Consider the following 55,819-nt stretch of genomic DNA (forward strand, 5'->3'; position numbering starts at 1 on the left):
GATGAACGCGCTGGCGACGCTGTTCATCACGGCGGTGACGATCGGTGTGATCGTCGTGAACCGGATGATGATCGCGCGCGAGCGGCGCCGCATCGCCGACATGAAGGCGGCGTTCGCGGTGGCGTGAGGGCAGGCGTGGGGCACGGGCATGAACGCGGCCGGCCACGTGATGCGTCACGACGGGTGACGAAGGCGGCGGGTGAGCCGGCACGGCATGCCCGCCGCCGCGCTATAGTCGTACGATTCCCGCCCGGGATGTTGCATGCCCGGCGGACTCTCTCTTCGACCGAACCCGCCCCATGACAACGCAACCCGACGTTTCCATCCGGCTCACCGACACCGAACAGCCGGCCGCACACGACTTCATCAGCCGCAAGCTCGGCGAATTCAATCACGCGATGACGGGGCGCGCCGACGCGGCCACGCTCGACGTGTACGTCACCGATCCCGCGACCGGCGAGATCATCGGCGGCCTGACCGGGCGCACGTCGCTCGGCCTCTTCTTCATCGACCTGTTCTACCTGCCCGAATCGCTGCGCGGCGGCGGCTTCGGCGGCCGGCTGCTGCGCGAGGCCGAGGCGGAAGCGAAACGACGGGGATGCGCGCGTGCGGTGCTCTACACGATCTCGTTCCAGGCACCGGATTTCTACCGGAAGCAGGGCTACGAAGCGTTCGGCGAAGTGCCGTGCGAGCCGGAAGGCGCGTCGCGCGTGTTCATGGTGAAGGTGCTTTGAACCGGCTCGGCCGCCTCTCGTCGCGCGGTCGGATCTTCGTGGCGATCACCTTCGGCACGTAGCAGTGGTGAGCGACCGGATCGACGAACAGGCCTCTGAAGGACCCTTCGCCCTTCTCGTCGGATCTGAACGTCAGCATCCCTGCTCAGCAGGCGTTACCGATTGCCGGCCACGCGAGTCGGCGCCGCCCCGTGCAAACCGACACGGGGCGCATGCCACGCACTTCAGCAATGCTCCAGCGCGTACGACAGGTCGGCGATCAGGTCGTCCGGATGTTCGAGCCCGACCGACACGCGAATCAACCCTTCCGACACCCCCGCCGCCGCACGCGCGTCGGCCGGCACGCCCGAATGCGTGGTCGACGCCGGATGGCAGATCAGCGACTCCGTGCCGCCGAGACTGACCGCCGACTTGAAGAGCGTCAGGTGGTTGATGAACCGGAACGCCTGCTCGCGGCCGCCGTCGAGGATGAACGCGAACGTCGAGCCCGGCCCGCTGCACTGGCGTTGATAGACGGCCTGATAGGCCGGATCGTCGATGAGCTCGGGATGCAGCACGCGCACCGGCCGATGCGGATTGTCGGCGAGCCAGCGGGCGACGGCGCTGCCGCTGCGGGCCGCCTGCTGCATGCGCAGCACGAGCGTTTCCATCGAGCGCGTGATCATCCACGACGAATGCGGGTCGAGCTGCGAGCCGAGCGTGCTGCGGACCGAGCGGATCTTCGTGATCAGCGCGCGAGCGCCCGTGACGCCGCCGGCGACGAGGTCGCTATGCCCGCCGATGTATTTCGTCAGCGAGTACACGCTCAGGTCGATGCCCTGTCGCGACGGCTTCTGGTACAGCGGGCCGAGCAGCGTGTTGTCGCAGACCGACAGCGGGCGATAGCCGTGGCGTGCCTCGAACGCGTCGATCTCGCTGCGCAGCCCTTCGAGGTCGAACAGCGCGTTGGTCGGGTTCGCGGGCGTCTCGATGTAGCACATCCGCACGTGGCCCTTTTGCGCGGCCGCTTCGAGCGCGGCGCGAATCGCGTGGGTGGACAGCCCGTCGGCGATCACTTCGGAGCGGATGCCCCACTCGGGCAGGAACTTCGAGATCAGCGTTTCGGTGCCGCCGTACAGCGGCACGGACTGGACGACGCAGTCGCCCGGCCGCAGGAAGGTCAGCAGGATCGCGGCGATGGCCGACATGCCGCTCGACGTCACGACGGCGGCTTCGGAATCGTCGAGCAGGGCGAGGCGATCCTCGACGATCTCCAGGTTCGGGTGATTGAAACGGCTGTAGACGAGGCCCGCGCCTTCGCCTTCGGGTGAAGGCTTGCGCCCGGCCACGACGTCGAAGAATTCGGCGCCGTCCTCGGCCGTGCGGAACGCGAACGTGGACGTGAGGAACACGGGCGGCTTCACCGATCCTTCCGACAGGAACGGATCGTAGCCGTACGACATCATCTGGGTTTCGGGATGAAGTTCCCGGTCTGCAATCTTGCGCTTGTGATAATTGCGATAGGCCATGCAGTGCTCCTTGCAGGGGGGTGAGGAACGGCCGTTGCAGCGGTGGCATGACGCGCGCGGCGCCGGGTAGGCACCGGCCGTTGCGACCGCGTGTGGCGATACTACCCCGAAGGCGCTGCTTCGTGACGCACCCCTGACACAGTCGTCAGGGTGTCGCCTGTTCGACGATCATGTCGTACAGCGCACGGGCGGCCGGTGACAGTTGCGCGCGCTTGCGCGTGACGAGCACGAGCGTGCGCGACACCGCCGGCTCGACGAGCTCGATCGTGCGGATCATCGGATACGCGTTCTTCTGGATCGCGAGCTTCGGCACCACGGCCGCGCCGAGCCCTTCCGCGACGAGGCCGAGCGCCGTCGAGCTGCGCTGCACTTCGTAGAACGAATGCAGCGACACGCCGCTCGTCTTCAGCGCGCCGTCGAGCAGCCCGCGATTGCCGCTCACTTCACCGGCGAAGATCAGCGGATGCGGCTGCAATGCCGCCCAGCGAATGCGCCGCCGCTTCGCGAGCGGATGATCGTCGCGGCACACCAGCACATACGGATCGCTCGTCAGCGGCACGTTGACCAGTTCGGGATGCTGATCGCCCGCGATGCCGATGCCGAACTCGGCCTCGCGATGCAGCACGGCCTGCAGCACCGACGCCGACGCATGATCGAGGATCTTCACGCGATCGTGCGGCCGGTGCGCGGAGAACGCGCGCAGGATGCGTGGCAGGTATTGCACGCCGACCGTCGGCACGCACGCGATCGTGACGTCGCCGCGCTGGCTCAGGCCGGTTTCGCGAATTTCGGTGAGCGCATCGGACAGTTCGTTCAGCAGCCGGCGCGCTTGCGGCAGGAAGCGCCGGCCGATTTCGGTGAGCGTGGTGCGGCGCGTGGTGCGCTCGACGAGCGCGACGCCGAGGAATGTTTCGAGCTTGCGTAGCCGCTGCGTGATGGCCGTCTGCGTGACGTGCAGCGTATCGGCCGCCTGCCGGAAGCTGCCGCCGTCGGCGATGGCGACGAAGGCCTGGACACCGAGCGTATCGATTTTCATTAGAGATTTGAATCAATCACGATATTAAATTCATTTTACTGAACTCGGTGACGATCGCAGAATGCGGTGCATCGACGGCCACCGGCATCCCATCCGCATGGGAGGCAACGCCGTCCACGCCGACCAGGAGAAACGACATGACGACCCCACTCGATCGATACGCGGCCCAGTACGTGCAATTCGAGGACGAACGCACGCGGCCGATCCGCGACCTGCTGGCCGCCGTGCCGAACACGCCGATCCATACCGCGATCGACATCGGCTGCGGGCCCGGCAATTCGACCGAGGCGCTGATCGCCCGTGCGCCGGACGCAACGGTCCATGGGATCGATGCATCGGCGGACATGATCGACGCGGCGCGCACGCGCCTGCCGGGCCTGCGTTTCGATGTCGTGGATATCTCCACCTGGGACGATCCGGGCGGCTACGACCTGATTCTCGCGAATGCGGTGCTGCAATGGGTGCCCGCGCACGACACGCTGTTTCCGGCACTCGTCGGCCGGCTCGCATCGGGCGGCCATCTTGTGGTGCAGATGCCCGACAACCTCGACGAACCCGCGCACCGGCTGATGCGCGAGGTCGCCACGGCCGGGCCGTGGGCGGACAAGCTGAAGGGCGCGGCGCGCACCGAGCGGTTCGATGCGCGCCACTACCACGCGCTGCTGTCGCCGCTGTGCTCGCGGGTGGACGTGTGGCGCACGACTTACTGCCACCCGCTGCGCGGCGGTGCCGACGCGGTCGTGGAGTGGTTCAAGGGCAGCGCGCTGCGGCCGTTCCTCGCGGCGCTCGACGACGGCGAGCGCGCGGCGTTTCTCGCGCAGTATCGCGATGCGCTCGCCGGCCCGGGCGGCTATCCGGCGCTCGCCGACGGCACCGTGCTGCTGCCGTTCCCGCGCCTGTTCATCGTCGCGACGCGGAAGTAAGGCGGCAATGATTCGGCCATGACGCGCGGGCGGCCGTGCGTCAGCGCACCGGCCGCACCGATTCGGGGTCGACCGTGCGGATGCGTGCGGTCTGCCCGTCGCGCAGGTCCTTGTACCAGAACAGCGCCACTTCGCCGTCGTTCTCGTCGTCCGCGTACAGCAGACGATCGTGTCCGCCCAGCACGAAGCCTGAGCGAGCATACGTGCTGCACGCGGCGACGTTGTTCGACTGCGTTTCCAGCCGCATGAAGCCGAACCCGTGGCCGCGCGCCCACGACTCGGCGGTCGCCAGCAGCAACTGCCCGATGCCTTGCCGCCGGTACTGGCGGTCGACGGCCAGCTCCGCGATCTCCGCCATCCCGTTCCAGCTCTGGCCGATGGCCACGAACCCGGCGAGCCGGCCGCCGGCCGTCGCACGAAAGAGCGCCGTCTTGCCGGTCGCTTCGTCCGCCCAGCCGGCCGGATCGAACCCGTAGTTCTTGCGGCGTGCAGGCAGCGCGCGGAGATCGAGCAAATCCTGATACGGCGCGTTCAATTCCCAGGCGATGTCGAACGAGAAGTCGCATCGGTCCAGTTCGTCGGCGGGCAGCCCGGTCGTCTGTTCGATGCTGATGTGCTCGGCTCGGTCCATGTGTCGGTGTCCTGTCTTCTGCGGGATGCGTGGTGGTGTCCGTGATGCGATTGTCGGCGCCATGATATGCGCCGCATCGAGTGTGTTCCTGCTTCGATTTTTTGTGCCCGCACCATCTACCGCGCGTGAGACCGGCACAGACCGGCTGCGTCCGTGCCGGTGGAACGCGGTCAAGCGACGAACCGGACGGCCGCGCAAACGTGTGCGGGGTTCGCGCGCCGGCAGGGGCGCTCGTTCAATCGCCTGATTATGCTGGATTTCCGCGGTGGCCCCGTGCTCGCATCGGTGCGATGACGGCCGTCGCGTATCGGGTAATCGAACCGCGTGGCCGCCAGTCGCATCTGGATGAAAGACGACAGGACCCCAAACAATTGCTGAAGGCATTCTCGGCTATACGTTCTCGAAGCTCGACGGCCGCTTCGACGGTAGGTGGCACCAGGTCAATGCCGCGCTCGACTATGCGCTGTCGAAGCGCACGGACGTGTACATGAGCGCGGCCTACCAGAAGGCGTCGGGCAGCAACACGATCAATGGCCGCGTGGTGCCGGTGCAGGCCGAGATCGGCTCGTCGAGGTCGTTCATCGGCAACGCGGGCGCGAACACGCAGTTCGTCACGCGGATCGGCCTGCGTCACAAGTTTTGACATCCGACACGGCCGTTCGGCGCGTTCCACGAGGATCGGCTCGTCTAGCGCGTGCCGCGTGGCTGGAAAAGCATTCGGGCGCGACGGGGTACGTCGCGCCCGAATGCGTGTCGGTCCGACACCGGCTGGCCGTATCGTCAGATGTTGATCGTGATGGGGCCGGCGAGCGGCGTGTAGCCGTCGTCGAACAGGAACCACGCATCGTACTGCCCCGGCGCCAACGTGCTGTTCGCCGTGGACGAGAACAGCAGCGAGCCGCAGCTCTTCGGCAGGTACGCCCACGACTTGTAGCTGCCCTTGGTCGGCTGCGCGCCATGCGCGAAGATGCCCACCCAGTTCTTCGGGCTGTGGCTCCACGGCGGTGCAACGTAGTCGAACCGCAGCGTGCCGTACGTCGAGCCCTGTGACGCGAGCGCCGCGACGAACTTCTTGCTGGTATTGCCGATCGCCGAATCCGTGAGCAGCGTGCCGGATTGCGTCTGCACGCAGCCGGCCACCCGGCGCAGGAAGTTCGGATCGTTCGCGTCGCGGATGCTGGCGTCGTACCAGCCGCCGTCGCCGTACCACGTGACCACTTGCGTCGCGCCGGCGGCGACGGTGACCGACTGCCGCGTGTTCATCCCGTAGGCGTTGTCGGTGAGCTGGAACGTCGTCGCGCTGGAGCCTGCCGAATTGTCGAGCGTGATCTGCACGTTGCCGTTCGCCACGTCGTAGCACAGGCTGATTTCGGCAGTCGATCCTGTGTTGCCGGACGTACCGATGCTGCCGCGGAACGTCTGCAGGAAGCCGTTCGGGCCGTAGACCGAATAGTCGTAGCCGCCGCCGCTGTTCAGCGCGAGCGAATCCGACAGGTTCGTGCACTGGCTCGCGCCGGCCGCGATCGTGTAATGGCGGGGGATCGTGCTCGTGCCGTCGACCCACGCCTGCAGATGCACGCCCGCGGTGCCGGTGTTGGTCATCGTCAGCGCGAGCGCGCGGCCGGCGCGGTTGACCTTGCCTTGCACGAAGAACTCGTAGGGCAGGCGGCAGGCCGTGCTGCGACCGGCGGTCTGCGCCGGCACCGCGGTGGTGGTCGGGTACGGGATCGGAACGGCCGGGCCGTTCGGGTTCATGTTGCTCGCGGGCGGCTGGATCGCGGGCACCGCCTGGTCGGCGTTCGAGAAATAGAAGGCCGACGTCAGGTCGCCGCACACCGTGCGTCGCCACGGCGTGATGTTGGTTTCCTGCAGCCCGAAGCGCGCTTCCAGAAAGCGGATCACCGAGGTGTGATCGAACACCTGCGAGTTGACCTTGCCGCCCTTCGACCACGGCGAGATCACGAACATCGGCACGCGCGGGCCGAGCCCGATCGGCACGTCGCCGCTGGCCGAGCCGTCCGATGCGGCGCCGCTGCTCGCGACGAATTCGGCGGCCGTCGAGACCGTCGACTGCCCGGTGCCGGCAGCGGCGCTGGCCGGGACGGCCGGCGGCATGTGATCGAACAGGCCGTCGTTCTCGTCATACATGACGAGCAGCACCGTGCTGGCCCACACCGCCGGATTCGACGTCAGCGCATTGAGGACGTTGCTCACGTACCATTCGCCGCCGCTCGCGGCCCACGACGGATGTTCGCAGTACGCGTAGGGGGCGGCGATCCACGACACCTGCGGCAGCGTGCCGTTGGCGACGTCGGCCCGCAGCTGGCTGAAGAGGTTCGTGTCGTATTCCTTGCCGCCGCCTGACGGGTCGATCTGCGTGCCGTTGAGCGCCGGCGCGAGCGGATCGCTGGCGCCGAGGTTCTGGTACTGCTTGAAGTTCAGGATGACGTTGTCGCCGTAATTGCCGTTCCACCAGAGATCGCTTTTCGAGCCGTTGTATTCGCCGTAGCCATGGCCGGCATCCAGGCCGTTGCCCTTGTCCTGGTAGAACTTCCACGTCACGCCCGCCGTGTTCAGGCGCTCCGGCATCGTGGTCCAGCCGGTGCCCGTCATCGTGTTGGTCGTGTACGGCGAATAGCCGGGGACGTTGCCGCAGCACCCGGTCCACAGATACAGGCGGTTCGGGTCCGTCGGGCCGAGCATCGAGCAGTGGTACGCGTCGCACACCGTGAACGCGCTCGCCAGCGCGTAGTAGAACGGAATGTCGTTCTGCGTGAAGTAGTACATCGTGCCGCTGGTCTTCGCGGCGGTCCAGTTGTCGTAGCGGCCGTTGTTCCAGGCGCTGTGCGTGGTGCCCCAGTCGTGAGGGAGGTCGCCGTAATAGGTGTCGCCGTTCGCCGTGCCGGAGGGCGAGGACGGGTTGAACGGGAACACGTAGGACAGCATCCAGGGCTGCCGCCACACCGGATATCCGCTCGAAATCACGACCGGCCGCGGATCGCCGAAGCCTCGCGCACCGCCCAGCGTGCCGAGGTAATGGTCGAACGAGCGGTTTTCCTGCATCAGGATCACGACGTGCTTCACGTCCTGGATCGTGCCGGTCACGGTGGCAGCCGGAATGGCCTGCGCGCGGGCGATGCTTTCGGGCAGCATGCCCGTGATCGCGGTGGCGCCGGCGAGCTTCAGCGCATCGGCAATGAATTGACGTCGGGTTGTGGGTTTGTTTTGCATGATCGCTCTCTGTCTTGGATGACGGGCTTTGCGGCCGGCGTCGGTCAGTGGCACGCGCTCGCGCAGTGCAGGACGGGCGTGGACGCCGAGCCCGGTGCGGCCGCGCGCGCGGCCGCCATGCTGGCTGACGTACCCGAATCGCCGTCGCCGCAAGCGGCCAGCGTGCACAGGAGTGCGATCATGAAAACGCCGCGCCAGTGCGGAAAGCGGCTTTCCGGCTGGCGCGAATTGACGACAGGCTTTCGATCCGATTCGAGTCGGATTCCTGAATGATCGAGACTATTGCTGCGTGCTCCGTATTTCATTACCCCTCCAGACATGAAAAATGGACAGCAGAGGATATCGCCCGAATCAGAACAACTTCATGACAGGCCACCCGCGCGTGCCTGCCACTTGCAACAGTTTCGAGTCGGGATTGGTGGCGACCGGATGCGTGACGTAGTCCAGCAGCGGCACGTCGTTGATCGAATCGCTGTAGAAGTAGGTGCGTTCGAAATCGGATGGCGCGTAGCCAAGTGATGACAGCCACGCGGTGGTGCGCACGATCTTGCCTTCGCGGAAGCTCGGCACGCCCGTGCTGCGTCCGGTGAACGCGCCGTCCGGCGTGCCGTCGTCGGTATCGAGCTCGATGCCGAGCAGGTGCGCTATGCCGAATTCCGCCGCGATCGGCCGCGTGACGAACACGTTGGTCGCCGTCACGATGCAGCAGAGATCGCCGTTCTCGCGATGCCGGTCGACCAGCTCGCGCGCCTGCGGCGTGATCGCCGGACGGATCACTTCGTCCATGAACCGCGCATGCCAGCGCTCGAGCACCTTGCGCGGATAGCGGGTGAGCGGCGCGAGCGTCACGGCGAGATACGCGTCCATGTCGAGCGTGCCCGCCGCATAGTGACCGTAATGCTCGTCGATCAACGCCATGTGCGCGTCGTCTTCCCGCCAGCCGACCCGCGTGATGAAGCGGCTCCAGGCCTGATCGCTGTCGAGCGGCAGCAGCGTGTGGTCGAGGTCGAACAGCGCGAGATTTTTGTACATGGGTGATTCCTTGTGTGGCGTGGTCATGTGCCGATGCGCTTCTCGATCGCGTCTTTCGCGTTCCTGCCGTCGATGGTGGTGACGCCGTCGAGCCACTTCGACAGCACGCCGGGGTTCTTCTTCACCCATTCCTTCGCCACGGCGACCGGATCGGCGTGATTCATGATCGGCACCATCAGCTGGTTCTCTTCGTCGGTCGTGAACTTCAGGTTGGTCAGCAGCCGGCCGACGTTCGGGCAGCGTTCGAGATAGCCGGGCGTGACGAGCGTATAGACCTTCGCCGAGCCGTAGTTCGGGCCGAATACGCTGTCGCCGCCGTCGAGATAGGCGATCTTGAAGTTGATGTTCATCGGATGCGGCTCCCATGCGAGGAACACGATCATCCGGTGCTCCTGCACCGCGCGCGTGACCTGCACGAGCATCCCGGCCTCGCTCGATTCGATCAGCTTGAAGCCGCCGAGCCCGAACTCGTTCCTGTCGATCATCCGCTGCACCAGCGCGTTGCCATTGTTGCCGGCGCCGATCCCGTAGATCTTGCCGTCGAGCTGATCGCGGAATTTAGCAATGTCGGCAAAGCTCTTGAGGCCCTTGTCCGATGCGTATTGCGGCACCGCCAGCGTGTAGCGCGCGCCGATCAAGTTCGGCTGCGGCAACTGGTGGACGGCGCCGGCATCGACGAACGGCTTCACCGTCGGCGTCATGCTCGGATCCCAGTAGCCGAGGAACGCGTCGATCTGTGCCTTCTTCACGCCGGCCAGCACGATCGGCGGCGACGCGATCGTTTTAGTCGCCTCATAGCCGAGCCCGTCGAGCAGCATCATCGCGACTCCGGTGGTGGCCGCGATGTCGCTCCAGCCGACATCGCCGAGCGTCACCTTTTTGCAGACGTCGCCTTCCAACGCGTGAGCGGGGGCCGTCGCCAGCGCCGTCAGCAGTGTGGCGGCCAGCATCCATGCCTTCTTCATCATGTGGGTCTCCTAAGCAAGTGTTCCGGATCGTGTTGCCTGAATGGTCTGACGATTGATCGTGCTGATCGGATGAAACAAACGAACTTGGGTCTGGCTTTGTAGTTTTGCGTACCGTATATTAGAACGCACAAAATCGCAAGATCGCACAAAAATACAACTTGCCGGTTGCCGAGATGGGCCACGGGCGGGCGAGGGCAGGAAGCATCGGGCGGCGGCCCAGGCGGGCCGTGCTTCATCAGGTAGACCAGGCAAAGCAAGGAGACCTCGCATGATCAGTCAACTGGAAATCGTGTCCCGCCTGTTGCTGGCGGCATTGCTCGGCAGCATCGTCGGCATCGAGCGCGAGCGCCTGTCGTGGGCGGCCGGATTGCGCACGCACATGCTGGTCGCGGTGGGCGCCGCGCTCGTGATGGTCGTGTCGGCGTTCGGTTTCGCGGATATCCAGAACGCGAAGAACGTGTCGCTGGACCCGTCGCGCGTCGCCGCGCAGGTGGTGTCGGGCATCGGCTTCCTCGGCGCCGGGTCGATCATGCTGCGCGGCGAGATCATCCGCGGCCTGACGACCGCGGCGAGCCTGTGGGTCGTGGCGGCGGTCGGGCTCGCCGTGGGCGGCGGCATGTATGTCGCCGCGATCGCCGCGACGGCGATCGTGCTCGCGATCCTGGCCGGCCTGAAGCCGATCGAGAAGCGCTTCTTCGCCGCGCGGCAGCGCTGGGGCGTGCGCATCCTCGCGCGCCGCGGCACCGTGAAGCTGACATCGCTGCAGGCGATGCCGGGCATCGATCAGGCGCGCATCGTGCAGTTCATCATCGAGCAGGACGACGCCGCGCCGGACGACGACCGCATCCACGTGGTGTTTTCGAAGATGACGAGCCGCGAGTTCCAGGCGGTCCGTCAATCCCTGCAGACCCTCGTCGGCATCAAAAAGATGGAGGAGAGCGCAGCGTAGTCCGCCGTTCGAATAACATTGGCGTTCATTCCGAGGACATTCCATGTGGCAAGAAGAGCGATACCAGAGGATCCGGCTTCTGTTATCGAAGATGCAGCGCGTGTCGACCGACCGGATCATGGCCGACCTGAACGTGTCGCGGGAAACCGTGCGGCGCGATCTCGTCGATCTCGAGGCGCTCGGTGAACTGAAGCGCGTACACGGCGGCGCGGTGCAGGTGGGCGACGAAGCGCCGATCGCCGAGCGCGCGCAGACGCACGTGAAGGCGAAGCTGGCGATTGCCCGCGCGGCGGCCAGGCTGGTCGCGGGCTCGCAGACGCTGTTCATCGATGCGGGCACGACCACGACGCTGCTGGCCGAGGAACTGGCGAAGCTGTCGGGCCTCACGATCGTCACGAACTCGATCGACGTCGCGCTGAAGATGCGGTCGAGCGACCCGGGGCAGGCGAGGAACGAAACGATCCTGCTCGGCGGGATGATCGGCAGCCGCGCGGCCGCGACCGTCGGCGACGGCACGGTCGCCGAGATCTTCCGCTACCGCGCCGATCTCGCGCTGCTGTCGCCGGTGGGCGTCGATGCCGTGCGCGGTGCGACCAACTACGACCGGATGGAAACCGAAGTGGCGCGCGCGATGGTCAGCAACGCGGCGGACGTCGCGATCCTGGCCGATTTCAGCAAGCTCGGCACGAACAGCCGGATCAGCTTCTGCGAGCCGGCGCGGATCGGCACACTGGTGACGGATGCGAAGGCGGAATCGGTCGACAGCTACAAGGGCCTCAAGAAAGTCATCAAGCACGTCGTGCTGGCGTAGCGCCGGGCGACAGGGGGCGCGATTCCCCGCCGTTATGCCGCCCATGCGGCGCACCTTCTGTCGGCTGGCTTTTTTGGCGGCGTAATGTATCCGCCAATACAACGCAGGCCCGCCCAGCGGCGCACCGCTGCTGTACTCGGGCGCCGACCTCCTGCCCGCGCCGCGCCACGTGAAGTGGCTGGCCGACGCCGGCGCATGCCGCACCAGCCATCGTGTATGCTTGCCCGCATCGTTCAAAGGGCGGGACAACATGAAGACACCGGCACACCCCAAGCCTGAGGTGCGGTTCAGGATGCGTATCCAGCAAGCCGACACGATCGCGCTCGGGCCGGGCAAGGTCGCGCTGCTCGAAGCCGTGCGCGAGCATGGTTCGATTTCGGCGGCGGCGCGCAGCCTGAAGATGTCGTACCGGCGTGCGTGGTTGCTGATGGACGAGCTGAACCGCTCGCTGAAATCGCCGGCGACGGTGTCCGAACATGGCGGGCAGAGCGGCGGCGGCAGCGTGCTTACGCCGGTCGGCGAGGAGATCATCCGGCTCTATCGCGGGATCGAGGCGTGCGCTTACGCGGCCTGCGCCGACGACATCGCCGCGCTCACGAAAATGGTCCGGCGCTGAAGGGCGTGCTGAACGTGTGTGTTCCCGCAGAGCCTCTTCAGGCTGACGACGAGCTTTCACTGACGCCCTGAGGGGCAGCGCGCAACGCCTGCCGCGAAACGAACCTGACCTTAGCCGTGCCGCAGGCAAAAGCGCGACGCGTCGCCCGTGGCGGCATCCGGTGCCATCCCGTCGCGCGACTGCGCATCGAGCCGCCCGATCAGCTCGACGAAACTGGCGACGCTCGCCGTGCGCAGCGGGTAGTACGCGATGTGGTGGCGTTCGCAGATGCGCTTGAGCAGGTTCGTCGAATCGTGGTCGATACAGTCGACCGGGAACACCACCATCCGCGCGCCCGGGAGCGCCGCCGCCAGCAGGCCCTTGCGATCCTCGATGCCGCCGTCGTGCAGCGTCACTTCGCCGCCCGCCGTTTCGACGATCCGCTTGATCGCGCGATTCGAGCCGGGACGCCCGCCGACGTACACGAGACGCGTACCCTGAAGGATCGACAGCGGATCGGCCACGCGTTCGGCCGGATCGCCTGCTGACGCCTGCACCGCCTGTTCGATCGCGCTCGCTTCGGCGCGCAGCGTCTTCACCATCGCCATCAGCTCGTCGAGCCGCGCGCGCATCGCGCGGGCGCTCGCCTGTTCCGCGGCGATCCGCTGCTCGGCGGCCTCGCGGCGGCTCGTGTGCAGTGCGAGCCGTTCGTCGCGCGCGGCCAGCGCTTCGCGCAGTTCGTGCACTTCGTCGCGCAGGACGCTTTCCGCCGCCAGCGGCTGCGCGTTCTGGCGCGCGGCGAGGGCATCGCGTTCCTGCAGCGCCCCGTCGCGCTGCGCGCTCATTTCGTGCAGGCGCACCTGCTGCCGATCGATTTTCGCGTGCAGCGCCGCATTCTCTTCCTCCAGCGCGACCAGCCGCCGGATATCGGCGCGATTGGCCGCGCCGACCAGGTGCGACAGCATGTGCAGGTCGCCGAACGCGGCCTGGCGCACGCCCATCGTCGTGCGCGGATGCGTCATCAGCGCCCAGTACGCGGGCGGAATGTCGCCGCTCTTCAGCGCTTCCTTCCAGCGTGCGAGGAGTTCGTCCGCATCCTTCGCGCTGTCGAACGCGCGGATCGCGCCGGCGTAGCGCTCGTCGAGCGCCTTGTGCAACGCCTTCGCGCCGGCCGTGCCGTCGATGGCGAGTTCGACGGCCGCGTGATGGATTTCGAGGTCGGTCGCGCGCTGGCGATCGAGGTCGGTGAACTTCGGCACGAGCTTGCGCAGTTCGTGCGTGGTCAGGCAGGTGCCGATGATCGAGCAGTGCAGGTTCGCATCGAGCTCGGACAGGCGCGTGCGGCGCTTCAGCTCGGCCCGTTGCGCGCGCGACGGCGCGCAGCATGCGTCGATCCGCGTGCCGGGTGCCGCGGGCAGGGTACCGCCGGGCGTCGAAAGATCCGCCGTGCGGGCAAGGCGAAAAGGCGGAGCGTGCATGTTGACCTCTGTCCGGCCTGGTCGGGCCGGAGACGGATGCGCGAAAGATTCGCGAAATATACCACGGAATATAACGCTGGAAATTCCGGGGAAATCACGGAGCGAAGGCCGCGCGCCGCGGTCAGCAGAGCGCGGTTGAATGGTCGGTGAGTGGCAGTGCGGCGGGGGCCGGGGCCGGTGCCGGTGCCCGTGCCGGTGCTTCGGGCGAAACGGGGAGCGATGGCGGCGCGTGACGTGCCATCACGTCCTCGACGCACAGCCCGACGAACAGCACGTCGACACGCTCCAGCGCGGCGACCGCGTCGCGCAGCGCGGCCGGGGCGTTGCTGAGCGCGTCGGAAAACACGTCGTCGCGCGTGCGCCCGATGCCGCCGCGTGACCGCCGCCGGCAGCACGGTGGTCCGGGCGCCGGTCGTTTCGTCCATCGTCGGCCGACCGGTTGGATCCAAGTGCCGGCAGGGTTTTCATCAGGACATCCGGAGCGCCGCACGATCCATCATGGCGATAGCGCTATCGCAGCCAACCGCAGGAGGGCGCACCGTGACGTCCGCTTCCATTCCCACGACTGCCTTCGTGTTCGCCGGCGGCGGCAGCCTGGGTGCGATCGAGGTCGGCATGCTCCGCGAACTGGTCGCGAGCGGCGAACGGCCCGATTGCGTGATCGGCGCGTCGGCGGGCGCGATCAACGCCGCCTATTTCGCCGGCCGGCCGGATGCGGACGGCGTCGCGATGCTTGAAGCGCTGTGGTGCAGGATCCGCCGCCAGGATGTGATGCCGTTCTCGATGCGCAGCCTCATCGCGATGCTGCTGCGCAACCGGCCGCATCTGGTCGAGGCCGATGCGCTGCGCCTGCTGCTGGAAAGGAACCTGCCGTATCGCCGGATCGAGCAGGCCGCGTTGCCGCTCCATATCGTCGCGACCGACGTGCTGAGCGGCCGCGAAGTCGTGCTGTCGGCCGGCCCGGTCGTGGATGCGGTGCTGGCCAGCGCGGCGATTCCCGGCGTGTTTCCGTCGGTCAGCATCGACGGCATGGAACTCGTCGACGGCGGCGTCGCGAACAATACGCCGATCTCGGTCGCGATCGCGCTCGGCGCCAGGCGGATCGTCGTGCTGCCGGCCGGCTTCGCCTGCGCGTTGCGCGTCCCGCCGCGCAGCCCGATCGCGCATGCGACGCACGCGCTGACGCTCGTGATCGCGCGGCAGCTGGTGCGCGATCTGGAGCTATACGGGGCGCGCGCGCACATTCATGTCGTGCCGCCGCTCTGTCCGCTCGAGGTGTCGTCCTATGACTACTCGCAGTGCGCGCAACTGATCGACAAGGCCGCGGAACGCACACGCGCGTGGATCGAGGAGGGCGGGCTCGCGGTGTGTGCGATTCCGGGCCAGCTGCGCGAGCACGATCATGCTGCGGTGCATTCCCATTGATCGTTGCTCACGCACCGTCCAACCGCATGACCGACGAACGCCGGTTATCGTGCCGCCAGGGCCTCTTGTCGGAAATCGGTAAAAAAACGGCACCGTGCCGCGAGACACGGTGCCGCCAACGGCCTCGAAGGCCCCACTGGTCAGTCGATCGCGCGCATCGCGTGGCGCAGTTCCTGATAGCTGCGCAGCCCCGCCACGCCGAGTTCGCGCCCGATTCCGCTGAGGCCGAATCCGCCCCAGCACACGTGCGGGTAGATGAGCTGCGGCGCGTTGATCCACACGAGCCCCGCGCGCACGCGCTGCTGGAATTGCTTCGCGATAGCCGCATCGCGTGTCACGACGGTCGCGACGAGCCCGTAGCGCGTGTCGTTCGCGAGCGCGATCGCTTCGTCGTCGGTGCGGAACGATTTCACGCACGCGACGGGGCCGAACACTTCGTCGGTCCACAGCGGGTTGTCGGCGGCCGGCTCGGCGATCACGACGGGCGCCATGAAAAAGCCGTCGCCGCCGGCATCCGCCACGCGGCCGCTGAAGGCGACGCGTGCGCCCGCATCGATGCCTTGCTGGAGCATCGCTTCGACGCGCGTACGCTGCGCGGCCGAGATCAGCGGCCCCATCGCGACTTGCTCCGCGGCCGGCGGCGCGACGACGAGCGCGCGCACGGCCGTCTCGAACGCGGCCATGAAGCTGCGGTACACGCTGTCGTGCACGAGGATGCGTGCGGTGGCCGAGCACATCTGGCCCGCGTTCGTGAACGCGCCCGCGACCGCGAGCGACACGGCAACGTCGAGGTCGGCGTCGTCGCGCACGATCAGCGACGACTTGCCGCCGAGTTCGAGCGTCACGCGCTTCATGTCGACGGCGGCGGCCTGCATGACCTTGCGGCCGGCCGCGGTGCTGCCGGTAAACGAGATCTTGTCGATCAGCGGATGCGCGGTCAGCGCCGCGCCGACGTCGGCGCCGCCGTTCACGACGTTGACGACGCCGGCCGGCACGCCGGCTTCGGCGACGAGGTCGAGCAGCGCGTGCTCGGTGGGCGACGTGAGTTCGGACGGCTTCAGCACGACCGCGCAACCGGCCGCGAGCGCGGGCGCGAGCTTCCACGCGGTCGTGACCATCGGGAAGTTCCACGGCATGACGAGCGCCGCGACGCCGACGGAATCGTAAAAGCGCTCGGCCGTGACGGCATCGCTCGGCAGCGCGACCGGTTCGGCCGCGAACAGCGCCGGGTCCTCGCACAGCGTCGCGTAGTACGCGAACGTCGCGGCGACGTCGCCGACATCGGCCTCGGCCTCGAACGGTGGCTTGCCGCTCACCTGCATCTGCAGCGCCGCAAGACGATCGCGCGATGCTTCGACGCGCTCGGCGATCTTCGCGAGAATCTGGCCGCGCTCGGTGGGCGGCGTGTCCCGCCAGCCGGCGAACGCGTCGCGCGCGGCACGCACCGCGGCGTCGACGTGCGCGGCCGTCGCGAACTCCTGCCAGCCGATCGCGGCACCCGTCGATGCGTCGAAGATCGGCGCGCCGGGCGCGTCGGCAGGCGTGCGCACGGGCTGGCCGGCGATGTGCGCGGCGGGCAGCACGAACGTGGCGGGGGAACGGGAAAGCTCGGCGGTGGACATGAAGGTCATCCTGTCGGTCGGGTTAGCGGTAGGCGACGCCCGGCATCACGCAGAGCATCTCGAACGCGAGGTTCGCGCCGGTGAGCGCGGTGGTGCCGGTCGGATCGTACGGCGGCGCGACTTCGACGAGGTCCGCGCCGACGATGTTCAGGCCCTTCATCCCGCGCACGATCTCGAGACCCTGCTGCACGGTGAGGCCGCCGATTTCCGGCGTGCCGGTGCCGGGCGCGAACGACGGATCGAGGCCGTCGATGTCGAAGCTCAGGTAGACCGGCGTGTCGCCGACGCGTTCGCGCACCTGCGCCATCAGCGGCGCGAGCGACTGGTTCCAGCACGCTTCCGCCTGCACGACGGTGAAGCCCTGCTGGCGGCACCAGTCGAAATCGTCCGCGTGGTAGCCGGTGCCGCGCAGGCCGATCTGCGTGACCTTGTCGCATTGCAGCAGCCCGTCTTCCACCGCGCGGCGGAACGGCGTGCCGTGCGCGATCTTCTCGCCGAACATCGTGTCGTTCACGTCCGCGTGCGCGTCGACGTGCACGACGGCGACCTTGCCGTACTTTTTATGCAGCGCGCGCAGGATCGGCCACGCGATCGTGTGGTCGCCGCCGAGCGTGATCGGCCGGCAGCCGTTCGCGACGATCTCGTCGTACGCCTCCTCGATGCGGCGCACCGAGTCCTTCAGGTCGTACGGGTTGGTCGCGACGTCGCCGATGTCGGCCACCTGCAGCGAATCGAACGGCGCCGCGCGCGTGGCCATGTTGTACGGGCGCAGCAGCACGGATTCGGTGCGGATCTGGCGCGGGCCGAAGCGCGAGCCCGAGCGGTTCGACGTGCCGAGATCGAGCGGCACGCCGACGAAGCACACGTCGAGGCCGTCGGTCGTCGCGGCCTGCGGCAGCCGCATCATCGTGGCGATGCCGCCAAAGCGCGGCATCTCGTTGCCGCCCATCGGTTGATTCAGTTCGCGGGGCATGGGCCGTCTCCTTTATTTGAGGTCAAGCGATCGGCCGATGGTAGAGGAGAACACGCGCGCGAAGATTTTGAAGTCGCAACGTTTACATCGACGGGCTTCGATGCAAGTGGCGCCACCGTATCGACGCGGCGCAACCGAAAGCAGCCGCGCGGCGCGGCCGGGTGGGTCAGCGCGAGATGCCGGGCGACGCGGTGCCGTCGTGCGCGCCGGCGGAAGGGAACGCCGTGGAGGCCGAACCCCACGCGGCGAGTTCGCGCTTCGTGCGCACGCCCAGCTTCGCGAATGCGCGCTTCACGTACGACTCGGCCGACGCGACCCGCACGCCGAGGATCTCGGCCGTCTCCGGCACGGTCTTGCCGGAGAGCAGGTGCTTGCAGGTTTCGTATTCGCGCTTCGACAGCTTCACGCCGTCGGCCGCGATCCGCGCATCGAACTGCGCGAGCGGATGGACGTCGGGCGTCGGGTGCGCGACGCGCCGCACGGCCGTGGTCGACGCATGCAGTTCGAGCAGCGGGAACAGCACGTCGCTGATGCTGCGAAAGCGGTTCATCTCGGCGAGCGTGAACGGCGGGCGGTCGCGGCCGCGCTCCAGCGCGATCGAATGCTGCGAATAGCGCGTGCCGCGCGCGAGCACGCATTCGTGCCCGATACGCACGTCGTCGAACAGTCGCTGGCGGAACTCGCCGGGCGGGATCGCCGCGATGTCGCGCACCACCAGCATCGTGCCCGTCTTGCCGCGCAGCCCCGCGAACAGCGGGTCGCTGTCGAGAAAGCGCTCGTAGTAGAGCGTCATCACGTCGGAGATTTCAGTGGATTCGGTATCGATGCCGCTGCTGCCGATCCATTCGCATCGATAGCCGGTGGGCATCGAGCCGTCGACGCGAGAGCGCTCGACGTGCGCGACGTCGAGCGGCACGACTTCATTGAGCAGTTGCGTGAGGCGCGGCACGAAGTGCGGCGTGCCGACCGTCTCGATCAGTTCGCCCAGCGCCTTGAACGACACGTTGAAACGGTCGTTGTCGCGGTGGAAGGGGTTCACGTTGAGCAGCATGCGGTTCCCCGGGTGAAAAGCGGCGCGATTGTAGCGGTCACAACGAAAAACGTCAGTAAGGGGAAACACCGTCGGTTGTCCTGCCGACCCGTTTGCCCCGGAAAACACCGCTTGTCCCCCCCGGAGGGGGGCATACCGGGGCAGTGTAAATGAGTAACTTTGTCTCTGCTTTTTTCAATCAAGAGACGAAAGATTCACATGACCAAACTGATCAAGGACATCCTGCCGCTCGGCGCAGGCATCGGCGAATTCACGAAGCTCGACTTCGGGATGGATGAAAGCGACTGGCGCGCGGCGGAAGGCAAGAGCGGCAACTACATCATCGGCTGGTGGGAAGGCAAAGCCGGCTCGGTGGAGTTTCCGGAAACCGCGGCCGACGAAGCCGTGTGGCTCGTCGAGGGCCGGATCGCACTGACCGACGTCGAAGGCAACCGCAAGGAATTCGCGCCGGGCCAGGGCTACCTGCTGCCGGCCGGCTTCGCGGGCCGCTGGGAGACGATCGAGGACGCGAAGAAGTTCTACGTGCTGCTCGAGCAGTCGTGATGTCCGAAACCGCCGCCGCGGTGTCGTCGTCCGTGTGACGCGCGCCCGGCGGCGGTTTCGCTGTTCGCGTGTGATGGCTGGGATCATGGAAATGGAAGTCAAGACAAGAGAGACTGCACCGGAGCAGGCGTACGCAATGCGTGGCGCGCCGGTCGCACTGGGCGTCGAGGCGGCGCTCGCGAATACGAAGCTGTTCCCGTACTGGCTCGACAACCCGGCCGCGCCGGCCACCGAGCCGGAACTCGTCGGCGACGCGACGGCCGACCTGCTGATCGTCGGCGGCGGCTTCACGGGGCTGTGGGCGGCCGTGCAGGCGAAGGAACAGATGCCGCACCTGAACGTGGTGCTGATCGAGGCCGGCAAGGTCGCGCACGGCGCATCGGGCCGCGCGGGCGGGATTATTTCGACGTCGGTGATGCACGGGCTGCCGAATGCGGTGCGCGTGTTCCCGAACGACATCGCGCAGCTCGAGGCATTCGGCCATCACAACCTCGACGGTTTCGAGGACACGTTGAAGCGCTACGACATCGACGCCGATATCGAGTGGAACGGCGAGATGACGGTGGCGGTCGATCCCGAGCACCTCGCGCACCTGAAGGGCGACTACGACCTGCATCGCGAGTACGGCCACAACGTCGTGCTGCTGAACCGCGAGGAAACGCTCGAACAACTGAATTCGCCGCTGTTCGCGGGTGCGTTGTGGTCGCGCAATCGCAGCGGCATCGTGCACCCGGCGAAGCTCGCGTGGGGGCTGAAGCGCGCGGCGCTGACGCTCGGCGTGAAGCTCTACGAGCACACGCCGCTCGTGACCGTGAGCGACGAAGGCAGCACGGTGTTCGTGACGACGCCGAAGGGCAGCGTACGCGCACCGCGCGTGGTGTTCGGCAGCGGCACCGCGAAGGTCGGGATTCCCGACATCAACCGCCGCGTGATGCAGGTGCGCGACCATGTGCTCGCGACCGAACCGCTCACCGACGAGCAGCTCGCGCGAATCGGCTGGAAGAATCGCCAGGGCGTGTACGACACGCGCACGCAGCTCAACTATTTCCGGCTGACGAAGGACAACAACATCATCTTCGGCGGGCTGGTGAGCTATCACTTCGACGGCGACCCGGAACCGCATCAGGACGGCCAGCGCGAAACGTATTACCGGCTCGCGGAAGCGTTCTATCGCACGTTCCCGCAACTGTGCGACGTGCGTTTCTCGCACGCGTGGGGTGGCCCGATCGACTACTGCTCGCGCGGCTCGGTATTCGCGAAGCGCTACCTCGGCGACAAGGCCGTGTTCGTCGCCGGCTATACGGGCTTCGGCGTCGCGGCGAGCCGGTTCGGCGCGTTCATGGGGCTGAACATCCTGTTCGATCGCGACAGCCCCGAGCGCAAGCTCGACATCGCGAACCAGAGCCCGAGCTATATCCCGCCCGAGCCGGTGCGCTGGGTCGCCGCGAAGATCACGTTCCATGCGTTCGACGGCGCGGATGCGGAAGGCGGCTGGAAGCGCGCGTGGATCAGCGGCATCAAGGCGATGGGCTTCCCGATGTAAGCGACGACGGGGCGGCCCTACGGGGCGCCCCGTCATGGCGGCACAACAAAAACGATCCCCAGAGGACACGGTCCGCGCCGCGGACACGGAGAGAGACACCAGATGAATGTAGTCAACCTGCAGGATGAAGCGCGACAGGAAAGCGCGTTGTTCGTCGTCGTGATGCTGCTGCTCGGCATGCTCGGGCCGACGGTCTTCCTCGGCCTGCCCGCGATCGTCGGGCAGGTCGAGCGTCATTGGGGCTTCGGCGAAGCGGCGCTCGGGCTGTCGAGCTTCATCGAGGTGCTCGGCGAATCGACGGGCACGCTGCTCGTCGCATTCGTGCTCGGCCGCCAGCCGGTGCGGTGGGTGCTCGCGGGCGCGGTGACGCTCGCGGCCGGCGCGAACCTCGGCACGCTCGCGACGCACGGGCTGGTGGCGTATTCGGCGTTGCAGTTCATCGCGGGCGTCGGCTCGGGCGGGCTGAACGGCATCGCGCTGCGCTACCTGTCGTATTCGCGCGCGCCGGAACGCAATCTCGGGATCATGCTGATGGGGCAGGTGACGTGGAGCATGGTGCTGCTCGCGACCATCTTCCCGATGCTGAGCGACACCTGGGGCGCGCACGGCGTGTTCGGTTTCGTCGCGTGCGTGCTCGGCATGTTCGTGCTCGCGACGCCGCTGTTTCGCCGCGGCGAGACGCTGGCCGCACCGGCGCCGGAAGGCGTGGCCGGCCGCATCGACCGCAAGGGCGCGATGCTCGTGCTGTGCGCGCAGCTCGCGCTGTACGGCGGCGTCGGCGTCGTGTGGACCTTCCTCGAGAAGATCGGCACCGCGGCCGGCCTGAGCGGCCAGTCGGTGTCGCTCGTGCTCGGCGCCGCGAACGTCGCGAGCCTGGTGATCTGTGCGGCGATGCCGAAGCTCGGCGCGGGCGCGGGCCTGCGCCGCTGGGCGCTCGTGAACCTCGGCGGCTGCGCGGTCGCGGCCGTGCTGCTCGCGCTGCCGGCCTCGGCCGTGACGTTCACGCTCGGCGCGATCGTCTTCATCGGCTGCTGGACCGGCGGCGCGCTGCTGATCTACGCGACGATTCCGCAGTACGACCTGGTCGGCAAGTCGGCCGCGTTGTCGCCGGGTTGCGTCGCGCTCGGCTATGGCGTCGGCTCGGTCGCGGGCGGCTCGCTGATCGAGCGCGCGGGCACGCAGTCGGCGCTGATCGCGGCGATCGTGCTGTGCGCGGTGGCGTTCCTCTGCTACCGGCGGCTGCGGCCGGCCGTGTTCGGCATGGAACGCGCGCTCGCGGTGGCATCTGAATGACGGTGGCGACGCGCGCCGCTGCCGATGGCGGCGCGCGTCCGGTTCGGTTCATCGGCGCAGGCGGCGAGCGTGACGTGCGAGGCGCGTCGAGCCAGCCGGCCGGGTAACGCGCACACGCGCAGCGGCTTGAAGCATGTTCTCGAATACTTCCGATCTCGATCTCCGGCTCATCCGGGTCTTTCTGGCCGTCGTCGACGCACGCGGCATCACGGCCGCCGAGGCGTCGCTCGGCGTGCGGCAGTCGACCATCAGCACGCAGCTGTCGGCGCTCGAAGCGCGCGTCGGCTTCAAGCTGTGCGATCGCGGGCGCGGCGGCTTTCGCCTGACGTCGAAGGGCGAGCGCTTCGCGGCCACCGCGCGCACGCTCGTCGCGGCCACCTCCGAATTCGTCGCGCGGGTGCGCGACATCGACCGCAAGCTGGTCGGCACGCTGTCGATCGGCCTGATCGGCCAGGCGCCGCTCGTCGAGAACGCTCGCGTGGCCGACGCGATCGGCGCGTTCCGCAAGCGCGACCAGGCGGTCACGTTCGCGATGAAGGTCGCGTCGCCGCAGGAGCTCGAGGAAAGCCTCGTCAACAACCAGCTCGATCTCGCGATCGGCTATTTCTGGCATCGCGTGCCGGGGCTGCTCTACACGCCGCTGTTCACCGAGCAGCAGGTGATCTACTGCGGGCGCGGGCATCCGCTGTTCCATGCATCGCGGCCCGTGACCGCGGACGACCTGCAACTGCACGACTGGGTCTGGCGCACCTATCCGGTGCCGGAGGAGCAGTACCCGCTGCCCGAGCGGCGCGTGACCGCGAGCGCGGACAGCATCGAGGCCGCGACGATCCTGATCCTGTCGGGCGGCCATCTCGGCTACCTGCCCGCGCATTATGCGGAGCCGTTCGAGCAGCGCGGGCTCGTGAAGGCGGTGGGCCGCGCGACGTTCAGCTTCGACGTGCCGCTGCATCTCGCGATGAAGCGCAGCGCGAGCGACAAGCCGATCGTCGACGCGTTCTGCGAGGACCTGCTGCGCGCGTTCAACATCAAGGCGGCCGCGCTGGCCGCTTAGGGCCACGCACGCCGCGCGTTCAGCAGTCGACCAGCACCCAGTCGAACAGTTCGCGGCGCGTGCGCACGCCGAGCTTCGCGAACGCGCGTTTCACGTACGACTCGGCCGTCGACAGCTTCACGTCGAGCTGCTGCGCGGCCTCGGGCACCGAGCGCCCGCACAGCATCAGCCGGCAGATCTCGTGCTCGCGGCGCGACAACTGCACGTCCTGCCGTTCCAGGCGCGCGTCGAAGCTCGCCTGCGATGCGGTATTCACCGTCCCCGACGCCACGCGCCGCGCCGCGCAGCTACGCGCATGCAGTTCGAACATCGGGAACAGCAGGTCGACCATCTGCCGGAAGTGGAACAGCTCGTCCATCGTGAACGCGGGCCGGCCGACGGTGCGCGCCAGCCCGAGTGCGTATTGCAGATGCGCGTTGCCGTGCACGAGCATGCATTCCTGCTCGATGCCGGGTTCGTCGAAGATCCGGCGGCGGAACTCGCCGTGCGCGATCCCTTCCACGTGGCGCTGCACCAGCAGCGTGCCGGCCTTGCCGCGCAGCGGCGCGACCAGCGGATCGATCTGGCAGTAGTCCTGGTAATAGACATCCATCACGCGCAGCGTGTCGGCCGCGAAGCGCAGGCTGCCGCTGCCGATCCATTCGACGACGAAACCCGACGTGCTGCCCGTATCCGCGCGCCAGCGTTCGAGGTGCACGGCGTCGGCGTCGATGCTGTCGTTGACGAACTCCGTCACCGCACCGACGAAATCCGGCGTGCCGACCGCGCGCAACGTCGCGCCGAGCGTATCGGGGCGCACACCGATCAGGTAGTGGCCGCGGGCGGACGGGTCGGGCTGGAGAAGTCGCATGGTCGGGCGTGGGCGGTCAGGGGACAGTGCGACGTTACGCGAACGATATACGCGCGTCAGCCGGGAATTCACCGAATCAACCCGACCAATTTCGTGCGTTGTCCCCAAAACGATGACAAGACCGTGCCCGCGACGGCCGGAATTCGTCCAAGCCCCGGCGGCGGGGGGGCATACCGCCGTGAATCGTCTGCCTATAGTGAAAGCACTTCGAAAACCTGATCAACAGAAAGGACAGGCCATGCAGATGCAACCGACGCCCGCCGCCGTCAAGGATTCGGCACCGGCGGATTTCGTTCTTACCAACGCGAAGGTCTACACCGTCGATCCGCACAAACCTTGGGCACAGGCGGTTGCCGTGCGTGACGGCCGAATCGTCCATGTCGGCGACACGGCGGCCGTGCAGGCGTACGTCGGCGCGGAGACGAAGGTCGTCGACGCGGCCGGCCGGCTCGTGCTGCCGGGCTTCGTCGAATCGCACTGGCACTTCGAGACGACCGCGTTCGCATTCCAGGCGTTCGTGAACGACGAGGATCCGCAGAAGGTGCTTGCCGCGCTGCGCGCGTACGTCGAATCGCATCCGCACGAGCCGGCGATCACCGGGATGGGCTGGGTGCAGGCGACGATTCCGCCGGCGCTGCTGCGCAAGGAGACGCTCGACGCGATCTGCGCGGATCGCCCCGTGTGCCTGTTATCGACCGATTTCCATTCGATGTGGGTGAACTCGAAGGCGCTGGAGATCGCCGGGATCGATGCGTCGACGCCGCCGGTGCAGGAAGGCGCGAGCTGGTTCGAGAAGGATGCGGTGACCGGTGAGCCGACCGGCCTGATCGTCGACGGCGCCGCGTATTCGTTGCTGATGCAACGGATCAGCGCGGCCGGCCTGCTGCCGACCGGCATCGACCTGTACCTGAAGTCGATCCCGCCGTGGCAGAAGAAGCTGTGCGCGGCCGGCGTGACGACCGTGTTCGACGCGGGCTTCTTCGACGCGAGCGGCGACCAGTCGCTGCTGTACGAGACGCTGCAGACGATGGAGCGCGCGGGCGACCTGAAGCTGCGCGTGGTGGGCAGCGTCGCGGTGATCGGCGAGATCGACGATCCGGTCGGCACGCTCGTCAAATATCGCGAGCAGTACGATTCGCCGCTCGTGAAGGCGCGCGCATTGAAGCTGTTCCTCGACGGCACGGAAGCGAACCACACCGCGTACCTGCTCGAGCCGTACGCGGACCGCCCCGACACCTGCGGCGCGCCGACGATGCCGGCCGACACGTTCAACCGCTACCTGGTCGAAGCCGATCGCGTGAACGCGAACGTGATGGTCCACTGCGTCGGCGATGCGGCGGTGCGGATGGCCCTCGACGGCTTCGACGCGGTCAACCGTACGAACCCGCCGCGCGACCGCCGCCACGTGATCACGCATGCATTCCTCACGCATCCGGACGACATCCCGCGCTTCCGCCGCGCGGGCGTGATGGCGAACACGCAGCTGCAGTGGGGCGTGGTCGACGCGTACACCGAGCAACTGCGCGACCACTACGGCCATGAGCGCTGGAGCAACATGTACAAGTTCCGCACGTTCCTCGACGAGGGCGTGACGGTGTCGATCGGCATGGACGGCCTCGCGTGCCAGTGCCGCTGCCAGCACAAGCCGCTCGAGCACATCGAGTCGGGCCATACGCGTCAGCTTGCGGGCGAGCCCGATGCGCCGGTGTTCCCGGACATCGCCGAGCGCCTGAGCATTCCGCAACTGATCGCCGCGCACACGATCCACGGTGCGTACCAGCTCGGGATGGAGCACGAGGTCGGCTCGCTCACGCCCGGCAAGCGCGCGGATCTCGTCGTGCTGGAACACGACCTGTTCGAGGTCGGCCAGTACGACATCGGGCGCATCGACGTCGCGCTGACGATGATGGACGGCCGCGTCACGCACGTGGGCGAGGACTTCGGCGTGCGCACGGGCGTGCAGGCATCCTGAGCGGTTTTCGGTTTTTGATTGGCGTGACGAAGCGGCGAAGGAAGCTTTCAATTCGCTTCCTGGTCGGGGCGCTCGGGGCCTCCGCCCGGAACCGGGTGCCCCGATTGTGCGGCGTGTCCCCCTAACGGCAGGGCAGACCGGCCAATTTCCTCTGGCTACATTTTTCCGGACCGAGGCACACACCGTTCATCGCGAGCGGATCATGATATCGACGGAGGAAACCATGGCAGGGGATTGGAGCAAGCATCTGAAAGCGGCATGCGCGGCGCTCGCGCTGGGCGGCGCGCTGTGGGCCGGCGCGCCGGTGGCGCACGCGGCGGACGTCGTCAACGTGTACAACTGGGGCAACTCGATCGGCAAGGCGACGATCGCGAACTTCGAGAAGGCGACCGGCATCAAGGTCGTCTACCAGGAGTTCGATTCGAACGAGACGCTGCAGGCGAAGCTGCTGTCGGGCACGTCGGGGTATGACGTCGTCGTGCCGTCCGACATCTTCTGGGCGCGGCAGCTGCAGGCCGGCATCTACCGCAAGATCGACAAGAGCCAGGTGCCGAACTACGGGCTGCTCGATCCGGACATCATGAAGGTGCTCGCGAAGGACGATCCGGGCAACCAGTTCGGCATTCCGTGGACGTGGGGCACCGACGGGCTCGGGATGAACGTCGAGAAGGTGAAGGCCGCGCTCGGCAACGACGCGCCGCTCGACAGCTGGGCGCTGCTGTTCGACCCGAAGTACGCGCAGAAGCTGAAGCACTGCGGCATCTCGGTGCTCGATTCGCCGGTCGATGCGTTCGGGATGGCGTTCGTGTACCTGAAGAAGGATCCGAACACGACTAACCCGGCCGACTACCAGGCCGCATACGAGCTGCTGAAGACGGTGCGGCCGTACATCACGCAGTTCAATTCGAGCAGCTACATCAACGACCTCGCGGGCGGCGACATCTGCCTCGCGCTCGGCTGGTCGGGCGACGTGAACTCCGCGCGGATCGCGGCCGCTTCCGCGAAGAAGCCGTATCACATCAAGTACGTGATCCCGACCGAGGGCAGCGCGATGTGGTTCGACATGATGGCGGTGCCGAAGGATGCGCCGCATCCGGACGCCGCGCTGAAGTTCGTCAACTTCGTGCTGTCGGAGAAGGAGAGCGCGAACCTGACCAACGACACGTCGTACCCGTCGGCCGTGTCGTCGTCGAAGCACCTGGTGCGCGCCGACGTGACGAGCGATCCGGCCGTGTTCCCGCCCGCCGACGTGATCCGCAAGCTGAGCCTCAGCAAGCCGGTGCCGCCTGAGCTGATGCGTCTGCAGAACCGTCTCTGGACGAAGCTGAAGACCGAGTAAGCCGGCCGCCGCTTCTCCCCACTCCCGACTACCTTTCGCGCGCCCCGCCGCTCATCGCGGCGGGCGGGGGCGCGCGCGTCCCGACGACCACCCACACCATGAAAATCACACACATGACGGCGCTGTGCCTGCTGGCGTTCGAAGCCGCCGCGGCATTCGCGCACACGCCGCAGGCGACCGACGCGAGCCGGATGAAGGCGCTGCAGGCGCAGGTCACCGCGCTGCAGCAGCAGGTGAACGAGCTGCGCGCGAGCATGCTGGCCGCGAAGCCGGCCGGCGCGGCAACGACCGCTAATGCCGCCTCGGGCGGCGCGACGATCGGCTCGATCAACACGGCGGCCGCCGCTGCACCGGCCGCCGATGCGGCGCCGGCGTTCACGAACGACGACCTGCAGCAGATGCGCGAGCAGATCGCGAACGCGTCGCTGAAGGTCGACTCGCTGCAGGAAGCGGCGACCACCGGCCCGCTTGCGGGCCTGAGCATCACCGGCTACGTCGATCCCGTGTACCTGTTCAACCGCGCGCAGCGCACGTCCGGCTTCCAGTTCCTGAACCACGACCCGGGCGCGTACGACTACTTCAACAGCACGATCGGCGACGTCTACCTCGACATCAAGAAGACCTTCGGCGTCGGCCCGATGGCGCCGGCGGCGGAGGTCGTCATCCAGCCGAACCGCGGCTTCGGCAACGTGTTCAGCAACGCGCACGGCGGTGTCGGCAACAACATCATCACGCAGGCGGTGGTCACCGTGCCGCTCAGCACGACGCGTACCTTCGAGATCGGGATGATGCCGAGCCTCGCCGGCTACGAGGTGCAGCCGTCGACGCAGATGCTCACGCTCACGCACGGGCTGCTGTACGACTTCAGCGAGCCGGGCAACCTGATCGGCATCGGGTTGAAGGGCTCCAACGCGGCGATGACGCGCTTCTGGCAGGTCGTGATCGGCAACGAGGTGCTGCGCACCGCCGGCGCGATCGCGAATGCGGCGAACAACACGACGAAGACCAACTGGACGCCGACGATCACCGCGCGCTTCGACAACGCGACGTCGACCGCCTTCGACTTCGGCATTTCCGGGATGCTCGGCCGGCAGTCGCTGTTCTCGCCGTGCGCGCAGGCGGGCGGCTACGGCTACCAGTGCAACGGTTCGTCGCCGACCGGCCTCTACAAATACGTGGAAGCCGACGTGACCTATACGCACGACAAGACGCAGGTCAACGCACAGGTGGACTACGGCGAACTGCAGAAGGGCGCATGGAACGGCGGCACCGCGCGCTGGTATGGGATGTCGCTGCTCGGCCACACGAAGTGGACGACGTCGTGGGTCGGCCGCATGGGCGCGACGCTGCGCTTCGACTACCTGAACAACACGTCGAACGGTGGCGGCGGTACGAACATCCAGTACGGGCTCGCGGGCGGCAATCCGTCGGTGAACGGATCGAGCGGCTTCGGCATCGATCCGGCGTGCTTCCAGGGTTCGTCGACGAACGGCACCGAGTGCAAGGGCGCGCAGCGTTATGCGATCACGGCCGACCTGCTGTTCTATCCGACGCAGCAGATCACCGTGAAGCTCGAATACCGCCACGACGCGGCGAACCATCCGGTGTTCCTGAAGAGCAACGGCACGTACGCGCGCAGCAACGACCTGGCCGGGATGCAATTCATCTATTCGTTCTGACCCGCTGCACGATGTATCACGCTCTCCGGGCCTTACAGGCCCGGAACGCATTCAACCGAGGAGATTTGATCTTGAAGCTGCACACCTTCGTGACCGACATCACCGATCCGCGCGAGCGCGGCCGCCTGATCGGCGAGCGCTTCGCACCGGCGATCCGCGAGACGGTCGCGCTGTATCTCGCGTTTTTCCCGAAGCTCGGCATCGCGCCGCAGCGCGCGCGGGAGATCGGCGAAGCGAGTCTCGCCACGCTCGGCGCGTGGTGCCCGCGCCTCGCCGCCGAAGTCGAGGCGATCGCCGACGGCGTCGACCTGCCGCGCTGGCAGCTCGCATGCCTGAACGCACGCACCGAGATTCTCGCCACCGCACCCGCATCGGCCGAAGGCGAGTGCTCGACGACCGTTTACGCACCGGCCGGCCCGCACGCACCGCGCACACTGCAGACGTGGGACTGGCACGACAGCCTCGCGCCGCAGGGCTTGCTGATGCAGATCGCGACGCCCTACGGCCGTACCGTCAAGCTGTTCTCCGAATTCGGGATGCTGGCGAAGCTCGGCGTGAACAGCGCGGGGCTCGGGCTGCACTTCAACATCCTGCATCACGCGAGCGACAACGACAGCGCCGGCGTGCCCGTGCATGCGATCGCGCGGCGCATGCTCGAAGACGCGACGACGGTGCAGGAGGCGATCGACATCGCGCGCACCGCACGCGTGAGCGCGTCGACGGTGCTGACCGTGTTCACGCGGCACGACGCGAACCCGCGGGCGGCGAGCATCGAGCTGAGCCCGTCGGGTGTGGGCGTGGTGGTCCCGCGTCCGGACGGCTGGCTGCTGCATACGAACCACTTCCTCGATTGCGCGTTGAGCGGTGGCGAGTGCATGCCCGACAGCTCGACCACGCGCGAGCGTTTTGCGCACCTGAATGACGTCGTGAACGGGATGACGAGCGCCGATGTGCGCGAGCGCGCGGCGGCGATGTGCGGGGCGGCCGGCGATCAGGCCGTCGTGTGCTTCCATCCGGACCTGTCGATGCCCGACACCGAGCGCTGGGAAACGCTGCTGACCGTCGGCATCGATACCGATGCATGCGCGCTCGACTACGTGGCGGGCAATCCGAACGACCTCGCGCGGGATGGGGCTCTGCGGTTCTGACGTGATGCACGACGCACGACGCACGACGCGCGGCTAATGGTAGCGGTAGCGGTAAGGCCGGGCGGCACGCGCGTGCCGCCCTCGTGACGCTCATGCGTCGATGCGCTCGACCTTGCCGACGAGCAGCGCGTAAGACAGGCTTCCGGCTAGCGCCATCGCGGCGATGTAGGTGATCGCGCGCGAGAAGTCGGCCCCGTCGACCAGCAGCCCGATCACGATCGGCGTCGCGATCGCGGACAGGTTGCCGATCAGGTTGAACACGCCGCCCGTGAGGCCGATCAGCCGCGCGGGCGCGAGCCCCGACACGAGCGACCACGTGATCGACGCGAAGCCGTTGCCGAAGAACGCGATCGTCATGAACGCGATCACCCAGCCGGTCGACGTGACGTAGTTCGCGCCGATGATGCAGGTCGAGATCAGCAGCCCCGAGATGATCGGCAGCTTGCGCGCGAAGCCCTGCGATGCGCCGCGACGCATCAGCCAGTCCGACAGCACGCCCGAGCACAGCACGCCGACGAACGCGGCGAGGAACGGCAGCGACGCGAGGAAGCCCGATTTAATGAAGTCCATTCCGCGGTACTTGACGAGGTAGGTCGGGAACCACGTGAGGAAGAACCACAGCGTCGAGTTCAGCGCGAACTGGCCGAGATAGATGCCCCACAGCTTGCGCCGGCCGAGCACGACGCCGAGGTCGCGCCACGTCGACGGCGCGCGTTCGGTGCGTGCCGCGACGCGGTCCTCGAGATCGACGAGCCCGCCGCCGTCGCGGATCAGCGCGATCTCGGCCGCGTTGACGCCACGAAACGCGCGCGGCTCGCGATACACCGCATACCAGATCGCGGCCCACACGATGCCCGCGAGGCCGGTTGCGACGAACACCATGTGCCAGCCGAGATGCACCTGCAGCCACGCGAGCACCGGCGTGAGGAACGCGAGGCCGACGAACTGGCCTGACGTGTAGCTGCCGATCGCGCTTGCGCGTTCGCGGGTCGGGAACCAGGTCGTCACGACGCGATTGTTGATCGGATAGGCCGGCGCCTCGAGCGCGCCGACCGCGAGGCGCAGCACGATCAGCCCGACGAACGAGCCCGAGAAGCCGAGCAGCAGCGTCGCGGCCGACCACAGCGCGAGCGCACCCGCATACAGCACGCGCGGCGACACCTTGTCGACGAGCCAGCCGCCCGGGACCTGCATCAGCGCGTAGGTCCAGCCGAACGCGGAGAACACGAGGCCCGCGCGCACCGGATCGATGTTCAGTTCCTTGAACAGCGCGGGCGCGGCGATCGACAGGTTGCTGCGGTCGAGATAGTTGATCACGACGGTGACGAACAGCAACGCGAGGATCAGCAGCCGCTTGCGGCTCGGCGGTGTGGCTTGCGCCGCGGCTGTGCGGATGGCGGAATCGGATGCGATGTCGGCGCGCGCGGGCGGTTGTTCCGGTGGGTGGGCGTGGGTGCGCGACGCGGATTGGGCCACGGTTGTCTCCTGTGTTCTGTGCCCGGCCGTCGCCCGCGAGCGGGGCGGCCGAATCGAATGGCATTGGGGCGAACGTTAGAGCCGTGGAACGACGTGCGTCAACATCTGGGCAGGCATCCCTAATAATGGGACGTGGTGCGCTCAATATGTGGGAATGATGGTGTGAATACGGTGCCCTAGTCGTGCTTGCTGCATTGGCGTTCATCCAGGTATTCACACACATCGTTTCGTATGGATGCGTCCATGCATAGCTGATTGGCCCGCCACGTATAAATGACCACGCCGTGGTCCAGGCTCTGCGATTTCGTTTCGCCCAGCGTGTCGATCAGGCGCTGCACGGGCTTGTCGATGTAATCGGCGCGGTCGAGCAAAACCTGGCGCATCAGGGCTTCTTTCGCGTCCCTGTCCCTGCGCACGCGCGCCGTCAATCGTAAGTAGCGCGAACGAAACCAAAGCACGATCGCAACCGTCAACGCCAGGATGAGCAGCATCTTCATGTCAGTGGACCTCGAGCCGGGCTGTCGTCGTGGCCCTTCGATTGGCGTGACGACACGTCAGCCGCGCGTGCTGTCGTCCTGAAAGCCGTTCTTGCCGACGAAGATCTCCTTCAGCGCGGCGCGCAGCGTGACCGGATCGTATTGGCCGGGCGCGAGATGGATCACGTAGCGCGTCTGGCCGTCGAGCCGCGCGGCGAGCGCGGGTTCGATCTCGACGTCGATCGTGTCGTCCGTCAGGCGCACCGACAGATCCTTGACGCGCGCGGTGACCTGGTCGCGCACCATCACTTCGATCAGCGCGTCGTCCGGAAAACGCGACAGCGCGAAGCAATAGTCCTGCTCGGCGTCGTGACAGTAGATATTGGCGAAGCTTTCGTCGTCGTCGAGATCGGACGTCGCCGCGCCGATGGTGGCGTGAAGTTCCATGAGTGTGGGTTCCTGCGTATGGGAGTAGGGGTTATCGGGTGGAATGGTGTGCTGTTTCGATGGCGGCTGCCGCATCGGGCGCGACACCGATATCGCACGACGCATCGGCATCGCGCGCCTTCAGCCACAACCCGAATTCGCGCATGACTTCGACGACGGGCCGCAGCCGGTCGCCGTCGGCGGTCAGATCGTACTCGACCCGCACCGGCACTTCCGGATAGACGGTGCGCCGCACGAGCCCGGCGTCTTCGAGCGCGCGCAGGTCGAGCGTCAGCATCCGCTGCGAGATGCCGGGCATGTCGCGCCGCAGGTCGCTGAAGCGCCGCGGCCCGTCGAGCAGATACGACACCAGCAGCAGCCGCCAGCGGCCGCCGAGCAGGCGCATCGCTTCTTCAACGGAACATCCTGTCGCACTCGTTTTCATCGTGCCGAATCCTGGTCGGTAAATTTTTTGTGACAACGGCACAAACGACTGCCGTCTTCTCAGCGCTGCGCCGATGCGAGATATTAGCGCCCGCGTCGCGGCGAATCGATACATGGACAACCCACGAAGGACACGCATGAAGCTCTATCACGCTCCCGGAAGCTGTTCGCAGGCCATTTGCATCGTGCTGCGCGAAGGCGGCATCGACGCGGAAGTCATCCAGGTCGACGCGCGCAAGCATGTCATTGAAGACGGGCGCAATTACTACGATGTGACCGAACTCGGCTACGTGCCGCTGCTCGAACTCGACGACGGCACGCGGCTGCGCGAAGGGCCGGTGATCGCGCAGTATCTTGCGGATCTGTGTCCGCAGGCGGGGCTCGCGCCGGCGTACGGCACGCTCGCGCGCTATCGGCTGATGGAGTGGCTGAATTTTCTCACGGCGGAAATCCACAAGGGCTTCATTCCGCTGCTGTACGCGGTGCAGGCGGGCAAATACGTCGACCCGGCGAGAACGAAGCTCGACAGCCGCTTTGCGTGGATCGATCATCAGCTCGACGGCAATACGTTCTTGATGGGCGACTCGTTCACGCTCGCCGATGCCTACCTGTTCGCGCTGACCGGCTGGGGCAAGGCGGAATGGCTGCGGTCGGTGTACCACGCGGATATCGACCTGACCCGCTATGCGCATCTGCGTGCGTGGTACGAGCGGGTGCGGGCGCGGCCGGCGGTGCGGGCGGTGCTGGAGGCCGACGGGCTCGCGCGGTAGCAGGCGACGGCGGTCGCGGAGTCGGCACGTCGTTACGCTTCATCGACGCGCCGCCGCACAGCAAAACCCCGCGCTATAATCCCCGCCATGAAATTCCTCCGGACGCTCATCCTGCTGCTGCTCTGCGCGGTGCTGCCCATCAGCGGGCTGGCAGCCAGCGGCCTGGCCGGGGAATGTCCGATGATGCAGCAGGGCATGTCGATGTCGATGTCGATGGACACGGACGCCGGCATGTCCGCCGACATGCCGGGCTGCGATTCGATGCAGTCGTCGTCCGCCGGCAAGCCCCACGCGAAAGCGAAGGGCACGGCCTGCAAGCTGACGGCGCAATGCCAGTTCGGCAGTCTCTATCATCCTGCCGCTCGCGCCGAAGTCAGTCGCCCCGCGGCATTCGCCAGCACCGTCGCGTTCCACTACGCGCAAATCCTCCCGGTCCGCGATCCGAACGGATTGTGGCGCCCTCCACGCCTCAGCTGATCCCGATCCGATAGGTTCGCCGCATTCGCGGTGAGGTTCGTCCTGTATCAGGACGTGGAATCCCTATGGGGTTCCGCCGTTGGGGTTCAACCATGTCATTCCATTTCGGCACGCCGCTTGCGCGGCGTGCACGTCGGCGCGCGCCCATGCTTTGGGCGGCGCTGCTGGTGGCGGGCGCCGTTCACGCGCAGCCATCGCCTGTCACGCTGGACGCCGCGCTGCAGTCCGCCACCGATCATTCCGCTTCGATGCAGGGCGCGCAGGCGTCGGTGCGCGCGAGCGCGGAGGCGGCCGTGAAGGCCGGCCAGCTGCCCGACCCGATGCTCAAGGCCGGCATCGACAACCTGCCGGTCAACGGCGGCCAGCGCTTCACCGTCGGCCAGGACTTCATGACGATGCGCCGCATCGGCATCGAGCAGGAGTGGGTGTCCGGCGACAAGCGGCGCCTGCGCTCGGCGCTCGCCAACGAGCAGGTCGGGCGCGAGCGCGCCGGCTATCTCGCGCAGCTCGCGAGCGTGCGCCAGCAAACCGCGACGGCCTGGCTGAACGCCGTCTACGCGAAGCAGGCGCTCGCGCTGCAGCAGGCGCTGCTCGATCACATGAACCATGAGCTTGAAGCGACGAAGGCGTCGTATCGCGGCGCGAAGGCAAGTGCGGCCGATGTCGTCCAGGCGCGGGCCATGCTCGCGCAGACGCAGGATCAATTGCTGAAAGCGCGGCAGGTCTACCAGACCGCGCTCATCGCGCTGTCGCGCTGGACCGCCGTGCCGGTCGACGACGTTGCGGGCGCGCCGCCCGCGCCGGAATCGTTCGTGTCATCGCTGCCGCCGGACGAGTTGCGGCTGTCGCAGCCGGCGCTGATCACCGCCGCCGACGATATCGCGGTTGCCGAGGCCGATACGGCCGTCGCGGACAGCGAACGCAGCCCGAACTGGACGTGGGAAGTCGCGTACCAGCAGCGTGGCGGCGCGTATTCGAACATGGTGTCCGTCGGCGTGACGATCCCGCTGCCGCTCAATCGCAAGAACCGCCAGAACCGCGACGTCGCCGAAAAAGCCGCGCTCGCGACGAAGGCGCGCCTGATGTACGAGGACACGCTGCGCCAGGTGCAGGCCGATATCCGCACGCAGTCCGCGACGCTCGCGAGCGGTCGTGCGCGCATCGCGAATCTCGGCGACGCATTGCTGCCCGCCGCCGACCAGCGCGTGCAACTGGCGAACGCGGCCTACCGTGCCGGCACAGGCTCGCTCGCCGATACGTTCGCCGCGCGCCGCGCGCAACTGGATGCGCAATTGCAGGTGCTCGATCTCCGGCGCGAGGTGTCGCAGACCTGGGCGCAGCTCGAATACCAGGTCGTGCCGTCGACGCTGGCCGCCGCGCAATAAAGGAGAACGACATGACGAAGCAAACATGGGCCCGCGCGGCCGTGCTGGCGTTCGCCGGTGCCGCGCTGCTCGGCACGGGTTATTTCGTGGGCGCACGCCATGCGGCAAGCGCCGCGACTGACGCCGCCGCCTCGGCCTCGACCGGCCAGCCCGGTTCGACGAGCGGCCGAAAGGTGCTCTACTGGCACGACCCGATGGTGCCGAACCAGCATTTCGACAAACCGGGCAAGTCGCCCTTCATGGACATGCAACTGCAACCCGTCTACGCGGACGAAGGCGGCGGCGCGTCCGGCATCCGGATCGACCCGGGCCTGCAGCAGAACCTCGGCATCCGCTATGCGACCGTGCGCAGGCAGCAGGCAGCGGCCGGATTCGATGCGGTGGGCACCACGCAGTTCGACGAATCGCGCGCGGATGTCGTCCAGTCGCGCGTCACCGGCTACATCGACCGTCTCTATGCGCGCGCACCGATGCAGCGCATCGCGAAGGGCGCGCCGATCGCATCGCTGTTCGTGCCCGACTGGCTCGCGCCGCAGGAGGAATACCTCGCGCTCAAGCGCGGCGGGATGGACGCCAGCCTGCTCGATGCATCGCGTGCACGGATGCGGGCGCTGTCGATTCCCGACGGCATGATCGCGAGCCTCGATCGCACCGGCCGCGCGCAGACGCATGTCGTGCTGACCGCACCGGAAACCGGCGTCGTCAGCGAGCTGAACGTGCGGGGCGGCGCGATGGTCGCGCCCGGCCAGACGCTCGCGAAGATCGCCGGGCTGTCGACGCTGTGGCTCATCGTCGAGGTGCCGGAAGCGCTTGCGCTGAACGTGCAGCCGGGGATGGCGGTCGATGCGACGTTCGCGGGCGACCCAACGCAGCATTTCACCGGACGCATCCGCGAAGTGCTGCCCGGCATCAGCACGAGCAGCCGCACGCTGCAGGCGCGCGTGGAGATCGACAACGCGGCGCTGAGGCTCACACCCGGCATGCTGATGCGCGTGCGGGTCGCCGCGCGGCAGACGGTATCGCGCCTGCTCGTGCCGTCCGAGGCGGTGATCGCGACCGGCAAGCGCTCGATCGTCATCGTGAAGAATCGCGACGGCCGGCTCCAGCCCGTGACGGTGACGGTGGGCAACGACGTCGGCAGCGACACCGAAGTGCTCGGCGGGCTGAACGAAGGCGACACGGTCGTTGCATCGGGGCAGTTCCTGATCGATTCCGAGGCGAGCCTGAAAAGCGTGTTGCCGCGGCTGGAAAGCGGCACCGGCGCGAGCGGGGCAGGCGCGATGCCCGCGTCGGTGCCGATAGCGACGGCACCGGTCTACGAAACCACCGGCAAGGTCGAACAGGTCACGGCCGACGACATCACGTTCTCGCATCAGCCCGTTCCGGCGCTCGGCTGGGGCGCGATGACGATGGCGTTCGGCAAGCCGTCGGCCACCGCGTTCCCGGACGTGAAGCCGGGCCAGACGGTGCGCTTCGCGTTCACGCAGGGCGACGACGGTTACCGGCTGACGAAGGTCGAACCGCAGGGAGGCGAACGATGATCGCGCACGTCATTCGCTGGTCCGTCCACAACCGCTTCCTCGTGCTGCTCGCCACCGTGCTGATTGCCGCATGGGGTGTTCATTCGCTGCGGCAGACGCCGCTCGATGCATTGCCCGATCTGTCGGACACGCAGGTGATCGTGAAGGCGTCGTATCCGGGCAAGGCGCCGCAGATCGTCGAGGATCAGGTGACCTATCCGTTGACGACCACGCTGCTCGGCGTGCCCGGCGCGAAAACCGTCCGCGCGTATTCGTCGTTCGGCGACGCGTTCGTCTACGTGCTGTTCGACGACCGCACCGATCCGTACTGGGCGCGTTCGCGTGTGCTCGAATACCTGAGCCAGGTGCAGAGCCGTCTGCCTGCCGGCGCGACGGTGTCGCTCGGGCCGGATGCGACCGGCGTCGGCTGGGTATACGAGTACGCGCTCGTCGATCGCACCGGCCGTCACGATCTCGGGCAACTGCGTGCGCTCAACGACTGGTTCCTGAAGTTCGAGCTGAAGGCGGTGCCGGACGTGTCGGAAGTCGCGAGCATTGGCGGCATGGTTCAGCAGTACCAGGTCGTGCTCGATCCCGACAAGCTGCGCGCATACGGCATCACGCAGGCGGAAGTCGCGAGCGCGCTCGGCAACGCGAACCAGGCGTCCGGCGGTTCGGTCGTCGAGCTGGCCGAGTCGGAGTACATGGTGCGCTCGACCGGGTACCTGCGCACGCTCGATGATTTCCGGCACGTGGTGCTGCGCACGAACGACGCCGGCACGCCGGTGCTGCTCGGCGACGTCGCGCGCATCCAGGTCGGCCCGGCGATGCGGCGCGGGATCGCGGAGCTGAACGGGCAGGGCGAGGTGACGGGCGGCGTCGTCGTGATGCGCTCGGGCAAGAACGCGCTGACCACGATCGATGCGGTGAAGGCGAAGCTCGCCGACCTGAAGCGTTCGCTGCCGCCCGGCGTCGAGATCGTCACGACCTACGATCGCTCGCAGCTGATCGCGCGCGCGGTGGGCAACCTGAAGGACAAGCTGATCGAGGAGTTCGTGATCGTCGGGCTCGTCTGCGCGATGTTCCTGTTCCACCTGCGCAGCGCGTTCGTCGCGATCCTGTCGCTTCCGCTCGGCGTGCTGGCCGCGTTCATCGTGATGCGCTACCAGGGCGTGAACGCGAACCTGATGTCGCTCGGCGGGATCGCGATCGCGATCGGCGCGATGATCGACGCGGCGATCGTGATGATCGAGAACGCTCACAAACATCTCGAAGCGTACGACCACGCGCATCCCGGCGAGCCGATCACGGCCGCGCGACGCTGGGAACTCGTCACGACGTCGGCCGCGGAAGTCGGGCCCGCGCTGTTCTTCTCGCTGCTGATCATCACGCTGTCGTTCATCCCGGTGTTTTCGCTGGAAGGGCAGGAAGGCAAGCTGTTCGCGCCGCTGGCGTTCACGAAGACCTACACGATCGCCGCGGCCGCCGGCCTGTCGGTGACGCTGGTGCCGGTGCTGATGGGCTATCTCGTGCGCGGCCGCATTCCGCACGAGCACGCGAACCCGCTCAACCGCGTGCTGATTCGCGCGTACCGTCCGCTGCTCGAAGCGACGCTCCGGCGCCCGTGGATCGCGATCGGCATCGCGGTCGTCGCGCTCGTGCTGACGGCCGTGCCGCTGTCGCGGCTCGGCGGCGAATTCATGCCGCCGCTCGATGAAGGCGACCTGCTGTACATGCCGACCGCGCTGCCCGGCATCTCGGCCGACAAGACGAGCGAGCTGCTGCAGCAGACCGACCGGCTGATCAAGAGCGTGCCCGAGGTCGACACGGTGTTCGGCAAATCGGGCCGCGCCGATACCGCGACCGATCCCGCGCCGCTCGAGATGTTCGAGACGACGATCCGCTTCAAGCCGCGCAGCGCCTGGCGGCCCGGCATGACGCCGGAGAAGCTCGTCGACGAACTCGATCGCACGGTGAAGGTGCCGGGGCTGTCGAACGTGTGGGTGCCGCCGATCCGCAACCGGCTCGACATGCTGTCCACCGGCATCAAGACGCCGGTCGGCGTGAAGATTTCCGGGCCGGACCTGGCCGGCATCGACGCGATCGCGAAGCAGGTCGAGGCCGCCGTGAAGCCCGTGCCGGGCGTGACGTCCGCGCTCGCGGAACGGCTGAACGGCGGCCGCTATATCGACGTCGACATCGACCGGCTCGCGGCCGCGCGCTACGGGCTGTCGGTGGCCGACATCCAGTCGGTCGTGTCGACGGCGGTCGGCGGCGACGACGTCGGCGAAGTGATCGCGGGGCGCGAGCGCTTTCCGATCAACCTCCGCTACCCGCGCGAGGTGCGCGATTCGGTCGAGAACCTGCGGCAGCTTCCGGTCGTCACCGCGCGCGGCGCGCAGATCCGCCTGGGCGACGTCGCACGCATCGCGATCGCCGATGGCCCGCCGATGATCCGCAGCGAGAACGCGCGACTGTCCGGCTACGTGTACGTCGATCTCCGCGGCGTCGACCTGAGCACCGCCGTCCGCACGATGCAGCAGGCCGTCGCACAGCAGGTCGCGTTGCCGCCCGGCTATTCGATCGCGTGGTCGGGGCAGTTCGAGTATCTCGAACGCGCGGCGGCCAGGCTGCGCACCGTCGTGCCGGTGACGCTCGTGGTGATCTTCGTGCTGCTGTTCCTCACGTTCGGCTCGGCGACCGATGCGCTGCTGCTGATGTCGACGGTGCCGTTCGCGCTGGTCGGCGGCTTCTGGCTCGTGTGGGCGCTCGGCCACGCGGTGTCGGTCGCGACGTCGGTGGGCTTCATCGCGCTCGCGGGCGTGGCCGCCGAATTCGGCGTCGTGATGCTGCTGTACCTGAAGGGCGCACTGCAGCGCCGGCTCGACGCCGGCGAACCGCTGACCGATGCGCTGCTGCTCGACGCGATCCGCGAGGGCGCGGTGCTGCGCGTGCGGCCCAAGGCGATGACGGTGGCCGTCGTGCTCGCCGGCCTCGTGCCGATCATGGTCGGGCGCGGCGCCGGTTCCGAAGTCATGCAGCGCATCGCCGCGCCGATGGTCGGCGGCATGGTCACCGCGCCGCTGCTGTCGATGTTCGTCATTCCCGCCGCCTGGCTCCTGCTGCAGCGCCGTCGTGCGCGAAGCGCGGGCCATGCGTGGCATTCCGAAGCAGTTCCTCACGGCACGAACGTGCCATCCATCCCAACCGGAGAATCCCGATGAAGAAGTTGATCACTGTTACCGTTGCTGCCGCCGCTGTGCTCGCTGTCGGCACGTTCGTCACCCCCGCCTTTGCAGCCGGCGACATGGCCGGCATGGACATGTCCGGCATGAAGATGTCGTCGGGCGGCATGGCCGAGTCGAATGCCGCGCTGACCGACGCCGAAGTGAAGAAGGTCGATGCCGCGACCGGCAAGATCACGCTGAAGCACGGCGCGCTCGAGAACGTCGGGATGCCGCCGATGACGATGGCGTTCAAGGCGAAGGACGCGGCGATGCTCGAGCACGCCCATGCGGGCGACAAGGTCAAGGTGCGGATCGAGAAGGTCGACGGCACGCTGACGATCGTCAAGCTGGTGAAGGCGTCCTGACCTGAGCGCATGCCGGTGCGTCGTCCGTCCGCGAGGCGGGCGGCTGCACCGGGGCCGTGCGCGTCGGGCCGGAAGTCGCGCGTGCGGCCGGGTTTGACGGTGCGCGAAGGGCTGGGGAGCGGCCACGCACGAGATCCGCACCTTCATTTCAACAATGCTTGAAATGTTGAAATGAAGCCGCTATCCTTCGCGCCATGGACTCCAATCTCGTCGTGCGCGCCTTGGGCGCGCTTGCTCATGAAGCGCGCCTGGCCATCTTTCGCGCGCTGGTCGTGGCCGGGCCCGAAGGGCTGCCGGCTGGCGCGATCGCCCAGCAGATCGGGCTGTCGCCATCGAGCCTGTCGTTTCATCTGAAGGATCTGTCGCACGCCGACCTGGTCACCGCGCGCCAGGACGGCCGGTTCATCTATTACGCGGCGAATTTCGAATCGATGAGCGGGCTCATCGGGTTCCTGACCGAGAACTGCTGCGCCGGCGCGGCCTGCGGTGTGCCGACGGTGCCCGATTGCTGCGGAGGCGATGCATGACCGGCTCGGACGTTGCACAACCGCCAGCCGTGGCGGCGCAGCCCGTCATCGGCTTCTTCGAGCGCTACCTGAGCGTGTGGGTGGCGCTGTGCATCGTGCTCGGCATCGCGCTGGGCCAGGCGTTGCCCGGGCTCTTTCAGCACATCGGCCGCATGGAATACGCGCAGGTCAACCTGCCCGTCGGGCTGTTGATCTGGGTGATGATCGTGCCGATGCTGGTCAAGGTCGATTTCGGCGCATTGCATGAGGTTCGGCAGCATGTGCGGGGGATCGGCGTGACGCTCGTCGTGAACTGGCTCGTCAAGCCGTTTTCGATGGCATTGCTCGGCTGGCTGTTCGTCCGGCAGCTATTCGCGCCGATGCTGCCCGCCGACCAGATCGACAGCTATATCGCCGGCCTGATCCTGCTGGCCGCCGCGCCGTGCACGGCGATGGTGTTCGTGTGGAGCCGGCTGACGGGCGGCGATCCGCTGTTCACGCTGTCGCAGGTCGCGCTGAACGACAGCATCATGGTGATCGCGTTCGCGCCGCTGGTGGGCCTGTTGCTGGGGATGTCCGCGATCACGGTGCCTTGGGCGACGCTGCTCACGTCGGTCGTGCTCTACATCGTCATCCCGGTGATCCTCGCGCAAGTATGGCGCAGGCTATTGCTCGCGAAGGGGCCGGCGGCGTTCGACCGCGCGATGGCGAAGATCGGCCCGTGGGCCATCGCCGCGCTGCTGGCCACGCTGGTGCTGCTGTTCGCGTTCCAGGGCGAGGCGATCCTGAAGCAGCCGCTGGTGATCGCGCTGCTCGCGGTGCCGATCCTGATCCAGGTGTTCTTCAACGCAGCGCTCGCCTATGGGCTCAATCGTCTCGTCGGCGAGAAACACAGCATCGCGTGTCCGTCGGCGTTGATCGGTGCGTCCAATTTCTTCGAGCTGGCCGTGGCCGCCGCGATCAGCCTGTTCGGCTTCCACTCGGGCGCCGCGCTCGCGACCGTCGTCGGCGTGCTCATCGAAGTGCCGGTGATGCTGCTCGTCGTGCGCGTCGTCAATCGTTCGAAGCGCTGGTACGAGTGCGCGTGAAACCATTCAGGAATCCGGAAATGACCGACATCACGATCTATCACAACCCCGATTGCGGCACGTCGCGCAACACGCTGGCGATGATTCGCAACGCCGGCGTCGAGCCGCGTGTCGTGCTTTACCTCGAAGCGCCGCCGAGCCAGGCAGCGCTGCGCGCGCTGATCGCGGCGATGGGCGTGCCCGTGCGCGACGTGCTGCGGCGCAAGGGGACACCGTATGAAGCGCTCGATCTCGACAATCCGAAGTGGAGCGACGACGACCTGATCGGCTTCATGGCCGCTCACCCGATCCTGATCAATCGCCCGATCGTCGTCACCCCGCTCGGCACGCGGCTGTGCCGTCCGTCCGAGCAGGTGCTCGACATCCTGCCCGATCCGCAGAAGGGGCCGTTTGCGAAGGAAGACGGCGAAATCGTGATCGATGCGGAGGGCAAGCGTGTCTGAGCGACTGAACGATCTGCCGCAACTCGACGCCACGCTGTTTCGCGTGCCGGACGCGAGCCGGCTGCAACCCGCGCGGCCGTCGACGCATCCGCCTCGAATCGTGTTGCTCTACGGGTCGTTGCGCACGCGCTCGTTCAGCCGGTTGCTGGTCGAGGAGGCGGCGCGGTTGCTGGCGGCGATGGGCGCCGAAGCCAGGATCTTCAATCCGGCCGGCTTGCCGCTGCCTGACGATGCGCCCGACGACCACCCGAAGGTGGCCGAGTTGCGCGAGCTCGTGCAATGGTCGGAGGGCATGGTGTGGTGCTCCCCCGAGCGGCACGGCGCGATGACCGGCGTGATGAAAGCGCAGATCGACTGGATTCCGTTGTCGGTCGGCGCGGTGCGGCCGACGCAAGGCAAGACGCTGGCGGTCATGCAGGTCAGCGGCGGATCGCAGTCGTTCAATGCGGTCAACCAGATGCGCGTGCTCGGCCGCTGGATGCGCATGCTGACCATCCCGAACCAGTCGTCCGTCGCGAAGGCGTTCATGGAATTCGGCGACGACGACCGGATGAAGCCGTCCGCGTATTTCGACCGGGTCGTCGACGTCATGGAGGAGCTGGTCAAATTCACGCTGCTGACGCGCGACGTCGGCGCGTATCTGACTGACCGGTACAGCGAGCGCAAGGAAAGCGCCGAGCAACTGTCGCAGCGTGTGAACCAGACGCGCATCTGAATCGCTTGCGGGCCGGCGGCGCGACGATGCGTCGTTCGCGCCGGGCAGCGGGATCGTGCCCGGCGCGTCCGTTGAGTCCGTCGAGCAAGTTCAGCGCGCCAGCGTCAGGAACAGATACCCCGCATACCCCGCGCCGTTCGCGAGCAACGCCCAGATCGCCAGCCCGCGCGTGCGCGCATTGACGCGCAGCCACGCCGCCGCCGCGAGCGTGATGATCACGCCGGTCAGCACTTCGGGACGCGGCTCCCACGGCGTCAGCATGATGCCGATCGCCGGCAGCAACGTGCCCTGGAACACCATCGCGCCGGTGATGTTGCCGAACGCGAGCGTGTCCTTCCCGCGGCGGATCCACAGTACGCTGTTGACCTTCTCCGGCAGTTCCGTCGCGATCGGCACGATGATCAGCGACAGCAGCAGCGCCGATACGCCCAGCGCGTGCGACACGCCTTCCACGCCGTGAATGAAACCCTTCGCCCCGCCGACCAGCAGCGCGACGCCGAGGAGCAGTTGCAGCGCGATCGTCGCGAGGTTGGTCGGCACACCCAGGCGCGACAGGAACATCGTGTGCGGCGCCTCGGTGCCGTGCCCGGCATCGACGAGCTGGCTTGACGCCCGGAACGTCATCACGACATACATCACGTAGATGCCCACCAGCATCGCCGCGAGCAACGCACGCACGGCCCCGTTGTGATGCGGGACGAACATCGCGGCGGTGGCCAGCGAGAACGCGGCGAGGAAGTAGTTCATGTCGCGCACGAAGCCCGTGCGTTCGGGCGCGATCGTGCCGCGCAGCCCGCGCGAGCGGATCACGGCGAGCGTCATCAGGAAGGTGGTGAGCGTCGCGAGCATCAGCGGCGCGCCGAGAATCGCGCCGACGCCGATCTCCTCGTTCACGGCCTGGTTCGCGGTGCCGCCGGCGAGCGCGAGCAGCGGCACCATCGTTTCGGGCAGCGCGGTGCCGACGGCCGCGAACAGCGAACCGGTGACGCCTTCGGAAATCTTCAGGCGCTCGCCGAGATGTTCGAGCGCGTTGGTGAAGACCTCGGCGGCGATGAGGATGACGACCAGCATGAACGCCAGTTCGACAAACATGAGAGTCATGCGGCACCTCCGCAGGCATGCGCGCGGACGGCGGCGAAACGCGGGGACAGGGCGGTGTGGGACATGGGGACTCCGTGGTCGGACGCTGACGAACCATGGCGCATCCGCCGACGTCCGACCAGGAACGACGCGATGCGCCCATGGTCTCGCCAAGCCAATCAGGCTGATCGTGCCACGGCCGCAGGCCGAGTGTGTTGACACGATCGCTTTCCGGGGACGGAAAGCAGGCTACTCCCCAAAGACGAAGGGCAGTCTAGCCGGGCGAATTGCTTTCGGCAAGCCTTCATCTCAAAAAAATATACCCCTCTCCCCTATAGGGGCAGCCTTCCGGAGCTATACTCCCCCTCCCTATGCAGGAGTCCGTCATCGATGAGTCATACCGTTCGTGAAAAACAGAAGCTGCTGAACCGCGTGCGCCGTATCAAGGGCCAGGTCGAGGCGATCGAGCGCGCGCTCGGGGACGAGCGCGGCTGCAACGAGGTGCTGCAATTGATCACGAGCTGTCGCGGCGCGATGAACGGGCTGCTGGCCGTCGTGCTGGAAGACCACATTCGCGAGCACATGGTCGATGCACATGGACCGGACGAGCACGAAGGCAGCGCGACCGAGCAGCTGATCGACGTGGTGCACAGCTATTTCAAGTGATCGGGGTGGAGCATGAGCAATTTCACGAATGATGCGTTCGGCGCGGGGCACGACCATATCTTCCTTGGCGCCGCGCACGAGCAGAACGAGCGGCGGACGTGGATGGTGATCGGCCTGTGCGCGGCGATGATGATGGTCGAGATCGTCGGCGGCACGCTGTTCGGGTCGCTGGCGCTCGTCGCCGACGGGCTGCACATGTCGACGCACGCAGGCGCGATGCTGATCGCCGCGCTGGCCTATACCTATGCGCGCAGGCATGCCAACGATCCGCGCTTCGTGTTCGGCACCGGCAAGCTGGGCGACCTGGCCGGGTTCACGAGCGCGATCGTGCTCGCGATGATCGCGATCCTGATCGGCTACGAGGCGGTTGCGCGGTTGCTGGCGCCGGTACCGATCCATTTTGGCGAGGCGATTCCGATCGCTGTGCTGGGTCTCGCGGTCAACCTCGCGAGCGTGTGGCTGCTGAGCGGCGGGCATCACGGGCACGATCACGGCCACCATCATGGGCACGGCCACGGCCATGGGCACGCGCACGACGATCACGCGGATGAGGCCATGCGGGTGTTCTCGACAGCCGGCGTGTTCGACGTATCGGTGTTCGAGGACGGTGTGCCGCCGGTGTTCCGGATCGCGCCTGCCACAGGCGAGTCGAGCGTCGACGGGGTGCTTGCATCGATCACGACTGTCCGTCCCGACCAGTCGCGACAGCATTTCACGATGGTGGCGCGCAACGGCTTCCTGGAATCGCGGGAGACCATTCCCGAGCCCCATGCGTTCGAGGCGATCGTGACGCTCAACGGCAACGAGCACGCGCTGACGTTCGTCGAACACGATCATCATGAAGGCGCGCACGCTGCGGCGGCCCGCGATCACAACATCCGGTCGGCCTACGTTCACGTGATCGCCGATGCCGCGGTGTCGGTGCTGGCCATTATCGGGTTGCTGCTCGCGCGGGCTTTCGGCTGGGTCTGGATGGACCCCGTCGCGGGCATCGTCGGCGCGCTCGTCATCGCGAACTGGTCGTACGGGCTGATGCGCGATACGGGCGGCATCCTGCTCGACGTCAATGTCGACCGCAAGCTGGCGGAGCGCGTACGTCACGCGATCGAGGCGTTTGGCGACAAGGTCAACGATCTTCACGTGTGGCGGGTCGGCCCCGGCCACATGAGCGCGATCGTGTCGGTCGAGACCGTCGATGCGGCGCGCGACGCGCGCTTCTACCATGCACTGGTCGAAGGCTTCGGCGGCGTGTCGCACGTAACCGTCGAAGTGATGACGCCGGCAAAGGCTGCCTGACCGTGGCCGTGAAATCGCCGTGTATCGAGCTGTGCGCGTTCGATGGCCGCACCGGATTCTGCACGGGCTGCTTGAGGACGCGCGACGAGGCACGCGACTGGAAGAAACTGACCGATCATCGCCGGCACCAGATACTGAACGACCGCCATCGCCGCCAGGCGAAGATCCGGCGCGAGACGGGGGAATAGCGCGGGCCGGCATGCGCGGTCGTGCCACCGGACTGCAGTAGTATCACCGGCATCCCGTGTCGGGATTCCTGAACCGGGAGCGACCCATGCAGACCGAACCGTCGACCGGCGTTCTTCGCCAGATTCCGCGCAGTGTCTGGGTGCTGGGCTGCGTCAGCCTGCTGATGGACGTGTCGTCGGAAATCATCCACAGCCTGTTGCCGATGTTCCTGATGGCGGGGCTCGGCGCGAGCGCGACCGCGATCGGCGTCATCGAGGGGATCGCCGAGGCGACGTCGCCGGTCGTCAAGGTGTTCTCCGGCACGCTGAGCGACTACCTGCGCAATCGCAAATGGCTGGCGGTCGCCGGATACGGGCTCGGCGCGCTCAGCAAGCCGCTGTTCGCGATCGCGCCGACGCTCGGCGTCGTCGTGACGGCACGGATCGTCGACCGGATCGGCAAGGGGATTCGTGGGGCGCCGCGCGATGCGCTGGTGGCCGATGTCACCCCCGTCCACCTGCGCGGCGCCGCCTACGGGCTGCGACAGTCGCTCGATACGGTGGGCGCGTTCCTCGGGCCGCTTCTGGCCGTCATCATCATGCTGGTGTGGCACGACGATTTCCGCCTCGCATTCTGGCTGGCCGTGATTCCCGGCGTGCTGGCCGTGGCGTTGCTCGCGTTCGGTATCGACGAGCCGGCGCGTGCGCCGGGCGAGCCGCGCGTCAACCCGATCCGCCGCGATGTCGTCGCGCAGCTCGGTGCGCGCTACTGGTGGGTCGTCGCCGTCGGCGCCGTGTTCGCGCTGGCCCGCTTCAGCGAGGCGTTCCTGGTGCTGCGCGCGATGGGTAGCGGCGTGCCCGTCGCGCTCGTGCCGCTCGTGATGGTGGCGATGAACGTCGTGTACGCATTGTCGGCCTACCCGTTCGGCAAGCTCGCCGACACGACGAGCCACAAGACGCTGATGGTGGCCGGGCTCGTCCTGCTGATCGCTGCCGATATCGTGCTTGCGCTTGGCGCGCATTGGGCAACCGTCCTGGTCGGTGTCGCGTTGTGGGGGCTCCATATGGGGATGACGCAGGGGTTGCTCGCGACGATGGTCGCGCATGCCGCGCCGTCCGCATTGAGAGGCACGGCGTTCGGTGTGTTCAACCTGCTCAGCGGCGTGGTGACGCTCGTGTCGAGTGTCGTCGCGGGCATCCTGTGGGACCGGGTGGGGGCGGCGGCGACGTTCTACGCAGGGGCCGTGTTCAGCGCGGTGACCATCGCGTTGCTCGTGTGCATTCGCGCGTCATTTGCCGCGGTTCAGGATCGCTAGCCGGAAGGCGGCGAACGGTCTAGCTATCCGTGCCCCGCGGAAAATGAAGCGCGAACGTCGTGCGCCCGTCGCGGCTCGCGACCTCGACCTTGCCGCGATGCAGCTCCATGATCGACTTCACGATCGCGAGCCCGAGCCCCGCGTTGCGCGCCGCGCCGTGCCGCGACGAATCGATCCGGTAGAAGCGTTCGAAGATCTTGTCGACCTGTTCGGGCGGAATCGCAGTGCCGCGATTCGTGACTTCGACGACCGCGTAGCGGCCTTGCGCCGACACCGCGAGCTCGATCGTCGACGCGGCTTCCGCATGTTCGAGCGCGTTTGACGTAAGGTTGCTGACGGCACGCCGGAACAGCGTCGCATCGGCGACGACCGGCGCTTCGCCGTGCACGTCGATCCGCACGCCGGCTTCGTCGGCCAGCGCCTGGAAATACGACGCGAGCCGGCGCAGCTCGCTGCCCGCATCGAGCTCGGCGGTCTTCAGGTGCTGCCGGGCGTTATCGGTGCGCGCGAGAAACAGCATGTTCTCGATCATCCGCTGCAACCGTTCGCATTCCTCGATATTCGAATCGATCAGCGCTTCGTATTCCTCGGTCGTGCGCGCGCGCGACAGCGTGACCTGCGACGCGCTGATCACGTTGGCGAGCGGCGTGCGCATGTCGTGCGCGAGATCGGACGAGAACTGCGACAGCCGCACGAACGCGCGTTCGAGGCGGTCGAGCATCCGGTTGACCGACGTCGCGAGTTCACGCAGCTCGACCGGGCCGCCGCGCGCGTCGAGCCGTGCGTTCAGGTTGTGGGCCTCGATGCGCGACGTCTGCCGGCCGAGGCTCTCGACCGGGCGCAGGCCGCGCGACGCAACCGCATAGCCGAGCGCGCCGACCAGCAGAGCGCCCACGGCCGCCGCGAGCCAGATGTCGACGCGATAGCTTTCGAGCAGCGACTGGCGATCGGTCGCCGTGCGCGCGAGCGCGACCTGGATCGCGTCGCCGGACGGCAGCGTTTCGCGTGCATAGACGCAACGCGACGTGCCGATGCCGGGCGGCGAACAGGTGAACGGCTCGCGGGCTCGGCTGGCCGGATGCGGTGCCGCGATCACCGACGCGAGCGTATTGCCGGCCTCGTCGGAATGCTCGACGAGCGCGCGGTTCTGCGCATCGTAGATGCCGAGATACACGCCCGGATGCGACAGCAGCACCTCATGAAACACGGCCGGATCAGCGCGCAGCGCGGCGATCGATCCGCTCGCGTGTGCAAGCTGCAGGAACTGGTTGAGCTTGCCGGAAATCTCGATGTCGTCGCGCCGCGTCAGCTCGGCGGACAGCGAGCGATACAGGTACGCGCCGGTCAGCGCGAACACGAGCGCGGCGACGACGGCGAACGCGAGCGTCAGCCGCCGCAGCAGCGAATACGCGCCAGGGCGGCGCGTCACGAACGATCCTCGAGCACGTAGCCCATCCCGCGGATCGTGTGGATCAACTTCTTCTCATACGCGTTGTCGATCTTCGCGCGCAGGCGCTTGATCGCCGCATCGACGACGTTCGTGTCGCTGTCGAAATTCATGTCCCAGATCTGCGACGTGATGAAGGTGCGCGTCAGCACTTCCCCCTCGCGTTCGGCGAGCAACTGCAGCAGCGCGAATTCCTGCGCGGTCAGGTCGATGCGGGTGTCGGCGCGCCGCACGCGGCGGCGGATCAGGTCGACTTCGAGATCGGCAACCTGCAGGACGTCGCGCACGTTGCGCGGCGCGCGCCGCAGCAGCGAGCGGATGCGCGCGAGGAACTCGGCATACGCGAACGGCTTGAGCAGGTAGTCGTCGGCGCCCAGCTCGAGCCCGGCGACCTTGTCCTCGATCGCCTCGCGCGCCGTGAGCAGCAGCACGGGTGTCTGCTTCTGTGCGCGCAGCCGCTTGAGCACCTCGAAACCATCCATTTCCGGCAGCATCACGTCGAGCACGACGAGATCGAACTCCTCGTGCAGCGCGAGGAACAGCCCGTCCTTGCCGTTTTCTGCGACGTCGACCGTGTAGCTCGCCTCCATCAGCCCCTTGCGGAGGTACGACGCCATCTTGGGCTCGTCTTCGACTATCAGTATTCGCATGGTGAGGCAGGCTGTCCGTGAGTCATCCGTGATTCCAGCCGGTCAGTGTAACGCGTGAGCTTACGGCGGCGTGCGTGCGCGAAGGGTGACCGCCGGATGACGGAATTGTCATGAAACCGCGGTCATGTTTCGGCCATGTCGTCGTCACCGCGGCGACGATAAGCTGCGGCCGTCGTGTCCCCGGAGCGCGCCGTCGCGGCGCTGCGCCGGCCCATCCGGTCGTTGCCTGCGTGATTTCGCATCCATGTCGTACTGGCGCAAATTCCTCGTCGTCGTGCTGCTGGCGCTGAGCCTGCCGATCCAGTCGTTCGCGGCTGTGTCGATGGCGTGCGCGGGGGCGGTCGCGGCAATGCCGCACGCGGGGGACGGAGCAAGCGACGATGACGCGGTCGCGCCGCGTGCGATGCCGAGCGCGCATGGTGGCCAGCATAAAGACGAGCACGCGCGCGGCGATCATGCGCGACATGCACAGCCATGTTCCGCATGCGGATCCTGCTGCTTCGGCACCGGCATGGCGGATCTTCCCGTGATGTCCGTTGCGTCGGGTATCGGTATCGCGCTCGTCTCTTTCGCTTCGGCGCCCGTCGTCGTGTCGTTCCTGACTGGCGGCATCGACAGGCCGCCGCGCCGGCTTCTCGTCTAGACCCTGCCCGCGGCCTCGACCGGCCGCGCTCTGCAATCCGTTCCGGCGGCGGTATCAAGGCCGCCGGACGACTCGTGACGAGACCCATTCATGCGATTCATTACTGCGGCGCTGTTGAGCGCGGCGGCCCTCGTGCCGTCGCTCGCGCCAGCGCAAACCCCGCTGCCCGATCCAGCGGATGCCACCGTGGCCGTGCCGGATATCACCGTGACCTCCGCATTCGACGGCTACCGGCCGTATCGGGACGACGAAGGCCCGGGCTGGAAACAACTGAACCGCGACGTGATGGCACGGCCCGCGAAGGGCCGTGCGACGGGCGGCGCGGCCGGAAGCGGCGCCACGCATTCGAAGCACGGAGGCGCCGCGCAATGACGATGCTTGCGATATCGCCGAGGATCGGCGCGGCCGCGGCCGTGCTGGCCTTCCTCGCCGGCTGCACGACGTTTTCGAAGGACGGTGGCTTCGACGCGGTGTCTTCCGCCGCGTCGGAGCGCATCGGGAAAGACGCGGTGGTGATCAAGACCGACGCCGACCGCGAAGCCGTCGACAAGCGCACGAAGGAGCTGCTTTCAAAGCCGCTGTCGATGGACGACGCGGTGCAGGTCGCGCTGCTGAACAACCGCGGGCTGCAGGCGTCATATGCGGAACTGGGGCTGTCGGAAGCCGATCTGGTCCAGGCTGGCCGGCTGCCGAACCCGCGCTTCGCGTTCAGCCGCACCCGCGCCGGCGACGGCGAGCTGACGCTCGGCCGCACGTTCTCGGCGAACGTGTTCGCGCTGCTGACGATGCCGCTCGCGACGAACATCGAACGCCGCCGTTTCGAGCAGACCAAGCTCGAAACCGCCGACGCGATGCTGAAGGTCGCAGCCGACGCACGCCGTGCGTACGTCGAGGCCGTCGCGGCCGAGCAGGCCGCGAACTATGCGCAACAGGTGCGCGATGCCGCGAGCGCGGCCGCCGAACTCGCGCTGCGCATGCGGCAGGCCGGCAACTTCAGCCGCCTCGATTACGCGCGTGAACAGGCGTTCCATGCCGATGCGGTTGCGCAGCACGCGAAGACGCGCCAGCAGGCCGTCGCCGCGCGCGAGAAGCTCACGCGCGCGATGGGCCTGTGGGGCGACCGCACGCGATACGCGCTGCCCGAGCGCTTGCCCGACCTGCCGAACGCGCGGCCGAACCTGCCCGATCTCGAGCGGTTCGCGATGAGCAACCGCCTCGACATCCAGGCCGCGAAGCTGCAGACGCAGGGCGTCGCGTCGTCGCTCGGCCTGAGCAAGGCGACGCGCTTCGTCAATGCGGTCGACCTCGGCTACGTGAACGACTACGAGACCGGCAAGGGCCACGAGCACGGCTACGAGATCAGCGTCGAGATCCCGCTGTTCGACTGGGGCGGCGCGAAGGTCGCGCGCGCCGAGGCCGTCTACATGCAATCGGCGAACCGGCTCGCGAAAACGGCCATCGACGCGCGCTCCGACGTGCGCGAGTCGTATGCGGCGTACGTGACGAGCTACGACGTCGCGACCCACTATCGCGACGAAGTCGTGCCGCTGCGCAAGACGATCTCCGACGAACTCCTGCTGCGCTACAACGGGATGCTCGCGAGCGTGTTCGAGCTGCTAGCCGATGCACGCGAACAGGTCGGCGCGGTCAACGGCTACATCGATGCGCTGAAGGATTACTGGCTCGCCGAAACCGATCTGCAGATGGCCGTCGGAGGCCGGCTGCCGTCCGACGGTGCCACGCCGCGCGCGACGCCATCCACCCAACCCGACGCCCCTTCACACGCCGACGCTGCGCCGCAGCCGGCTTCTTCATCCGCGGCGCAACCGGCGCCCGCGACGCAACCGCATCCGGAAGGTCATTGACATGGTGTCCCGTCGACAATTTCTCAGCGGCTCGGGCGCCGCGCTGCTGGGCGCCGCGATGGTCAGCAAGGCCGGCGCCGCGTCGCTGCCCGAAGCGCCCACGATGGCGAAAACCGGTACGCAGCCGCCGCTCGTGCCGCCGAACGGCCGCCCGTACACGCCCGTCGCGACGCTCAACGGCTGGACGCTGCCGTGGCGGATGAAGAACGGCTGGAAGGAGTTCCACCTGACGGCCGAGCCCGTCGTGCGCGAGATGGCGCCCGGCATGAACGCGAACCTGTGGGGCTACAACGGCCAGTCGCCGGGCCCGACGATCGAGGCCGTCGAAGGCGACAAGGTACGCATCTTCGTGACCAACCGGCTGCCCGAGCACACGACGATCCACTGGCACGGGCTGCGGCTGCCGAACGGGATGGACGGCGTCGGCGGCCTCACGCAGCCGCATATCCCGCCCGGCAAGACCTTCGTCTACGAGTTCCAGCTGGAAGCGCACGGCACGTTCATGTATCACCCGCACGCCGACGAGATGGTGCAGATGGCGATGGGAATGATGGGCATGTTCATCGTGCATCCGAAGGATCGCGGCACGATGCCGGTCGATCGCGATTTCGTGTTCCTGCTCGCCGCATACGACATCGATCCGGGCAGCTACACGCCGCGCGTGAACGAGATGACCGACTTCAACATGTGGACCTTCAATTCGCGCGTGTTCCCGGGCATCGATCCGCTGCCGGTGCGCGCGGGCGACCGCGTGCGGATTCGCTTCGGCAACCTGACGATGACGAACCACCCGATCCACCTGCACGGCTACAGCTTCGAAGTCGCGGGCACCGACGGCGGCTGGATTCCGCCGGCCGCGCGCTGGCCGGAAGTGACCGCCGATGTCGCGGTGGGCCAGATGCGCGCGATCGAGTTCACCGCCGATCGCCCGGGCGACTGGGCATTCCATTGCCACAAGTCGCATCACACGATGAATGCGATGGGCCACCAGGTGCCGAACCTGATCGGCGTGCCGCAGAAGGATCTCGCGCAGCGCATCGGCAAGCTCGTGCCCGACTACATGGCGATGGGCAGCACCGGCGGCGCGATGGGCGGCATGGAGATGCCGCTGCCCGACAACACGCTGCCGATGATGACGGGCACGGGCCCGTTCGGTCCGCTGGAGATGGGCGGCATGTTCACGGTCTGCAAGGTGCGGCAGGGGCTTGGCCGCCACGACTATCGCGACCCGGGCTGGTTCAGGCATCCGAAGGGCACCGTCGCATACGAGTACACCGGCGAACTGCCGGACGGCTGAGCAGCAGCATGCGGCGGCTGCGTGCATGCGGCCGCCGGTTTCGTTTCATTCACTGGGAGTCGACACGATGAAGAAGGGACTGGTTTTGATGGCAACGGGTTGGGCATTGGCGTTTTCCGCGGCGACGTATGCGGCCGGCGACATGGCCGGCATGGACATGAGCGGCGGCACAAAGCAGGCGGCTGCGGCGATGTCGGGCATGTCGCACGGCGAAATCCGCAAGGTCGATACGGCTGCCGGCAAGCTGACGATCAAGCACGGCCCACTCGAAAACCTCGGGATGGATGCGATGACGATGGTGTTCAAGGTGAAGGATCCGGCGATGCTGTCGCAGGTGAAAGCGGGCGACAAGATCGACTTCGTCGCGGAAGACGTGGACGGTGCGCTGACCGTCGTCGAACTGAAGAAGCCGTGACGCGGAGCGTGCCCATGAAGATCACGACCCTCACGCGGCTGGCCGCGATCGTCGCGACCGGTGCGATGCTCGCCGCCGCACCGATCGCGGCATCCGCGCACGGCAAGCTGGAAAGCGCGGCACCGGCGACAGGCAGCACGGTCGACACCGCGCCCGACACGGTGCGGCTCACGTTCAACGAAGACCTCGAACCGGCGTTCAGCTCGGTGAAGGTGTCGGATGCGAACGGCAACGCCGTCACGCAGGACAAGGCAAAGGTCGATGCGGCGAACCCGCGCGTGATGACCGTCGCGATGCCGAAGCTCGCGCCCGGCGCGTACACGGTGCAGTGGGTGGCGATGACGGCCGACGCGCATCGCACGAAAGGCACCTATACGTTCAGGGTGAAGGGGTGAACGACGGCGTCATCGGTCTCCTGCGGCTCGTATCGGTGGCGATCCAGAACGCCGGGTTCGCCGTCGTCATCGGCGCGCTGCTCGGCCGCCACTGGCTCGCGCGCGGCGCGTCGGCGTGGCAGCACGGCATCGCGCGGCGGCTCGGCGCGACGCTGCGCATCGCGTCCGTCATCTCGCTGCTCGCAAGCATCACCGCGTTCTGGGCGCACTGCGCGCTGATGAGCGAGGTGTCGTTGCTCGAAGCGGGGCCGGCCGTCTGCGCGATGCTCGCGGGCACCGGCTTCGGTCATGCGTGGCTGGCCGGCGCGGTGTTCATGCTCGTCGTCGTGGTGCTGTCGTTCGTCCGGTGTGCGAACGATAGGCGCTTGCCGTTCGCGATGTGGGCCGCGCTGGCCTGCGTCGCGCTCGCACGCAGCAACGGCGGGCATCCGGTGGATGCCGGATTGTTCAGCGTGCCGGTGTGGATCGACTGGCTGCATCTGCTGGCGATCAGCGCATGGGTCGGGCTCGTGCTCGTGACGGCATTCGGCGTGATGCCGAGGCTTGCAGCGATGCCCGCAAGCGAACGCACGACCGGCGCATCGTTCGTGCAGTCGCTATCCGATGCGTCGACCTACGCATTGATCGTGCTGTTCGCGACCGGCGCGTACAACGGCTGGCGCGGCGTCGATACGCCCGTCAATCTGCTTGCATCGGCGTACGGGCAGATCCTGCTGCTGAAGCTCGCGCTCGTGCTGATCGCGGCGGCACTCGGCGGACACAACCGCTTCTTCGGAATGCCAACGTTGCTGGCCGCGTTGAAGGATCCGGCCGCTTCGATGCCGGTCAGTTCGTTGAAACGGTTCGGCACGGTGTTGCGGATCGAGGCGGTGGTGC

General features: G+C 67.3%; 56 protein-coding genes, 2 pseudogenes and 1 riboswitch (1 of these 59 cut by a window edge). Of the genes and pseudogenes, 37 read left to right on the top strand and 21 right to left on the bottom strand.

Annotation, left to right across the window (positions count from 1 at the left end):
- Together LGM56_RS14470 and LGM56_RS14475 are read left to right on the top strand one after the other, a co-directional pair.
- Positions 1-127, top strand: a pseudogene (locus LGM56_RS14470) (putrescine ABC transporter permease PotI); the annotation flags it as partial.
- Positions 128-299: 172 nt separating this feature from the next.
- The gene (locus tag LGM56_RS14475) at positions 300-734 is read left to right on the top strand and encodes a GNAT family N-acetyltransferase (protein WP_226205314.1); all 435 of its coding nucleotides are present in this window, start codon (positions 300-302) and stop codon (positions 732-734) included.
- 224 nt (positions 735-958) lie between these two features.
- On the opposite strand, the gene LGM56_RS14480 is transcribed toward LGM56_RS14475, so the two are convergent.
- From LGM56_RS14480 to LGM56_RS36765, 3 genes are all read right to left on the bottom strand, one after another.
- Positions 959-2,242, bottom strand: a complete 1,284-nt coding sequence (locus tag LGM56_RS14480; RefSeq protein ID WP_226205315.1) for a cystathionine gamma-synthase family protein — start codon at positions 2,240-2,242, stop codon at positions 959-961.
- A 145-nt stretch (positions 2,243-2,387) separates the two neighbouring features.
- Entirely contained in the window at positions 2,388-3,278 is an 891-nt protein-coding gene (locus tag LGM56_RS14485; protein WP_089428458.1) for a LysR family transcriptional regulator, read from the bottom strand.
- A 16-nt stretch (positions 3,279-3,294) separates the two neighbouring features.
- Positions 3,295-3,417, bottom strand: coding sequence for a hypothetical protein (locus tag LGM56_RS36765; protein ID WP_264170896.1), 123 nt, complete (start codon positions 3,415-3,417; stop codon positions 3,295-3,297).
- Between LGM56_RS36765 and tam the strand changes: the two genes are divergently transcribed.
- A complete protein-coding gene (tam, locus tag LGM56_RS14490; protein WP_226205316.1) occupies positions 3,416-4,201 on the top strand; it encodes a trans-aconitate 2-methyltransferase in 786 nt (261 codons plus the stop codon). The two genes, LGM56_RS36765 and tam, sit on opposite strands and share 2 nt — an antisense overlap.
- Positions 4,202-4,241: 40 nt before the next feature.
- Here the strand turns inward: tam and LGM56_RS14495 are convergent, their stop codons facing one another.
- On the bottom strand, positions 4,242-4,832 hold the full coding sequence (locus tag LGM56_RS14495) for a GNAT family N-acetyltransferase (protein ID WP_089497843.1): 591 nt from the start codon (positions 4,830-4,832) through the stop codon (positions 4,242-4,244).
- Positions 4,833-5,217: 385 nt separating this feature from the next.
- On the opposite strand from LGM56_RS14495, the pseudogene LGM56_RS14500 reads away from it, so the two are divergent.
- Positions 5,218-5,475 (top strand): annotated as a pseudogene (locus LGM56_RS14500) (porin); the annotation flags it as partial.
- 137 nt (positions 5,476-5,612) lie between these two features.
- Here the strand turns inward: LGM56_RS14500 and LGM56_RS14505 are convergent.
- The 4 genes from LGM56_RS14505 to LGM56_RS14520 all read right to left on the bottom strand — a co-directional run bounded on the left by LGM56_RS14505 (position 5,613) and on the right by LGM56_RS14520 (position 10,063).
- Positions 5,613-8,063: a phosphocholine-specific phospholipase C gene (locus tag LGM56_RS14505; RefSeq protein ID WP_226205317.1), complete on the bottom strand. Its 2,451-nt coding sequence runs from the start codon at positions 8,061-8,063 to the stop codon at positions 5,613-5,615.
- A 44-nt stretch (positions 8,064-8,107) separates the two neighbouring features.
- On the bottom strand, positions 8,108-8,245 hold the full coding sequence (locus LGM56_RS14510; protein ID WP_226205318.1) for a hypothetical protein: 138 nt from the start codon (positions 8,243-8,245) through the stop codon (positions 8,108-8,110).
- Positions 8,246-8,414: 169 nt separating this feature from the next.
- On the bottom strand, positions 8,415-9,095 hold the full coding sequence (locus LGM56_RS14515; RefSeq protein ID WP_226205319.1) for an HAD family hydrolase: 681 nt from the start codon (positions 9,093-9,095) through the stop codon (positions 8,415-8,417).
- 23 nt (positions 9,096-9,118) lie between these two features.
- The gene (locus LGM56_RS14520; RefSeq protein WP_089497839.1) at positions 9,119-10,063 is read right to left on the bottom strand and encodes a choline ABC transporter substrate-binding protein; all 945 of its coding nucleotides are present in this window, start codon (positions 10,061-10,063) and stop codon (positions 9,119-9,121) included.
- Positions 10,064-10,331: 268 nt separating this feature from the next.
- Here LGM56_RS14520 and LGM56_RS14525 point away from each other — a divergent pair, with 268 nt between their 5' ends.
- From LGM56_RS14525 to LGM56_RS14535, 3 genes are all read left to right on the top strand, one after another.
- Entirely contained in the window at positions 10,332-11,012 is a 681-nt protein-coding gene (locus tag LGM56_RS14525) for an MgtC/SapB family protein (RefSeq protein WP_226205321.1), read from the top strand.
- 43 nt (positions 11,013-11,055) lie between these two features.
- The gene (locus LGM56_RS14530; protein WP_226205323.1) at positions 11,056-11,823 is read left to right on the top strand and encodes a DeoR/GlpR family DNA-binding transcription regulator; all 768 of its coding nucleotides are present in this window, start codon (positions 11,056-11,058) and stop codon (positions 11,821-11,823) included.
- 292 nt (positions 11,824-12,115) lie between these two features.
- A complete protein-coding gene (locus LGM56_RS14535) occupies positions 12,116-12,439 on the top strand; it encodes a winged helix-turn-helix domain-containing protein (protein ID WP_319000761.1) in 324 nt (107 codons plus the stop codon).
- 110 nt (positions 12,440-12,549) lie between these two features.
- Here the strand turns inward: LGM56_RS14535 and LGM56_RS14540 are convergent, their stop codons facing one another.
- Positions 12,550-13,896 (bottom strand): DUF2325 domain-containing protein, encoded by a 1,347-nt coding sequence (locus LGM56_RS14540; protein WP_226205325.1) that lies wholly within the window; start codon positions 13,894-13,896, stop codon positions 12,550-12,552.
- Between the two features lie 121 nt (positions 13,897-14,017).
- Positions 14,018-14,242 carry a hypothetical protein gene (locus tag LGM56_RS14545; RefSeq protein WP_226205326.1) on the bottom strand — a complete coding sequence of 75 codons (225 nt, stop codon included), beginning with the start codon at positions 14,240-14,242 and terminating at the stop codon, positions 14,018-14,020.
- Between the two features lie 152 nt (positions 14,243-14,394).
- Between LGM56_RS14545 and LGM56_RS14550 the strand changes: the two genes are divergently transcribed.
- Entirely contained in the window at positions 14,395-15,321 is a 927-nt protein-coding gene (locus LGM56_RS14550; RefSeq protein ID WP_226205327.1) for a patatin-like phospholipase family protein, read from the top strand.
- Between the two features lie 140 nt (positions 15,322-15,461).
- Here LGM56_RS14550 and LGM56_RS14555 read toward each other — a convergent pair whose 3' ends face one another.
- From LGM56_RS14555 to LGM56_RS14565, 3 genes are all read right to left on the bottom strand, one after another.
- On the bottom strand, positions 15,462-16,943 hold the full coding sequence (locus LGM56_RS14555; protein ID WP_226205328.1) for an aldehyde dehydrogenase family protein: 1,482 nt from the start codon (positions 16,941-16,943) through the stop codon (positions 15,462-15,464).
- A 22-nt stretch (positions 16,944-16,965) separates the two neighbouring features.
- The gene (gene speB, locus LGM56_RS14560; protein WP_089497830.1) at positions 16,966-17,916 is read right to left on the bottom strand and encodes an agmatinase; all 951 of its coding nucleotides are present in this window, start codon (positions 17,914-17,916) and stop codon (positions 16,966-16,968) included.
- Between the two features lie 166 nt (positions 17,917-18,082).
- A complete protein-coding gene (locus LGM56_RS14565; protein ID WP_226205329.1) occupies positions 18,083-18,967 on the bottom strand; it encodes a helix-turn-helix transcriptional regulator in 885 nt (294 codons plus the stop codon).
- A 198-nt stretch (positions 18,968-19,165) separates the two neighbouring features.
- Between LGM56_RS14565 and LGM56_RS14570 the strand changes: the two genes are divergently transcribed.
- The 4 genes from LGM56_RS14570 (at position 19,166) to LGM56_RS14585 (ending at position 23,400) form a co-directional block, all read left to right on the top strand.
- Positions 19,166-19,510 (top strand): cupin domain-containing protein, encoded by a 345-nt coding sequence (locus LGM56_RS14570; RefSeq protein WP_124581457.1) that lies wholly within the window; start codon positions 19,166-19,168, stop codon positions 19,508-19,510.
- Between the two features lie 85 nt (positions 19,511-19,595).
- Complete coding sequence (locus LGM56_RS14575) at positions 19,596-21,053, top strand: NAD(P)/FAD-dependent oxidoreductase (protein WP_226205330.1); 1,458 nt, start codon at positions 19,596-19,598, stop codon at positions 21,051-21,053.
- A gap of 102 nt (positions 21,054-21,155) precedes the next feature.
- The gene (locus tag LGM56_RS14580; RefSeq protein WP_226205331.1) at positions 21,156-22,346 is read left to right on the top strand and encodes an MFS transporter; all 1,191 of its coding nucleotides are present in this window, start codon (positions 21,156-21,158) and stop codon (positions 22,344-22,346) included.
- Positions 22,347-22,479: 133 nt separating this feature from the next.
- Complete coding sequence (locus LGM56_RS14585; protein ID WP_069250655.1) at positions 22,480-23,400, top strand: LysR family transcriptional regulator; 921 nt, start codon at positions 22,480-22,482, stop codon at positions 23,398-23,400.
- Positions 23,401-23,419: 19 nt separating this feature from the next.
- Here LGM56_RS14585 and LGM56_RS14590 read toward each other — a convergent pair whose 3' ends face one another.
- Positions 23,420-24,250 (bottom strand): helix-turn-helix transcriptional regulator, encoded by an 831-nt coding sequence (locus LGM56_RS14590; protein ID WP_089443446.1) that lies wholly within the window; start codon positions 24,248-24,250, stop codon positions 23,420-23,422.
- Between the two features lie 238 nt (positions 24,251-24,488).
- Between LGM56_RS14590 and LGM56_RS14595 the strand changes: the two genes are divergently transcribed.
- The 4 genes from LGM56_RS14595 to LGM56_RS14610 all read left to right on the top strand — a co-directional run bounded on the left by LGM56_RS14595 (position 24,489) and on the right by LGM56_RS14610 (position 30,388).
- A complete protein-coding gene (locus LGM56_RS14595) occupies positions 24,489-26,222 on the top strand; it encodes an amidohydrolase (RefSeq protein WP_226205332.1) in 1,734 nt (577 codons plus the stop codon).
- Between the two features lie 223 nt (positions 26,223-26,445).
- The gene (locus LGM56_RS14600) at positions 26,446-27,561 is read left to right on the top strand and encodes a polyamine ABC transporter substrate-binding protein (RefSeq protein ID WP_226205333.1); all 1,116 of its coding nucleotides are present in this window, start codon (positions 26,446-26,448) and stop codon (positions 27,559-27,561) included.
- Positions 27,562-27,659: 98 nt separating this feature from the next.
- On the top strand, positions 27,660-29,240 hold the full coding sequence (locus LGM56_RS14605) for a DUF3138 family protein (protein WP_226205334.1): 1,581 nt from the start codon (positions 27,660-27,662) through the stop codon (positions 29,238-29,240).
- A 71-nt stretch (positions 29,241-29,311) separates the two neighbouring features.
- Entirely contained in the window at positions 29,312-30,388 is a 1,077-nt protein-coding gene (locus LGM56_RS14610) for a C45 family autoproteolytic acyltransferase/hydolase (RefSeq protein ID WP_226205335.1), read from the top strand.
- A gap of 90 nt (positions 30,389-30,478) precedes the next feature.
- On the opposite strand, the gene LGM56_RS14615 is transcribed toward LGM56_RS14610, so the two are convergent.
- The 4 genes from LGM56_RS14615 to LGM56_RS14630 all read right to left on the bottom strand — a co-directional run bounded on the left by LGM56_RS14615 (position 30,479) and on the right by LGM56_RS14630 (position 33,211).
- Entirely contained in the window at positions 30,479-31,864 is a 1,386-nt protein-coding gene (locus LGM56_RS14615) for an MFS transporter (protein ID WP_226205336.1), read from the bottom strand.
- A gap of 176 nt (positions 31,865-32,040) precedes the next feature.
- Positions 32,041-32,361 (bottom strand): hypothetical protein, encoded by a 321-nt coding sequence (locus LGM56_RS14620; RefSeq protein ID WP_226205337.1) that lies wholly within the window; start codon positions 32,359-32,361, stop codon positions 32,041-32,043.
- Positions 32,362-32,418: 57 nt separating this feature from the next.
- Positions 32,419-32,787: a hypothetical protein gene (locus tag LGM56_RS14625; RefSeq protein WP_089497819.1), complete on the bottom strand. Its 369-nt coding sequence runs from the start codon at positions 32,785-32,787 to the stop codon at positions 32,419-32,421.
- Between the two features lie 31 nt (positions 32,788-32,818).
- Positions 32,819-33,211 carry a winged helix-turn-helix transcriptional regulator gene (locus LGM56_RS14630; protein ID WP_089428429.1) on the bottom strand — a complete coding sequence of 131 codons (393 nt, stop codon included), beginning with the start codon at positions 33,209-33,211 and terminating at the stop codon, positions 32,819-32,821.
- A gap of 136 nt (positions 33,212-33,347) precedes the next feature.
- Between LGM56_RS14630 and LGM56_RS14635 the strand changes: the two genes are divergently transcribed.
- The 10 genes from LGM56_RS14635 to arsH all read left to right on the top strand — a co-directional run bounded on the left by LGM56_RS14635 (position 33,348) and on the right by arsH (position 43,706).
- A complete protein-coding gene (locus tag LGM56_RS14635; protein ID WP_226205338.1) occupies positions 33,348-33,980 on the top strand; it encodes a glutathione binding-like protein in 633 nt (210 codons plus the stop codon).
- Between the two features lie 87 nt (positions 33,981-34,067).
- On the top strand, positions 34,068-34,457 hold the full coding sequence (locus tag LGM56_RS14640) for a hypothetical protein (protein ID WP_226205339.1): 390 nt from the start codon (positions 34,068-34,070) through the stop codon (positions 34,455-34,457).
- A 92-nt stretch (positions 34,458-34,549) separates the two neighbouring features.
- Positions 34,550-35,842, top strand: coding sequence for a TolC family protein (locus LGM56_RS14645; RefSeq protein ID WP_226205340.1), 1,293 nt, complete (start codon positions 34,550-34,552; stop codon positions 35,840-35,842).
- A gap of 11 nt (positions 35,843-35,853) precedes the next feature.
- Positions 35,854-37,383, top strand: coding sequence for an efflux RND transporter periplasmic adaptor subunit (locus LGM56_RS14650; RefSeq protein ID WP_226205341.1), 1,530 nt, complete (start codon positions 35,854-35,856; stop codon positions 37,381-37,383).
- The gene (locus tag LGM56_RS14655) at positions 37,380-40,586 is read left to right on the top strand and encodes an efflux RND transporter permease subunit (protein WP_226205342.1); all 3,207 of its coding nucleotides are present in this window, start codon (positions 37,380-37,382) and stop codon (positions 40,584-40,586) included. The genes LGM56_RS14650 and LGM56_RS14655 overlap by 4 nt, the downstream gene beginning before the upstream one ends.
- The gene (locus LGM56_RS14660) at positions 40,583-40,954 is read left to right on the top strand and encodes a copper-binding protein (RefSeq protein ID WP_089497813.1); all 372 of its coding nucleotides are present in this window, start codon (positions 40,583-40,585) and stop codon (positions 40,952-40,954) included. The genes LGM56_RS14655 and LGM56_RS14660 overlap by 4 nt, the downstream gene beginning before the upstream one ends.
- Before the next feature lie 194 nt (positions 40,955-41,148).
- On the top strand, positions 41,149-41,481 hold the full coding sequence (locus LGM56_RS14665; protein ID WP_226205343.1) for an ArsR/SmtB family transcription factor: 333 nt from the start codon (positions 41,149-41,151) through the stop codon (positions 41,479-41,481).
- Complete coding sequence (gene arsB / locus LGM56_RS14670) at positions 41,478-42,548, top strand: ACR3 family arsenite efflux transporter (RefSeq protein WP_226205344.1); 1,071 nt, start codon at positions 41,478-41,480, stop codon at positions 42,546-42,548. Before LGM56_RS14665 ends, arsB begins: the two co-directional genes overlap by 4 nt.
- Before the next feature lie 20 nt (positions 42,549-42,568).
- Positions 42,569-42,991, top strand: a complete 423-nt coding sequence (gene arsC, locus LGM56_RS14675) for an arsenate reductase (glutaredoxin) (protein WP_226205345.1) — start codon at positions 42,569-42,571, stop codon at positions 42,989-42,991.
- A complete protein-coding gene (gene arsH, locus LGM56_RS14680) occupies positions 42,984-43,706 on the top strand; it encodes an arsenical resistance protein ArsH (RefSeq protein ID WP_226205346.1) in 723 nt (240 codons plus the stop codon). The genes arsC and arsH overlap by 8 nt, the downstream gene beginning before the upstream one ends.
- 90 nt (positions 43,707-43,796) lie before the next feature.
- Here the strand turns inward: arsH and LGM56_RS14685 are convergent, their stop codons facing one another.
- Positions 43,797-44,807 (bottom strand): sodium:calcium antiporter, encoded by a 1,011-nt coding sequence (locus LGM56_RS14685; RefSeq protein ID WP_226205347.1) that lies wholly within the window; start codon positions 44,805-44,807, stop codon positions 43,797-43,799.
- A gap of 81 nt (positions 44,808-44,888) precedes the next feature.
- Positions 44,889-45,056: riboswitch (yybP-ykoY riboswitch) on the bottom strand.
- Between the two features lie 120 nt (positions 45,057-45,176).
- Here LGM56_RS14685 and LGM56_RS14690 point away from each other — a divergent pair.
- The 4 genes from LGM56_RS14690 to LGM56_RS14705 all read left to right on the top strand — a co-directional run bounded on the left by LGM56_RS14690 (position 45,177) and on the right by LGM56_RS14705 (position 48,231).
- On the top strand, positions 45,177-45,452 hold the full coding sequence (locus LGM56_RS14690; RefSeq protein WP_089428418.1) for a metal/formaldehyde-sensitive transcriptional repressor: 276 nt from the start codon (positions 45,177-45,179) through the stop codon (positions 45,450-45,452).
- A 12-nt stretch (positions 45,453-45,464) separates the two neighbouring features.
- Positions 45,465-46,748 (top strand): CDF family Co(II)/Ni(II) efflux transporter DmeF, encoded by a 1,284-nt coding sequence (gene dmeF / locus LGM56_RS14695; RefSeq protein WP_226205348.1) that lies wholly within the window; start codon positions 45,465-45,467, stop codon positions 46,746-46,748.
- A gap of 2 nt (positions 46,749-46,750) precedes the next feature.
- The gene (locus tag LGM56_RS14700) at positions 46,751-46,936 is read left to right on the top strand and encodes a DUF1289 domain-containing protein (RefSeq protein ID WP_089428416.1); all 186 of its coding nucleotides are present in this window, start codon (positions 46,751-46,753) and stop codon (positions 46,934-46,936) included.
- Between the two features lie 86 nt (positions 46,937-47,022).
- On the top strand, positions 47,023-48,231 hold the full coding sequence (locus LGM56_RS14705) for an MFS transporter (RefSeq protein WP_226205349.1): 1,209 nt from the start codon (positions 47,023-47,025) through the stop codon (positions 48,229-48,231).
- A 19-nt stretch (positions 48,232-48,250) separates the two neighbouring features.
- Here the strand turns inward: LGM56_RS14705 and LGM56_RS14710 are convergent, their stop codons facing one another.
- Both LGM56_RS14710 and LGM56_RS14715 read right to left on the bottom strand, forming a co-directional pair.
- Entirely contained in the window at positions 48,251-49,660 is a 1,410-nt protein-coding gene (locus LGM56_RS14710; protein ID WP_226205350.1) for a heavy metal sensor histidine kinase, read from the bottom strand.
- Positions 49,657-50,328 carry a heavy metal response regulator transcription factor gene (locus LGM56_RS14715; protein WP_226205351.1) on the bottom strand — a complete coding sequence of 224 codons (672 nt, stop codon included), beginning with the start codon at positions 50,326-50,328 and terminating at the stop codon, positions 49,657-49,659. The genes LGM56_RS14710 and LGM56_RS14715 overlap by 4 nt, the downstream gene beginning before the upstream one ends.
- A 244-nt stretch (positions 50,329-50,572) precedes the next feature.
- Between LGM56_RS14715 and LGM56_RS14720 the strand changes: the two genes are divergently transcribed.
- From LGM56_RS14720 to LGM56_RS14750, 7 genes are all read left to right on the top strand, one after another.
- Positions 50,573-50,971 carry a hypothetical protein gene (locus LGM56_RS14720; protein ID WP_089497803.1) on the top strand — a complete coding sequence of 133 codons (399 nt, stop codon included), beginning with the start codon at positions 50,573-50,575 and terminating at the stop codon, positions 50,969-50,971.
- 90 nt (positions 50,972-51,061) lie between these two features.
- Positions 51,062-51,343, top strand: coding sequence for a hypothetical protein (locus tag LGM56_RS14725; protein ID WP_089497802.1), 282 nt, complete (start codon positions 51,062-51,064; stop codon positions 51,341-51,343).
- Positions 51,340-52,836, top strand: a complete 1,497-nt coding sequence (locus tag LGM56_RS14730) for a TolC family protein (protein WP_226205352.1) — start codon at positions 51,340-51,342, stop codon at positions 52,834-52,836. The genes LGM56_RS14725 and LGM56_RS14730 overlap by 4 nt, the downstream gene beginning before the upstream one ends.
- A gap of 1 nt (position 52,837) precedes the next feature.
- Entirely contained in the window at positions 52,838-54,133 is a 1,296-nt protein-coding gene (locus LGM56_RS14735; protein WP_226205353.1) for a multicopper oxidase family protein, read from the top strand.
- 67 nt (positions 54,134-54,200) lie between these two features.
- A complete protein-coding gene (locus LGM56_RS14740) occupies positions 54,201-54,548 on the top strand; it encodes a copper-binding protein (RefSeq protein WP_226205354.1) in 348 nt (115 codons plus the stop codon).
- Between the two features lie 14 nt (positions 54,549-54,562).
- Positions 54,563-54,943 (top strand): copper homeostasis periplasmic binding protein CopC, encoded by a 381-nt coding sequence (copC, locus tag LGM56_RS14745; RefSeq protein WP_089428408.1) that lies wholly within the window; start codon positions 54,563-54,565, stop codon positions 54,941-54,943.
- Positions 54,940-55,819: the 5' portion of a CopD family protein gene (locus tag LGM56_RS14750; protein WP_226205355.1), read on the top strand. Its footprint extends 62 nt past the window's final position; the window shows 880 of its 942 coding nt (coding positions 1-880); the start codon lies at positions 54,940-54,942; its stop codon lies off the right edge, out of view. The genes copC and LGM56_RS14750 overlap by 4 nt, the downstream gene beginning before the upstream one ends.

Source organism: Burkholderia sp. AU38729 (assembly GCF_020419725.1).
Lineage (GTDB): Bacteria > Pseudomonadota > Gammaproteobacteria > Burkholderiales > Burkholderiaceae > Burkholderia.

Coding starts and splice junctions, on each gene's coding strand:
- LGM56_RS14475 (WP_226205314.1), top strand. CDS start 300: ATGACAACGCAACCCGACGTTTCCATCCGGCTCACCGACACCGAACAG.
- LGM56_RS14480 (WP_226205315.1), bottom strand. CDS start 2,242: ATGGCCTATCGCAATTATCACAAGCGCAAGATTGCAGACCGGGAACTT.
- LGM56_RS14485 (WP_089428458.1), bottom strand. CDS start 3,278: ATGAAAATCGATACGCTCGGTGTCCAGGCCTTCGTCGCCATCGCCGAC.
- tam (WP_226205316.1), top strand. CDS start 3,416: ATGACGACCCCACTCGATCGATACGCGGCCCAGTACGTGCAATTCGAG.
- LGM56_RS36765 (WP_264170896.1), bottom strand. CDS start 3,417: ATGTCGTTTCTCCTGGTCGGCGTGGACGGCGTTGCCTCCCATGCGGAT.
- LGM56_RS14495 (WP_089497843.1), bottom strand. CDS start 4,832: ATGGACCGAGCCGAGCACATCAGCATCGAACAGACGACCGGGCTGCCC.
- LGM56_RS14505 (WP_226205317.1), bottom strand. CDS start 8,063: ATGCAAAACAAACCCACAACCCGACGTCAATTCATTGCCGATGCGCTG.
- LGM56_RS14510 (WP_226205318.1), bottom strand. CDS start 8,245: ATGATCGCACTCCTGTGCACGCTGGCCGCTTGCGGCGACGGCGATTCG.
- LGM56_RS14515 (WP_226205319.1), bottom strand. CDS start 9,095: ATGTACAAAAATCTCGCGCTGTTCGACCTCGACCACACGCTGCTGCCG.
- LGM56_RS14520 (WP_089497839.1), bottom strand. CDS start 10,063: ATGATGAAGAAGGCATGGATGCTGGCCGCCACACTGCTGACGGCGCTG.
- LGM56_RS14525 (WP_226205321.1), top strand. CDS start 10,332: ATGATCAGTCAACTGGAAATCGTGTCCCGCCTGTTGCTGGCGGCATTG.
- LGM56_RS14530 (WP_226205323.1), top strand. CDS start 11,056: ATGTGGCAAGAAGAGCGATACCAGAGGATCCGGCTTCTGTTATCGAAG.
- LGM56_RS14535 (WP_319000761.1), top strand. CDS start 12,116: ATGCGTATCCAGCAAGCCGACACGATCGCGCTCGGGCCGGGCAAGGTC.
- LGM56_RS14540 (WP_226205325.1), bottom strand. CDS start 13,896: ATGCACGCTCCGCCTTTTCGCCTTGCCCGCACGGCGGATCTTTCGACG.
- LGM56_RS14550 (WP_226205327.1), top strand. CDS start 14,395: ATGGCGATAGCGCTATCGCAGCCAACCGCAGGAGGGCGCACCGTGACG.
- LGM56_RS14555 (WP_226205328.1), bottom strand. CDS start 16,943: ATGTCCACCGCCGAGCTTTCCCGTTCCCCCGCCACGTTCGTGCTGCCC.
- speB (WP_089497830.1), bottom strand. CDS start 17,916: ATGCCCCGCGAACTGAATCAACCGATGGGCGGCAACGAGATGCCGCGC.
- LGM56_RS14565 (WP_226205329.1), bottom strand. CDS start 18,967: ATGCTGCTCAACGTGAACCCCTTCCACCGCGACAACGACCGTTTCAAC.
- LGM56_RS14570 (WP_124581457.1), top strand. CDS start 19,166: ATGACCAAACTGATCAAGGACATCCTGCCGCTCGGCGCAGGCATCGGC.
- LGM56_RS14575 (WP_226205330.1), top strand. CDS start 19,596: ATGGAAATGGAAGTCAAGACAAGAGAGACTGCACCGGAGCAGGCGTAC.
- LGM56_RS14580 (WP_226205331.1), top strand. CDS start 21,156: ATGAATGTAGTCAACCTGCAGGATGAAGCGCGACAGGAAAGCGCGTTG.
- LGM56_RS14585 (WP_069250655.1), top strand. CDS start 22,480: ATGTTCTCGAATACTTCCGATCTCGATCTCCGGCTCATCCGGGTCTTT.
- LGM56_RS14590 (WP_089443446.1), bottom strand. CDS start 24,250: ATGCGACTTCTCCAGCCCGACCCGTCCGCCCGCGGCCACTACCTGATC.
- LGM56_RS14595 (WP_226205332.1), top strand. CDS start 24,489: ATGCAGATGCAACCGACGCCCGCCGCCGTCAAGGATTCGGCACCGGCG.
- LGM56_RS14600 (WP_226205333.1), top strand. CDS start 26,446: ATGGCAGGGGATTGGAGCAAGCATCTGAAAGCGGCATGCGCGGCGCTC.
- LGM56_RS14605 (WP_226205334.1), top strand. CDS start 27,660: ATGAAAATCACACACATGACGGCGCTGTGCCTGCTGGCGTTCGAAGCC.
- LGM56_RS14620 (WP_226205337.1), bottom strand. CDS start 32,361: ATGAAGATGCTGCTCATCCTGGCGTTGACGGTTGCGATCGTGCTTTGG.
- LGM56_RS14625 (WP_089497819.1), bottom strand. CDS start 32,787: ATGGAACTTCACGCCACCATCGGCGCGGCGACGTCCGATCTCGACGAC.
- LGM56_RS14630 (WP_089428429.1), bottom strand. CDS start 33,211: ATGAAAACGAGTGCGACAGGATGTTCCGTTGAAGAAGCGATGCGCCTG.
- LGM56_RS14635 (WP_226205338.1), top strand. CDS start 33,348: ATGAAGCTCTATCACGCTCCCGGAAGCTGTTCGCAGGCCATTTGCATC.
- LGM56_RS14640 (WP_226205339.1), top strand. CDS start 34,068: ATGAAATTCCTCCGGACGCTCATCCTGCTGCTGCTCTGCGCGGTGCTG.
- LGM56_RS14645 (WP_226205340.1), top strand. CDS start 34,550: ATGTCATTCCATTTCGGCACGCCGCTTGCGCGGCGTGCACGTCGGCGC.
- LGM56_RS14650 (WP_226205341.1), top strand. CDS start 35,854: ATGACGAAGCAAACATGGGCCCGCGCGGCCGTGCTGGCGTTCGCCGGT.
- LGM56_RS14655 (WP_226205342.1), top strand. CDS start 37,380: ATGATCGCGCACGTCATTCGCTGGTCCGTCCACAACCGCTTCCTCGTG.
- LGM56_RS14660 (WP_089497813.1), top strand. CDS start 40,583: ATGAAGAAGTTGATCACTGTTACCGTTGCTGCCGCCGCTGTGCTCGCT.
- LGM56_RS14665 (WP_226205343.1), top strand. CDS start 41,149: ATGGACTCCAATCTCGTCGTGCGCGCCTTGGGCGCGCTTGCTCATGAA.
- arsB (WP_226205344.1), top strand. CDS start 41,478: ATGACCGGCTCGGACGTTGCACAACCGCCAGCCGTGGCGGCGCAGCCC.
- arsC (WP_226205345.1), top strand. CDS start 42,569: ATGACCGACATCACGATCTATCACAACCCCGATTGCGGCACGTCGCGC.
- LGM56_RS14685 (WP_226205347.1), bottom strand. CDS start 44,807: ATGACTCTCATGTTTGTCGAACTGGCGTTCATGCTGGTCGTCATCCTC.
- LGM56_RS14690 (WP_089428418.1), top strand. CDS start 45,177: ATGAGTCATACCGTTCGTGAAAAACAGAAGCTGCTGAACCGCGTGCGC.
- dmeF (WP_226205348.1), top strand. CDS start 45,465: ATGAGCAATTTCACGAATGATGCGTTCGGCGCGGGGCACGACCATATC.
- LGM56_RS14705 (WP_226205349.1), top strand. CDS start 47,023: ATGCAGACCGAACCGTCGACCGGCGTTCTTCGCCAGATTCCGCGCAGT.
- LGM56_RS14715 (WP_226205351.1), bottom strand. CDS start 50,328: ATGCGAATACTGATAGTCGAAGACGAGCCCAAGATGGCGTCGTACCTC.
- LGM56_RS14720 (WP_089497803.1), top strand. CDS start 50,573: ATGTCGTACTGGCGCAAATTCCTCGTCGTCGTGCTGCTGGCGCTGAGC.
- LGM56_RS14725 (WP_089497802.1), top strand. CDS start 51,062: ATGCGATTCATTACTGCGGCGCTGTTGAGCGCGGCGGCCCTCGTGCCG.
- LGM56_RS14730 (WP_226205352.1), top strand. CDS start 51,340: ATGACGATGCTTGCGATATCGCCGAGGATCGGCGCGGCCGCGGCCGTG.
- LGM56_RS14735 (WP_226205353.1), top strand. CDS start 52,838: ATGGTGTCCCGTCGACAATTTCTCAGCGGCTCGGGCGCCGCGCTGCTG.
- LGM56_RS14740 (WP_226205354.1), top strand. CDS start 54,201: ATGAAGAAGGGACTGGTTTTGATGGCAACGGGTTGGGCATTGGCGTTT.
- copC (WP_089428408.1), top strand. CDS start 54,563: ATGAAGATCACGACCCTCACGCGGCTGGCCGCGATCGTCGCGACCGGT.